This is a genomic window from Acetobacterium sp. KB-1, from assembly GCF_003260995.1.
Classification (GTDB): Bacteria; Bacillota; Clostridia; order Eubacteriales; family Eubacteriaceae; genus Acetobacterium; species Acetobacterium carbinolicum.
Genome location: NZ_CP030040.1, coordinates 1,441,615 through 1,499,285, shown reverse-complemented (window position 1 = coordinate 1,499,285; position 57,671 = coordinate 1,441,615). Strand labels below are relative to the sequence as shown.

Here is a 57,671-nt window from a genome sequence, read left to right as displayed (position 1 = left end):
AATGATTAAGCGAATGAGTGATCAGATTGATTTTAAAGATAGTATGGGAAGTACCATCTTAACAGGAACTTTTAACGAATACATGACCAGCGTGGTTAGCGAAGTGGGAACCGATGTAGAGCTGTATACCAACTTCTCTAAAACGGCCACGAATGTATTCCAGACCATCTCAGACTCCAGGGATTCAGTTTCAGGGGTGTCTTTAAATGAAGAGGGGATTAACCTCTCGGCTTTCCAGAAGGTCTATAATGCCGCCATGCGCTATTTTAACGTGTTGGATGAAAACCTTGATAACGTCATTAACAAGATGGGCGTATAAATGTCCGGTTGGATTTACCATATATACCGTATATAACGGAAGGGAAGTGAAGAAATGAGAATTACCTATCGCATGATGACCTCAAGATATTCAAATAATTTAAATAATTTATCGGTAGATTTGGACAAACTGAATACCCAGGTGGCCACTGGCAGAAAATATGCCAGAACATCTGAGGATGTATCCTCGGCCGTTCGGGGCTATCAAATAAGGCGGAACCTATCCAAGGTAGAAGGTTATCAGGATAACATAAAACATGCTGATGCCTTTTTAACGAACTCGGAGAGTACTGTAGGTCAGATTGAGTCTTCGCTGGCTGAAGCGACAGATAAGATTTTGCAGGGGATGAACGGCACCCAAAGCGAAAATACGCGAAAGATTATTGCTACGGAACTTCGTACCATTCAAAGTCAGTTATTGGAAACTCTTAATACCAGTACATCGGGTGTGTATCTTTTCGGAGGAAGTAATAGCGAAAAACCGTTTGTAGTTGTGAATGATAAACTTCAATATAATGGCACAAATTTGGATGATTTGAATGAAGGAACGCCAGCAGAGATTGAATTATTAGAATCTTTAAAGAAAGACTCTTTGTACGTCGATATTGGTTTAGGTGTATCATTCGACCAAACCTCAGGTGAAGTGGAACGAAATAGCGTGTTTAATTATTCAGTTCCAGGGATTAATTTTGTCGGAAATGGAATAAATTCGACTACGGTTTCGGGAGAAGATGTTTCAAACAATCTTTATGATTTGCTAGGTAGAATTGCCACAGAGTTCGAAAAACCGGAAGGTGATTATTCATTTGATACAGTAGATAGCCTTTATGGTTTATACCAGTCAAATAGTCAAAAAACCTTTCAGACGACAACAGAAATTGGTGCAAAAACTCAGTATCTGGAGTTTATGACCAACCGTTATGAAACGCAGAATTTTAATCTGGAAAAACGACAGACTCAAGTTGAAGGCGTCGATGCAGCCTATACCTACATTGCTTTCCAAAGTCAGAAGGTAGCGTATTCAGCGGCACTTCAAATGGGGCAAAGTGTGGTTCAACAGTCTGTATTTGACTACATGAGATAATATTATAAATGATGTAATAAATAAAATCAAAGCATTTTTGGAATGTGTTAGTCATCAGAATAGCTTTAGTAAGGAGGAAAAATGGAACCGTTAATCACCATCGAAACAGTACCCATAAAACTGGAATTTGTTGAGAAAGAAACGCTGGCACTTTCATCGGTGCAGGCTGTTAATGCAAGTAATAATGTTAGTCAGCAGCAAGTCGTCAAACGTGAACCAATCAAAATTGTAGTGGGCGATTCATTTGTACCTAGTTCAACCTATAACTGGGATAATCCGACCTACACAGCGACTGCAAAAATAGGCGATGATGGAAAGTTAAAACTAAACATCCAAATGGAGGATGGAGATTCAAGAGCGATCCGGTTTACCCAGGCGAACCGAAGCATTAACTCCATGGCAAACAAGGTTAATAATAAAGATCGTGAAGATTCAGGTAGTATGCAATTAAGCATTCCGATGAGTGCCCTTCCTGGTGGCATGCCGGCGGCAGATAATTTAAAAACTGAGTTTTTACCGCCTGATCTTGAGATGGTTGTAACCCAACGAGCCGAGGTCATTATTAAATATGTTGGTGGCCCAATCTATGTTCCGCCCAGTGCTGATCCAAGCTACAGCCCGCCGATTGGTTTTGAACAAAAGGCTGAGCCATCAACAGGCATACAGTTGAACCAAAAAGCGTGAATATAAAATTAAGTTCTCTGAATTGTCATGATATTAAATCAGATGATTGAGAGAACTTTTTATTTAGCAAAAAAGTTGAAATAATGCTAAAGAAAAAAAGATGAAGGACGATATTAATAACAAGAGATTAAAAAGAGTATTAATCTTAATCTCTTGGCGATACGGCTATTGGTATCAGATTATGTTAGATTTAGAATAGGGAAAAATTAGTAGAAGAAATAAAAAATAATACTAAAAAAACCTAAAGTAAAATCAGAATAAGACGATATTAATAACAAGAGCGAACAAGCTTTAATAATTTGGCAGGCCTTGCGTACGAAGGAAAGCCTAACAAAATTCCCAGGTCGAGGGTTTCGATCAATAAAAAACGGAGGAAAATACAATGAGAATCAATCATAACATCGCAGCACTTAACACTTATAACAAGTTATCTGCAAACACGGCGGCTACTTCTAAGTCATTAGAAAAATTATCTTCAGGTTTAAAAATCAACCGAGCAGGCGATAACGCCGCAGGTTTGGCAATTTCAGAAAAAATGCGTGGTCAGATTTCTGGTTTAAACACAGCTTCAACAAATGCAAATGATGGTATTTCACTAATCCAAACTGCTGAAGGTGCATTAAACGAAACACATTCCATTCTTCAAAGAATGAGAGAACTGGCAGTACAATCTTCAAATGATACTAACACCGATGCAGATCGTGGTGAAATTCAAAAAGAAATCAACCAGTTAACAAAAGAAATCGATCGTATTTCAAGTGATACTGAGTTTAATACTCAAAAACTGTTGAATGGTGACAAAGCGATTAAAACAACTACTACAGTTGCCGGTATTACCAATGAAGACCAAGTAAGCGTTGAAGCGGGTGTTGCTGGAGGAACTTACAATGTTGTGGCAACTGTCACAGCAGCAACTGGTGCTGCTGGTGCTATCGCATCTGGATCTGCTTTTTCAGGTACTGTCGCTGCATTATTTAATACTTCAGATTTAGCTGTGGGCTCTTATAATATTACGATTGATAATACAGCAAAAACTGCTACATTGACTGATGTTGATGGTCGATTAATTGAATCAATAGATACAACCGGTACTTCAAAAGTCATTGGTGGAATCAATATCAGTGGAGCTGTAGCTGAGGCAAAAGATGGTGCATTATCTTTTAATATCACTGCTGCAAAACAAGAAACCATCACAGTTAAAAATGCTGCAGGAACTGAAGTCAAGGGGATTAACATTGAACTTGACTATGATGCTGCGACTGCATCGGGTTCTGTTGTTGTCGATGCAAGCAATGTCTTGACATTCCAGATTGGTGCAAATACTGGGCAATCGACTACCTTAGGAATTGATAACATGAGCGCAACAGAACTTGGTATTAACAATCTTGACTTAACCAAACAATCAACTGCAAACAGTGCAATTAAAACAATTGATGAGGCAATTGCAAATGTTTCTTCTCAAAGAGCTAAGCTTGGGGCTGTCCAGAATCGTTTGGAACACACCATCAACAACCTGGGTACATCTGCTGAAAACTTAACCTCTGCAGAATCTCGTATCCGCGACGTTGATATGGCTAAAGAAATGATGGAATTCACCAAGAACAATATCCTTTCTCAGGCTGCTCAATCAATGCTTGCACAAGCAAATCAACAACCACAGAGCGTATTACAGTTATTACAATAATAACTATCAAAATAAAAACCGCCGTAAGGCGGTTTTTTTATTGCAAAAAATATGAGCATCCTTTACAAAATATAAATAAACACGTATACTAAAAGAAAGAATTTGACGTAAACCACTCATAGTATTGATTGAAATTAATCGGGGGTTATCTAAAGAATTAGTTCAATTTGTCGATAACTAATGAGAACATCCATAAACAAACAGAATAAAAATAGATTAGGATTGGTGAATCATGAAAATAGTATTTAGCCAGGAGAGCTTTGAAACTGAAAATCGGATCGAAAATATTGATGGTATTTTTAGTTTGATTGATGATAAATTGCATGATTATAATCAAGAATTTGATTTTTTTGAAATCGATGGGATACAAGTCAATGATAATTTTAAGAAGTATTTCGCAGATAACATGGAATCAATTCAGGAGGTAGTTGTGAAAGTAAAGGATGATAAGAGAATGGTTAATGATATAGTCATTTCTACGGATGATTATATTCTAAATGCTAAAACACGCTTGAAATCCCTATCGGAGGAGTTTTATCAAAGCCCTCAAAGCAAATCATGGACAGATTTGGCTGATTTGTTTGAAGGGTTACAGTGGATGTTGGAAACAGTGATAAAAATAGACCGCATCAGTAATCTAGAAACAATCATAACGAATCATGAAGTCTGGAATGAATATGTACAGAACATAACTGGTCTGAATACAATTATTCTAGAGCTGAGTCATGCAATGCAAAATCATGATCATATTCTGATTGGTGATTTGTTACAATATGAAGTTCTGTCGCTATTTGAAAACGCCGAGCATAATTTACAGCTTTTAATGGCACCGGGAGGAAATCATCATGCTAGCTGATAATATTGTTTTAATGAAAAAACAATATCCGGAGATTTACGAAGCTGTTAAGAATTGGGAAGAAAGTAGTAATCAAGCTAGTTTTTCAGTCGAGAAAGCCGCTGATGGTAATCAAACTTTAAAATATTTTACGGGCGAACAGTCACTGTTTGTTCACAGTAAATACAATCCGCTTCGCGAGGCCACATCAATCATCGACAAACTTGTTGGTGATGAAGCAATGACGCCTGAAACTCATGTGATTTTTTATGGTCTGGGTCTGGGTTATCACATTGATGAATTTACGAAGCGCTTCAGTGATATCAGCTTCTCTATCTTCGAGCCATCAATTGAAGTTGTCACTGCTTATTTGGATCAGAAACCATTCAAAAAACTGCCACTCAAAAATATGGTTACTTTTCGTTGTGATAATAATGTTGCAGCGCTTTATAATGCTCTCGTTCAATCAGGAGATAAACACTTTGTGATCTGTGTACTTCCTGTTTATTCTAAAATATTTATTTCAGAATATGAAACTTTTTTATCTGATTATATGCAGTTGGTAAAAAACCAACGAAGTGCGTTAAGCGTTAATTATGCATTTAAAAAACGGTGGATTATCAATAGTGTGAATAATTTTAAAACAGTTTTAACAACTCCGAATATTTTAACAGATAACAGGGGTCAATTTCGAGATAAAACGGCAATTTTAGTCTCTGCTGGGCCCTCGTTGGATTACGAAATTGAGAATCTTAAGAATATTAAAAGCAATCATTTGGCATTTATTTTCTCTGTAGGAACAAGCATCAATACGTTAATTCATCATGGTATTTATCCCGATGTGATGACTACTTACGATCCCACAGAAAACAATAGATTGGTATTTAACAATATTAATGAACGCGGTATTAATAACATTCCAATGATTTTCGGATCGAGTGTGGCATATGAAGTATTAGCCGATTATAAAGGACCTAAGTTGCATACTATCACAACACAAGATTCGGTATCAGATTACTTTCTAAAAAGAGTGGACAAAGAAGAAATAGAAAAAGTTACGGATGCATCGTCGATCGCGGTTGTAACGTTTGAATTGCTAGTAAAATTAGGCTTTAAGCGCATTATTTTAGTTGGCCAGAATTTATCATATACCAATCGTAAGGTATATGCAAGCGGTGTTACACATCGTTCAAATGAGGTTGATACTGAACGTTTTGAATTGTGTTCTGTTGAAAATGTGAACGGCGAGCTTGTTGAAACGTCCGAACATATGCTGCAGATGAAAAAGCAGCTAGAAATGTCCATTGAAAATTTTAATGTAGAAGTTTTTAATACAACGGTTGATGGTGCAAGCATTGTAGGGGCAAAATATTTACGACTAAGCAAACTGATTCAAGAAACTTTAACCGAAAAAATTATGGATGGAAATGAATTTAGTCTAGAGTTTCAGGAACATTATAATAAAATTTATTTAATTCAGCAGTTACAGGATTTTAAGATAGCATTTCAGCTTTACCTAAATCAATTGACAAACACTAAAAGGATTATCGAAGATCTTAAAAAAATTACTGATGTTAAAAGAATTGACACATTAATCAGTCAATTGGAAGTTTCAATAAAAGAACTGGAGAGCAATGATTTCTTCAGTTGTATTGCACAACCTATCAATCGTGTTGAATATGCTATTTTAGTGAATAAGGCCAACGGTATCAAAAATGAAAAAAATGTCATGATTAAAAATAAAAAAATCACGAAACCTACTGAGATTTTCATCAATCATTTACTTCAGGATATGGAATTGAATCGAGGCATCGTCACTGTTTTAGATAATACGATCAAAAATTATACAAAGGTGAGCGAATGAAGAAGATTCTAGTAACAGGAGCAGATGGTTTTATCGGGAGTCATCTGGTTGAAGAACTTGTAAAAAGTGGTCATAAGGTCAGAGCTTTTGTGTTTTATAACTCGTTTAATACTTGGGGATGGCTGGATACCTTACCCAATAATATTTTAAATGAAATTGAGGTTATGACAGGTGATATCCGCGATCCAAATGGTGTACGCATTGCCATGAGAGGGATTGATGAAGTTTATCATCTGGCGGCACTGATAGCGATTCCTTTTTCTTATCATTCTCCAGACACATATGTGGATACGAATATTAAAGGAACACTAAACATATTGCAGGCTGCGAGAGACCTGGATACCTCAAGAATTTTAGTAACGTCCACCTCTGAAGTTTATGGAACCGCTCAATATGTTCCCATTGATGAAAAGCACCCTTTTCAGGGACAGTCCCCTTATTCGGCTACAAAAATCGGTGCGGATCGTCTGGCAGAATCGTTTTATCGGAGCTTTAGTACACCAGTTACAATCGTTAGACCATTTAATACCTATGGTCCACGGCAATCGGCCAGAGCGGTTATTCCAACGATTATTACCCAGCTTTTATCAGGCAAAGAAGAAATCAAACTTGGTTTATTGTCACCAACCCGTGATTTTAATTATGTAAAAGACACGGTAAATGGTTTTCTTGAAATTGCCAAAAGAGATAAAACCATTGGAGAAGAGATCAATATTGCGACCCAACGGGAAATTACTATTGGTGAATTGGCAAGAGAGTTGATAAGGCAAATTAATCCTAAGGCTAGAATTGTCTGTGAAGAAGAACGTCTTCGCCCCGAAAAGAGTGAGGTTAGTCGATTGCTAGGTTCCAATGAAAAGATTATGCATTTGACTGATTGGAGGCCGGTATATTCTCTTGAAGAAGGGTTAAATGAAACCATTGGTTTTTTCCGGAAAAATATGGGTAAATATAAAGCAGATATTTATAATCTTTGAAAGGCACTACTTATTATTTAAAATGTAACACAAGAAGTAGTAAAGGATTTACTAATGGAAATTAAAGATTTTCTGATTGATGAAAACAGATCTTTGCTGGAAGCCATGTCTCAACTGGAAAATGCCGCAAGAAAAGTGCTATTTGTGACAAAAAAAGGACAATTTGTCGCAGCACTAACAGATGGCGATGTTCGTCGCTGGATTCTTAAAAAAGGAAGCTTGGACGCAAAAGTTAAAGAGCTGGCAAATTACAAGCCCAAGTATTTACATGAAAGTGAAAAGAATAAAGCGAAGGATTATATAAAACAAAATTTTATTGAAGGGGTTCCGATTGTAGATGAGGATCACAACATTATTTCTATTATAATTTGGAATGATGAAAAAGTTGAGAAAAAAAGTACACTCAATATACCAGTAGTGATCATGGCTGGAGGTTTGGGAACACGACTGTATCCCTATACCAAAATTCTTCCCAAACCCCTCATTCCCATTGGTGAAATCCCCATTGCTGAACACATCATCAATCGCTTTGTGGAAAATGGATGCAGTGAGTTCTATCTTATTCTTAATCATAAAAAGAATATGATAAAAGCGTATTTTAATGATCTGGAGAAAGCATATCAGCTCAATTATATTGATGAAAAAAAACTTCTGGGTACAGGCGGTGGCCTGAGCCTATTAAAAGGAAAAATAACTTCGACTTTTATTTTATCCAATTGTGACATTCTCATTGATGAAGACTATCAGAAAATAATGACATTCCATCAAAAACAGGGCAACTTTATTACGATGATCTGTTCTATGAAACGAATACGAATACCTTATGGTGTGGTGGAAATCAATGAAACGGGAGAGATTGATGAGATGAAAGAAAAACCAGAGATCTCTATATTTGTCAATACCGGTATGTATGTGGTTGATGGCCGGGTTGTTGTCGAAATTGAAGCGGATAAAGAAATGGGTTTTCCGGATATTATTGAGAAGTATCGCAATCAGGGAGAAAAAATTGGGGTCTTTCCTATTAGTGAGAATGCCTGGTTGGATATGGGACAATTAGATGAACTAGAAATTATGCGAAAAAGGTTGGAAAAGGATGAGTAAAAAGTTACTTTTGATTGGTGGAGGGGGACACTGCAAAACAGTAATTGAGGCGGTTGAATCTAGAAATGATTATGAAGATATTGGGATTATTGATGTTTCTGAGAATGTCGGAAAACAAATTCTAGATTGTAAGATTATAGGCACCGATCGAGAGCTGAAACATTTTTTTTATGAAGGTTTTAAGGATGCTTTTATTAGTTTGGGCAGTATTGGAAATCCAAATAAGCGAATAAGCTTATATAAACAGATTAAAAGTTTGGGTTTTTATCTACCAGTAATTAGCCATTTTTCGGCAAATATCAGTCAGTATGCGAGTGTTTCTGAAGGCAGTTTTGCTGGTAAAAATGTGATCATCAATGCAGACACGACAATTGGAAAGTGTGTTATTCTAAACACTGGCTGTATCATTGAACATGACTGCGGCATTGCTGATTTTGCGCACATAGCTCCTGGTTCTATCATCAGTGGGAATGTTACTATTGGGGAAAAGACACATATAGGCGCTGGTAGTGTCATACGTCAAAATACCATCATAGGAGATCAAACAATCATCGGAATGGGCAGTGTAGTGGTGAACAATGTTGAGGAAAACTGCGTTGCATTTGGAAATCCTTGTCGAAAGGTGGATAATAATTGAGTGTCTATATTATAGCAGAAGCGGGAGTAAATCACAATGGTCAGTTTGAGTTGGCAAAAAAAATGATACAGATAGCAAAAGTATCAGGAGTCGATGCCATAAAGTTTCAAACCTTTTGCGCTGAAAAACTGGTAATTGCCAAATCTCCAAAAGCAGAATATCAGGAAAAGTCGACTGGGAAAGATGAAAATCAATTAGAAATGCTGAAAAAACTGGAATTGTCAAAAAATGATTTTATTGAGTTGAAAAATTGTTGTGATAAATTTGGCATAGAATTTTTGTCTAGCCCCTTTGACTTGGAGAGTCTTGAGTTTTTATATAGCATCGGATTAAAATGCTGGAAGATTCCATCAGGTGAGATTACGAATTTACCATATTTAATTAAAATTGCCAATACTAAATTACCGGTTATACTTTCTACTGGAATGGCGACTTTGAATGAAGTTGAAGACGCTGTTTATATTCTAAAAAAATATGGAACTGAGAAAATTTCGTTGCTCCATTGCACAACCGAATATCCAACCCCCTATGAGGACGTCAATTTAAATGCGATGCTAACCATGCTGAAAAATTTCGATTTACCAGTCGGATATTCGGACCATACAATGGGAATTGAGATTCCAATTGCAGCAGTGGCTATGGGTGCGACTATTATAGAAAAACACTTTACTCTGGATCGAAATTTGGACGGGCCAGATCATAATGCCAGTCTGGAACCTAACGAGCTTAAGGCAATGGTAGGAGCCATTCGTCATCTTGAAAAAGCTCTGGGGGATGGTGTTAAGCAGCCTGCAGAATCGGAAAAGAAAAACATTAGTATTGCAAGGAAAAGTATTGTTGCTGAAAGAAAAATTACTAAAGGTGAATTGTTTACAGAAGAAAATTTGACAGTAAAACGTCCGGGAAATGGGGTATCACCAATGAAGTGGTTCGAAATTCTAGGAAAAAAAGCGGTAAAGAACTTTGAAGAAGACGAGCTGATTGAGGTATGAAAAAGTGCATTTTTCTTGATAGAGATGGTACAATTAATAAATATAAGGAACTGCTACACAATAAGTATGATCTTGAATTGGAGGAAGGAGTCTCAGAAGCAATTAAGCAAATTAATGAAAGTGACTATTTGTGCATAGTCGTAACGAATCAACCCATAGTTGCTAGAAATTTATGCACCTACGAGGAAGCTCTTGAGATCAATGATTACCTTGAAAAACTGCTTTTTGATGCTAATGGCTCTTATTTGGATGCTGTTTATATGTGTCCTCACCATCCTGACCGAGGTTACATAGAGGAGAATAAAAAGTTCAAAATCGAATGTGAATGTCGAAAGCCAAAAATTGGGATGGTAGTGGAGGCACAAAAAGAATTTAACATTGATTTAAACAAATCCTATCTGATTGGGGATACATCAATCGATATAATGACTGGTAAGAATGCTGGGTTAAAGACAATACTTTTAAATACGGGTTTAAAAGGAAAAGATAATAACTATGATATTGAACCAGATGGATATGCAGAGAATTTATGTGATGCTGTTGAATTAATTCTAAAGAGGTGAATAATGGATACAAAGAAAAATGAGTGGAATAACTCTTATATAAACAAAGATAATTATGTTTTTTATCCACATGAGGAGATTATAAGATTTGTTTCAAAATATATCAAAAAAAGGGTCGGTATTTCTGACTTTAAGCCGATCATTGAAGAAAAAAAAGGTCTAGATATGGGGTGTGGTATTGGCCGACATATTATCTATTTGGATGAGATGGAGTTGGAACCGTATGGAATTGATATTTCAGATTATGCGATAGAATATGCAAAAAAATGGTTCTATCATGAAAATAAAACGCACTTGATCGATAGATTAACGGTAGGATCGGTTGAGCAATTTCCGTATGAAGATAATAGTTTTGATTTTGTGATTTCACATGGGGTTTTAGATAGCATGGAATTCAATACTGCTGTAATAGGTGTACTGGAAGTATTTCGAGTTTTGAAAAAGGGTTGCTATTTTTATTTTGATGTCGTTTCAGGTGATGATTTTAATCATTATCGTGAATATGCTGGAGAAGAGCTAGTAAAAAGTGAGCATGAAAAAAATACGATTCAATCATATTTTAACTATAGAAAAATAAAAAAACTTTTAGGTGATAACTTTGAAATTATCGAATGCATATTGATACAAAGAGAGTCGGTGATAAATCAAATAAAAAACTCACGGTATCATATTATTGCGAAGAAGAGGGAATTATGAATCAACAAGGTAGTATAACAAAAAAAAAGTTAAATAACTTTGAAAAATATGTTAGAAGACAAGATTTAGCTCGATTTATGGCAAGATACGAGCTGTTTAAAATGATTCGACAAACCAAAGGTTCAATTATTGAATGTGGTGTTCATCAAGGTGGGGGATTAATGGGTTGGGCAAAAATATCATCAAACTTGGAACCATATGCCATCCATAGAAAAATTATAGGTTTTGATACTTTCGAAGGTTTTGTAGAAATAAACAAAGAAGATGAGTCATCGTTTGAGAACATTAGTCTTGTAAAGGGTGGGTTTTCGTGTGAATATGATGTTTTTTTAGAATTAGAAGGCCTAATAAAAGAATATGATAATAACAGATATCTAAATCAGTTTTCAAAAGTTGAATTAGTTAAAGGTAATGCAATTAACACAATACCTGATTATATAAATAAAAATCAGCATTTGATTGTAGCACTGTTATTTTTAGATTTCGATTTATACGAGCCTACAAAAATTGCTTTAGAGCACTTTGTTTCAAGAATACCTAAAGGTGGAATTCTTGCTTTTGATGAGATAAATAATCAATTTTGGCCGGGCGAAACAATAGCATTATTAGAAAGATATAAAGATTTGAATCAGCTAGAGATTAAAAAATTTGATTTTGATCCAAATATCGCTTATATTCAGTTCTAACGGAGTTTAAAAATGAAAATTTTGGTAGAAGGTATAGGAAGTATGGTTTTTGGTTCACAATTGAAGTATTATCGTGAACTAGATTGGGAACTAGTAGGAATAGATATAACTGGTTATTCTTTTGGTTTATATCAAGTTGATAGAGCGTTCATTGTTCCGAAATACGATGAAGAAGAATGCTGGGATAAGATTGAAGAAATATTGGTTAAAGAAAAGATTGATTTAGTTTTTCCTACTGTTAACGAGGGTTTATTAAATTGGAGTCGTAATAAAGAACAATACAAAAGGGATTTTAATACTTATGTAATGATTTCTGACGAGAATGTTATTGATGTTTGTATTGATAAATGGAAAACCTATCAGTTTTTCAAAGAAATTGGCATACCCACACCAACAACATCTTTAAACTTAGACTATGAATTAGTTAAGCCCCGTATTGGCAGAGGCAGCACCGGAATTAGCTTTAAACGCGATATAGATGCGGTTTCTTTCAAGATGGAAGGGCATATTTCGCAAGAGTTTATTGAAGGTGAAGAGTATACAATTGATGTGTTATGTGATCTTAATTCTAATCCAATTTACATTATACCAAGAAAACGTCTAGAAACTGAATCTGGGGTTTCGGTTAAGGGTGTAACAATAAACGACCAGGAAATTATAGAGCTAACAAAAGTAATTATTAAGGAGCTTAAACCAATTGGCATCATCAATATTCAGTGTTTCAAAAACAGACAGGGGATTAAGTTTATTGAAATAAATCCTCGATTGGCTGGTGGGTGCTCGTTATCGTTTGCGTCTTCTGATAATTGGTTTAGTGCTATTGAGTGCTTCTACAAAAAAACTAAATATCAAAGCAAAGAGGTTATTTACGACATGTTCATGTTCAGGTATTTTAACGATTTAGTTATACATGAACATCAATTATTACCTTTAGGTGAGTTATGAAAAAAATTTTAGCAGTTACAGGTATAAGATCCGAATATTTTATTTTGCAACCAGTGCTTGATGAAATTCTAAAAAGAGATGATTTGTCATTAAAAGTGGTTGTTACAGGAACACATTTATCGCCATTACATGGTGAAACATATAAAATAATCGAAAAAGACGGTTATGATATCATTAAATTGGAATCTTTATTGGCAACTGACAGTCTTTCAGGGCGGTGCAAGTCGTTAGGTATACAATTAATGGGTCTGGTGGATATTATTAATCAGGAAAAGCCAGATTGGTTGCTGGTATTGGGTGACCGGGAAGAGAGTTTGGTAGTTGCGACTGCAGGTGTTTATTTAAACATACCAGTGGCACATATTTGTGGTGGAGACCGAGTTGTTGGTAATGTAGACGATTCAGTACGTCACGCTGTAACGAAGCTTGCACATCTCCATTTTCCTGCTACAAAAGAAAATGGAGAGCGAATTCTTAGGTTGGGAGAAGAAAAATGGCGGGTTTTTGTGACTGGGAATCCTGCGTTAGACTCAATCCGAAAACAACCAGAATTGACGCTTGAAGAAATAAATGATCACATTGGGACAAACTTAAAACCTGATAAGCCGTTTATACTATTAATTAATCACTCATTAAGTTCGGAATATAAATCATCTCAACAGCAAATGGCGATGATATTGGAAGCGGTAGCTAGTTTAAATATGGAAACAATTATTATTTATCCGAACTCTGATGCGGGTAGCGCTGCAATTGTTGAAACGATTGAAGTTTATACGAAAAATACGCCTTTTTTTCATGCATTTAAAACATTACAAAGAGAAATATTTGTAAACTTGCAAAGAAAAGCAGCCCTATTACTAGGAAATTCAAGCAGTGGTATATTAGAAGCACCATTTTTAAAACTGCCTGTTGTGAATGTAGGGAACAGGCAGAAGCAGCGACAACATGCAGAAAATATTATTTTTGTTGAATATGAAAGAGAAAAAATTATAGCTGCAATAAAAAAAGCTACTTTCGATCAAAGTTTTTTAGAAGTATGTAAAAACTGTAAGAATCCATATGGTGACGGTTTTTCTGGTGAGAGAATTGCCCGGATTATTGCAGAAACCGAAATAAATAATAAATTAATTAGTAAGCAGATTGTTTATTAATAGAAAAGAGACCTAATGGAAAGGATATTAATTGTTGCACCGCATCCGGATGATGAAACGCTAGGTGCAGGAGGTTATATCTTAAAAAAGAAAAAAACGGGAAATAAAGTTTTTGTTTTGAATATGACCCATGTAAGTGAGGAATATGGCCATAATTCTGAACAAGTACGAATAAGAAACAAGGAAATAAAAAAGATGTGTGAGGCATATAAGCTAGATGGTTATTTTAATCTGGGTTTCAAACCGACAGGATTAGATAGGTATGATGATAGTGAGATCATTCAAAAAATAAGTTCTGTTATCAAGGAAGTTGAACCAACAATAGTTGTTTTGCCTTTTTTTTCAGACGTGCATTCAGATCATCGAATAACTTTCAATCTATGTTATTCATGCACAAAAACCTTTCGATATCCCTTTATCAAAAAAATCATGATGATGGAAATTGTTTCTGAAACAGAATATGCTTTGCATGCTTTCAAGCCTAATTATTTCATTGATATTGCCGATTATATTGAGCAAAAGATTCAAATTTTATACTATTTTGAAAGCGAAGTTGGAATCCATCCTTTCCCAAGAAGCGAAGAAACAATTCGTGCAAATAGTATGGTTAGAGGGGCGATGGCTGGCGTAAAATATGCTGAAGCCTTTATAATTTTAAAGAGTATTGATTAGGGGAGGCTTGGCGTGAATAGACTAATCGGAATTATACCAGCTAGAAGTGGTTCAAAAGGGCTTGAAGATAAAAATATCAAAATATTAAATGGTAAACCTCTAATTGCCTACACAATCGAAACGGCATTAAAAAGTAAGGTCTTTGACAAGCTTATTGTTTCTACTGATAGTCAGGAATATGCAGAAATATCCAGATTTTATGGAGCTGAAGTCCCTTTCTTAAGACCGAAGTATCTATCAGGTGACGAAGCGGCGACAAATGATGTCATTGTAGATATTATAGAAAGACTTGAAGCGTGTGGTGAGAAGTATGATTCTTTAATGATTCTTCAGCCAACATCACCGCTACGGAGGATCGAAGATATTGTGAATTCAATTAATTTGCTGAATGAAAAATCAGCAAATGCAATAATCAGTTTATGTGAAATGGATCATTCACCCGTTTATGCTGGTTTAATACCAGAAGATTTGCGAATTGATGGTTTTATTAAAAAAGGCATTAGTTCTAGAAGACAGGATCTTCCTAGATACTATCACCCAAATGGCGCAATTTATTTAGCGAAGGTTAATTATTTCATGGAACATCGGGATTTATATCAAGATAAATGTTATGCTTATATTATGAATAAAAGAAATTCGATTGATATTGATGATCAATTTGATTTTGAATTCGTCGAGTTTATTATGAAAAATTCAATCAAAGGAGAATAGAGAGAATGAATGTTATTGTAAATCCAACGTATCATGAGATTAATAATGATGTTGTAAAAAGTTGGGAATCGAGACAGAGTGAGAGATACAAAGAATATCGAAAGAAATGGGTGGATAATCCACAATACTTTATTTTAGAAGATGCACCATTGCATCTGGATATAGAGACATCCAGTGCATGTAATTTAAAATGTCCAATGTGTCCAAGAACGATAATGATTCAAGATGCGTCATCTGATTTCAAACCATGCAATATGGAACTGAGTACATATAAGCGAATTATCGATGAAGCTACTGAAATAGGCGTTTATTCGATAAAATTAAATTGGCGAGGGGAACCGCTTATTCATAAAGATATCGTTGAAATGGTTCGATATGCTAAAGAAAAAGGAATCGTAGATGTGATGTTTAATACAAATGCAGTATTATTGAACAATCAAACATCGAAAAAACTGATTGAGGCGGGTTTAGATAAACTCTTCTTCTCTTTTGATTCACCACATAAGGAGAAGTATGAAGAAATTAGAGTTGGCGCTGAATATGATAAGACGCTGGATAATATCAAAAACTTTATGAAGATTAGGGATGAAATAGGAAGCGTTAATCCGTTAACACGTGTTTCCATGGTTAGAATGGAAAGTAACGAGGATGAGTATGACGAATTTATTGAGCTGTTTAGAGATGTTGTTGATGTTGTCGCGTATGTCGAATATAATGAACCGGTGCGCGAGGTTATAAAAGACTATAATCCAGAATTTGCATGTAGTCAACTTTGGCAAAGAATGTTTATTTCTGCTGAAGGTGATGTACTTGTATGTTGTCTCGATAGTGAAAAAGACTATATTGCAGGAAACATTCATAAAGATACTATCAAAAACATATGGAAAAATGAAAAATATAAAACAATAAGAGATTTACACAAAAATGGACAATATAATCAAATCGCAATGTGTGCAAAATGTAGCTTGCCTGAAAAAAAGCAAAATGGAACGATTTGAGTAGTGGTAAATGAAACAATCGTAAGAGAGACAGTGCCTGACACCAACTTATAAACTTCAGGTTCATCGTTGCAACGGGAAAAGGAATTATCGGAGCTGGAAAATGATGTACTTAATAAAGTTAGAAAGCTGTCGGAGCATAAATATAAGGGATAAAAGTTTTTAGAGAAGTGGCTTCCAATATCTTGATACACAGGGAATTTGCTAATCCATTTCCGGTAAAGTTTATCATCGAAAATGAAAGGGTTTATGCTGAAAACAGCAATAAAGCCCATGGATACGGTATTATTGATCTAAACAACTATTCGCCCTTCCCAAAGAATCCGAAAATAGCTAAGATTTTAAAGAAATCAGGTTTGTTGATGAGTTGGGATCTGGTGTTAGAAATATTTTCAAGTACAATCATATTTATTAAGGTGAAACGAATCAATGCTGATAGAGGCAAAGATGGGGAAAGAACCAGGGATCGAATTTATAGATCATCTTTGACAAGAATAAAGAATCCGACTAAAATAAAATCAAATTTTATTTTAGTCGGATTCTTTTAGAATGAGGTGAAAACCATGTATATTAAACGCGCAGCAGAAGATGCGGTCAAGCGCATTATTCAGACTTTTCCGGTTCTTTTGGTGACGGGTCCCAGGCAAGTGGGGAAATCAACGATGCTGGAAAATCTGGCGAAAAACAATCGAAAAATCGTTGCTCTGGATGATCCAGATGTCCGGTATCTGGCAAAGAACGATCCGGCACTGTTTATGCAACGGGGGGTATACAGCTCCGGTTTTAATTGATGAAATTCAATATGCACCGGAACTTTTGCCATATATAAAAATGGAAGTGGATCGAAACAAACAAACGAAACGGCGAATATTGGCTGACAGGTTCGCAGGCGTGTTTATTGTAAAATAAAAATGTAGAAAGTTGCAAAGCAAAAATCCATAGTATTGCAAGTTGGAAAATGCATAATATTGCAAAAATCCATTGCGGGTAAAAATCAAATCAATTATCCTTGTATCTGACCAAAGAACAAGGAGGAAATGGAGAATGCTCACAATGGATCAAATACATGATATCAGATTTCGTTTTTATGAGAAAGGGGAAAATGTTTCACAAATCGCAGAAGCGTTGCGACTCGATTGGCGAACGGTACGTAAGTACATTGATCAGAACGATTTTAATGAACCGGTACCCAAACCGGCGGTGGATAAAAAGTTCTGTCCCAAGCTTGACCCCTATAAGGCGGTCATTGATTCCTGGCTGATCGATGATAAATCAGCTCCGAGAAAACAGCGACATACTGCTAAACGAGTATTTCATCGCCTGCTTGCTGAAGTGCCCGGTTTTGACTGTTCCTATCGAACAGTAGCCGCCTACTATGCGGTGAAACACCGGGAAATATTCAAACAAAACAAACAGGCTTATCTGCCTTTGGTGCATCAGCCTGGGGAAGCACAGGTTGATTTTGGCACCGCTGATTTTTATGAAAATGGCCGCAAACTGACTGGAAAATACCTGGAGGTCTCTTTTCCACACAGCAACAAAGGCTATCTTCAACTCTTCTACGGTGAAAATATGGAATGCCTGCTAGAAGGACTGGATGCCATATTCCGCCACATTGGCTGTGTGCCAAAAGAACTCTGGTTTGATAACACAAAAGTCATTGTTACGGAGATCATCCGCGGTGGTGGGCGCAAACTGACCGACAAATTCGAACGGTTTCGGGAGCATTACAACTTCAAAGCCGTCTTTATGAATCCCGGTGCCGGCCATGAAAAAGGAAACGTCGAAAACAAGGTGGGGTATCAGCGCCGCAACTTCATGGTACCGGTTCCCCGTTTTCTATCACTTTCAGATTATAACCGTCAGTTGCTTTCAAAGTGTGAGGATGACTCACACAGGGGCCATTATCGCTACGATGAAACCATCGAAGAACGCTTTCAGGCAGATCTCAAAGCCAGCTACGAACTGCCGGTGATTGCGTTTGACCTCACTGGTCATCAAACCCTCAAAGCCGACAATTGGGCTAAGGTTTATCTGAACCAAAGACAACACGCCTACTCGGTGGCTCCAAAGTATGCCCAGTGTCCGGTTCACCTGGTGTTAACTTCAGCGATGGTGATTATTCAAGATGAAAACTTTCGTGAAATTGTTCGCCACCGGCGTCTTTACGGAGATACCAAACAAGAGCAAATGGACTGGCTGCCGTATCTGAAACAATTATCCCTACGACCCCGAGCCCTTAAATACACCGGCATCTATGAACTGATGCCGGAATCCATGCAAACCTATCTAGCCACCTGTTCAAACAGCGAAGTCGGACAGATCCTCAAGCTTCTTTCCGAGTTGACCGATCGCACCGGTTTTGACAGTGCCGTAAATACGGTTGATCATGCGATAACCCATCAGGTGAGGGATGCCGACAGTCTTTCCAATCTTTATCGTCGCCTGTATTCGGATATTCCCGAACTACCCGCTATGACACTTCCTCCGGGGATTCCAAAGATGACCCCGATGCAGCCCAATCTGACGGCATACGATATGTTACTTCAGGGAAAGGGGATTAACGGATATGTTGGATAAAGAAATCATCGAATGCTGCCGCAAGCTTCGTCTGAGTCGCAATCTAGCTGATTTGGCGCAAACCACCGAAGGCAGCAGTCACCAGGAATATCTGTATCAGATACTCAGTGAAGAACTCCATTACCGGGAGGTCACCCGCACCCAAAAGCTGGTGAACAGCGCCGGTTTCTATGGGATTAATACTTTCGAAGGGTATCGGTTTGATGAAATCACCCTGCCTTCGGATTTGACCCCTGAAGGCCTGAAATCCCTTGCGTTTATCCACGAAAAGAAGAATCTTATCCTGTATGGCGGAACCGGAACCGGTAAAACCATGCTGTCAACCGCTCTCGGGGTAGCCGCCTGTCGGCAGGGAATCCCGGTAAAATTCTTTCGGACGGCAGCACTGGTGAATAAACTGTCCGAAGCCAAAACCGCCGGCACCCTGACCGTTTTTTTGAAAAGGCTGAATAAAGCGGAAGTCATTATTCTGGACGAATATGGCTATGTTCCACTGGATCGAACGGGAGCACAGCTCCTGTTCGAAATCATATCCGATTGTTATGAACGCCGGACCATCATTCTCAATACCAACCTGGAATTCTCCCGATGGGTCAATGTGCTTTATGATGAACAGATGACGGCTGCCATGCTGGATCGGCTGCTTCACCACTGCCACCTGCTCATGTTCCCGGGGCCCAGTAACCGAATGCGGGAATCCAGTATCAATGAATTATATCGCTCAATTTCAGACAATCAATTAAAAAAATAATAATTGCCTGCAATGCTATGATTTCTCGCAAAATCGCTTCGCATTTTAGCTTGCAAAACTATGGATTTTCCATAATGCAACATTCTGTATTTTTAACTTGCAACTTTCTGCAAAAAGTACTTGCAAAAAACACGCAGGCGTTTCATCTGATGAAAGATGTCAGCGAGTCACTTGCTGGCCGCGTTGGTATTATCATTCTTCTTGGTTTATCAAATAGCGAAATATCCGGGGTAACATCTGAAGTATTTTCGACAGATTCAAAGCATCTGATAAGCCTGTTTATTGTAAAATAAAAATGTAGAAAGGCAAAAAGTTCTTGCAAAAAACATAAGCCGAATGGCGATTGCAAAAAGACAAGGCTTGAATGAGATTTTTAGTCAGATATTTATTTAAGGGCTCGATGCCACGCTTGTACGCAGAACAGTGTCTCAGTGCCTGACACCAACTTATACGTCGTCTTAAATGCAAATGCGGAAGGCTGCATCACGAAATTCCGGATTTTCTGGTGCTACATAAGCACTCACCAATGAAGTGCTTGAAAATGTGCTGGATGACGTATCCACACCAGAGGAACTGTCTAGCGAAGACTACCCCTGCGAGATCATTGTCGAAATGGTTCGGTAAGCAAAAGAAAAAGGTATCATCGATGTGATGTTTAACACAAATGCGGCACTATTGGATTTACAAACCTCAAAAGATCTAATAAATACAGGGTTGGACAAATTTTTTTTTCTTTTGATTCGTCAGATAAAGAATAATATGAAGAAATTAGAGTTGGTGCAGACTATAATGAAACACTTAATAATATTAAAAATTTTATAAAAATAAGAGATGAATTAAAAAGCAATACACCAAAGGGCGATACAATGAGTTGACAATGTGCGCAAAATGTAGTTTAACAGAAAGAAAAGAGAGTGGAACTGAATATTTCACGGTAATGATACCAACGATATTCAATTGGATACCGGTAGCACACACATTGATACCGTGGACGATTCACAAATCAATACTGGCTATTCATGGAATGATACTGCTGCCTTATAATGTATATCAGGGAATAAATATCCAATATTCCTTAATACATTATAAAGGAGGACATAAATATGTCCAGAAAAATTGCCGTGAAGCTCATTATGGAATTGCGTGCTAATGGGCTTTCGCAATCATCAATCGCACGCAGCCGACACATGTCAAAAACTTCTGTTAATGAAGTTTTCCGTATTGCTGAAGAACAGCATCTTTCTTATGATGAGATCAAAGACCGGTCTTCAGACGAAGTCTATCATCTGTTCTTTCCGCATAAACATGCTGAAGAAACCGTTTATGCGCTGCCGGATTATGACTATGTTCATAATGAGTTGACCAAAGTGGGCGTCACCCTCAAAATTCTCTGGCAAGAGTATCGGGATCAATGCACTGCCACGTCACATCTCAACGTTGGTTATACGAAATTCTGTAATGGTTATCGCGATGAAGTGGCGCGTAAAAAGCTAACCAATCATCTGACCCATAAGCCGGGTGTGATCGCCGAAGTTGACTGGAGTGGCAAAACCCAAAAGCTGATTGACCAGGTGACCGGTGATGAGATAAAAGTTTATCTCTTTGTTGGCACCTTGCCTTACAGCCAGTATACCTATGTTGAACCATGTTTAGATATGAAACAAAATACCTGGCTCAATTGTCATGTGCACATGTATGAATACTTTGGTGGTTCAACGGTTCGCACGGTTTGTGATAATCTCAAGACGGGTGTTGTTACGCATCCCAGGGAAGGTGACATCATTCTCACTGAAGCTTATGAAGCTTTGGGTGATCACTATTGCACGGCTATTATGCCCGCCCCGGTGCGAAAACCAAAAGCAAAGGCTTCGGTTGAAGGCAGCGTTGGTAAACTCGCCACGGCGGTGATTGCCAAACTTCGAAATAATGTCTACTACACCCTTGCCGACTTGAGAGTCGATGTCCTGGCGGCTCTCAAAGTGTTTAATGACCGGCCTTTCCAGAAACGGCAAGGCAGTCGTACTGAAATCCACGACACCATTGAGCGCACCTGTTTGAGACCATTACCGGTGCATCCCTATGAGCCAGTTACCTGGTTTTACAACAATAAAATCTATTCGGATTGTCATATCGTTTTTGAAAAGAATCATTATTCCTGTCCTTATCAGTTTGCGGGTAAAAAAGCCGATTTACGTGTCGGTGATTCATTTATTGAGATTTATTGCCACAATGAGCGGATTGCCAGTCATCATCGTTTCCCATACTATACCATTGATGGTTGGTCGACTCATGATGAAGATTTGCCTGAAAGTTTTAAACAGGCGGAATGGAATCAGGAACGTTTTATGAAAGAAGCACAGAGCATCGGTGCTTCAACTTTGGCGGTGATTCAGCTGATTTTCGAAAATACCCGGCTCCCGGAAAGAGCTTTTAATCCGTCAAAGTCGGTACTGAAACTGGCTAAAAAATATTCGGCGGTACGGCTTGAAAATGCCTGCGAAATGGCCCTCAAAACGCTTCGTTCGCCGAGATACAAACATCTCGAACCGATATTAGCCGCTGGCGAAGATATCCTTTATGCCAAAGACCGGGATGCCGCTCATCAAGCTGAAACAGCGAGTACCACCGGTTTTATCCGTGGGGCATCTTACTACGGCGGTTACGACAATGATTAATGACGAAACCCGACGCAAACTCCGCGAAATTCAGCTTGAGGAAATGATTCAGGTGATTGACAGACAGGCCAAAGATACGATTTATGCCACCCTCTCTTTTGACGAACGCATGAAAATGATTGTTGATTATGTTTATCAGGAAAAGCACAACAAGCGTGTTGCAAGCCTTATAAAACGGGCTCGATTCAGAATTCCGAATGCCGCCATTCAGGATGTTTTCTTTGCTGAACGACATCTTGATAAAGATCTGATTCTGGAAATTGCTACCGGTACTTTTATCAGCAACAATCAGAATATCATCATTTGCGGGTTCACTGGCTCGGGAAAGTCGTATCTGGCTTGTTCCATTGGAAAAGAAGCCTGTAAACAGGGCATTCGCACCCGGTATATTCGCTTGCCCGACCTTCTGATGGAATACGGCGAAGCAAAGAACCAGCCGAATGGGCAAAGCAGGGAACTCAAAAAATATACGAACTATCCCTTATTGATCCTTGATGAATGGCTAATTACTGATCTTTCTGATGATGAACTCCATTTTCTTTTTGAACTGGTCGAACGCCGTTATGACAACGGTGCTACCATTTTCTGCACGCAGTATAAGATCGAGGAGTGGCATGCTCGTCTCGGTGGTGGTGTTCTGGCTGATTCTATTATGGATCGCATTATACATGGTGCTCACATTGTCAGCTCAGGCAGTATAAATATGCGTGATTTTGTATTAAACCTTTAATGAACCCATTTTAGGGAATGCCGGTATTACCGGTATCATTTTGTGAACCAATGGTATCATCTCAAGTACTGCCAGTATCATTAGCGTGTACTGGCGGTACTCTTAGCGTGAAATAATCATGGAACAGTATAAATGTCAATGAATAGTTGTTTAACAAGAGTCCGTGCTTGACACCAATTTATACTGGCTAAAAATTGGTTTATCATTGAAAGAGTGAAAAATATGCTGTTTTCGAATCCATACGAAAAAAAATATAAAGAGTCCTATAAAGAGCGAAATCTTTATTATAAAATATTTGCCGGGGTTATTTTTAATGAGTTGATTCCAGAGAATGACTTACCTCTGAGATTCATTGAATGCCTTAGTGTGAAATATGGAGAGACATGTGAAGCGTTTAAAACTAATGAAAAAACACATGTGATAGCAGATTTAAAGGGTTTAAAGGAAGATGCTCAAAATGGAAATTTAACGGTTTTCTTTGATTATCACATCGAGCAGATTTTAAAGGAAAAAGGACTTTCTTGCTATGAATGTAGCATGAAAGGTGAAATTGCCGATATATTCATAGGTGGTTCGAATAATTTCATTGCCATTGAAGCCAAGTATCTCACAGATTTTGGGTTTGGCAAAGATGTTGAAAAAAATCAGAAACGAATTCTTTTCGCACAAGAAAACATCGGGACAAGTACAGGGATTCAAGTGTTGCTAATATCAGATAAAAAGCATTATAATTTAAAGAAAAAGAAAAATTGTAAAAATAGCAACTATGAGGCTTTACGAAATTATTTGGTTAATCAGGCAAATGACATACCCTTTATCTTAATTGATTGGAAAGATATTGAGAACCTTATTCCCGATAATATATCGTTTGGAAATGCAAAAAAATATTTAGAGAAAAAGTTAAGAGGGTAGCGGTGCCTGTGAAACCTCCGAAAAACGGCCATAGATAAGCGTGTCTGACACCGATTTACAAACTTTAAGTTTGCATCTAGCGAGCAGTGGGGTATACTGGTTATCAAGACACTTCAAAGCATTGTCTTGGCAACCTAGGAGCCGTTTAACTGACACCAACTTATAAACTTTACATTCTTATATTAGCGTTAGCGGGTTCGATGATGGTCTCTTCATCAATAATTTTAATCATTTGCAAGAGTTCGTTTTGTTGATAATCTCTTTCCAAGACTTTAAACCCCAAAATCTCATAAAGTTGGACAGGGGAAGGAATATCATTAGATTCAAGCATAATTAGTCTGCCGCCTAATCGAATTTGACCTTCTAGAATTTTAGCCAGGCGATAATCCAAAACTGAATGATCGAAACTTAACGTCACATATTTTTAAAGAGGAGCTGGCTGATGAAATATGCAATCGGTAAGGCATAGTTAAGCAGAAAGTAGTTTAACGACCAGATAAAAGCCATCGGTTTATTAGTTACCACTAATCGAACAGTTTATCGTCGACATCGTTTCCCTCGGCCAAGTTTAACAAGGAAACATAAATGTTAACCACAATCTGAAACAGTTCCGGTGGGATTTCCTGCCCCATTTGAAGCTTGGATAGCAGGGTGGCGGCGGAGTCATCGTGATAGATCGGGATGCCGTTTTCTTCAGCGACGCTTAAGATATTTTGGGCGACAAAACCAGTCCCGGCGGCAACGATGACGGGAGAGCTATTTTTATCAGGATCATAGCGCAGTGCGGTAACTTTTAAAGGTTGCTCCCTGATTTCTGCTTCTGGAGTTGCGTTGTTTGTTTGGCCGTCCTGGATAGGGATGGTTTTTTTGGGTGCTTTTTTAGCCTTAGATGGTGACATCGAGACCTACCTTTCTAAAAGCCAGCTTTGGAAAACGTTGCAGGATGGTCTGGCTTTGTAAATATTCGCCCACCCCATAGCCGGCAAGGGAATAGCCCTGCTCCTCGACGATGGATTTCAGCTGCTCCCGGGTCGCTTTTAATGTTTCAACCAAGGGACCGGGAGACTTAATGTTTAAGGTAATATTTTTATCCCGGGCCAGTAGCTCGACCTCAAAATTGCCGTACCGGTCCGACTGAATGGTAAAGAAAATATCGGTTGCATTGTCAGAGTCCCCTTTTTCGCCCTTTTTAGCAGTGGGATCTTTGTCAACAAAAAATTCACCATAGGAATTTTCATCTAAAAAACGCAGCGGAATTAAAAAGTGCATAATCGTAAAGATGGGGCTTTCGTTTCGTACCAGGGTTTCTAGCAGGTTTTGCGCGGAATTGATAATTTTTGACGAGTTTTTTTCGTCCAGTGCCTGTTCGAGCAGTTGGGCCAAAGCGACCTTCTCACCATCACCCGGGTTTTTAGACGAAGATTCCAGACGATCAGACAGAATTTCGGCTTCTTTAGCATGGCGGAAAAGTTGGTTTTTCATTTCCACAATATCGCTGTCGGTTAAGTTAGACAGGGGTTTTAAGGCCTGAGAAAAGCGCAAGACCGCTGCTTCGAGTTGTTCAGGGTTACCTTTATCAAATCGGACAATGTGATCAATAATTGTCGCTACCGATTGATAGGTTTTATCACTGTAAGCCTGGGACTGCAAAATCTGACGCAGTACCGGGATGGTATCGTTTTTTAGCAGTTGTTGAATTTCCTGATAGTTGAGATTTTTTGAGTTCAACAGGGTTTCGATACGGGATAAACGCTGTTCTAATTGATCACCCGGCTTACCGTTTTGGGCGGCTTTTAAATTAATAAGATTTTGAAGTTCCTGGTTTGGTTGTTCTTTTCCGTTTGACTTAGTTAAAACAAGTTCCAATTTAAGTAGTTGTTGTTCAAGCAAGGCCCGCTCTTTAGAGGGAAGTGTCATCAGCAAACGGCTGGTCTCTAAAAAAATACCGTTGAGGGTCTGGTTTCGGTTTACGTGGGCATCGTAGTGCCTGAGAATGGAAACAATGGCCTCTTTTAACTGGGGATACCCGTCCAGTTTAGCCAATGATCGAAGACTGTCAAAAAAAGAGCCCTTAAAGATGGAGTCGGTTTTGTCTCGGAGTAGAAGTTCGCTCAAAAGGTCCTGAGTGTTGATAAAAAGACCATCTAACAATTCTTTCGGCAAGGCTCCTGCGGATGACTCGAAAAGCTCGGAGATCAACACAAGCTTGCGCAGGGCATCAGCTTCAGCAGTCGTGCTGTTCATCAGGGGTTTTAGAATTTCCTTTTGCAAATTCTGAAACAGGGTTTCCCGGAAGCTCTCTTTGTCATAGTTTTCTGAAACAGGTTTTATTTTACTGGCGTTATCGGTGCCGTTAATACTAAAAACTGAATCACTGGGAGTATGTTTACTCGGGATATCATTAACTTTTGGAGTGGAGACAGTCGAGGTGATTTTGATACTATCCAACTGAGAGCTCCTTTCTATATCTTACTTTAGTTAGTTTAGATTATACTGTATTCGCAATAGATAATCAATCATTTAAGAATTGATTTAATAAGTTGGTGAAGATTGTTAAAGAAGTCTCTAGTTTTTAATAAAAACCTAAGGAATCTCGGATTTTTGCCGATATTATATTAATGGACACCATGCAAACAAACGAAGTTAAAGATTGTAACAGAGAAATTACATCAATTCAGGTTGATAAACTTCGTAGAATTGGGGTATATCTACAAGGAATTAAAAAATAAAGTGCATTTAGGACAAAAAGCCGATATAATAAATTAAGGTAAAAATTTCATGTATATAAAGGATGGACAAAATGAGTAATTATGATTCTGGAAATGATTCCATTTTAGAGATGTATATTTTTGAATCGGAAACACTGCTTGATCAATTAGAGGAAATTTTTCTTCAATCTGAAGACAATGCGGAATTAACCCCGGATGACATTAATGAAATCTTCCGGATTATGCATACCATCAAGGGTTCTTCAGCAATGATGGAGTTTGACATGTTGGCACATTCCTCTCATAAATTGGAGGACCTGTTTTTCGTTATTCGGGAAAACGGCATAAAGCAGGAGGATTTTGGGGATTTAATGGACCTGGTCCTTAATTTTTCCACTTTTCTCAAAGGCGAAGTTGAGAAGATCAAGAACAACGAAACCCTGCTGGATGAAAACGACGAACTAATTGTCGAAACGGATGCTTTCTTAAACCGAATTAAGGGTTTATCGCAGGATGTGCCAGTAAAAGAGCAGGAAGAAATCATTGACAGCCCGTTGGATGATGCCAAGACAGAAATTCAAGAAACAGCAGAACACGATGATTTGTTTGGAGATCTGCGTTTTGACACGGTTAGCGATGAAAAAACAGAAGATGATGAGGATGAAGCGGATGAAGCGGACAGGGTTGAGATGGCTGACAAACCAAACACTTACTGTCTTCACACCCGATTTAACGAAGATTCTCAAATGGAAAATATCCGCGCATTTATGCTGGTTAACAAACTGGAATCGATTGGGAAGATCACAAAAACAATTCCGGAACAGCTCAATAATAATCCGGAAGCGGCGGGGATTATCCTAAAAAATGGATTTTTCTGTCATCTAGAAACAAATGCCAATAAGGAAACGGTTGAAAACATTGCGCTAAGTATCTTATCGGTGAAACGAATCGATTTTGTTGATTGTTTCCAGGAAGAAGAAATCACACCAGAAATCAAGACCAAACCCGAGGTTGTACCAGTGGGGAAAAAGACCCCTGAAAAGGTTAATGATCCCAATAAGCAAAAAACTAATGTTCAGAATTTAATCAGCGTTGACTTAAATAAACTAGATACTCTAATGAACTTAATTGGCGAGATTGTTATCACGGAATCGATGGTTTTTGGCAGCGTTGGCATGGAAGGAAAGCGGGATGAAAGTTTCGAAAAAGCGTCAACCCAACTGCAAAAATTAACCGATGAACTACAGGATATTGTAATGTCCATTCGGATGATTCCCATCGCCGGTACCTTTAAAAAAATGCAACGAATTGTGAGAGATGTTGGTAAAAAGCTAAAAAAAGAAGTGGAATTCATCACCATGGGTGAAAGTACCGAGGTAGATAAAACGATCATCGATGGGATTGCTGATCCGCTGATGCATCTGGTTCGAAATGCCATGGACCATGGCCTTGAAAATGCACCAGAACGAATTGCTGCAGGAAAAAACCCGGTCGGCAAGGTGATTTTATCAGCCCAGAATGTTGGGGGAGATATTATTATTTCTGTCAGTGATGATGGAAAGGGGCTGGATCCGGTCGGAATTCTGGAAAAAGCTAAAGAGAAAAAATTGCTGGTGAAGCCGGAAGAAGAGTATTCAGAAAAAGAAATTCTCAATTTAATAATGGCGCCCGGTTTCTCGACCAAAGAAACGGTAACGGAGTTTTCCGGTCGTGGGGTTGGTATGGACGTTGTTAAGAAGAATATTGAAAAGGTGGGGGGGTCTATTTCAATTGAAAGTGAAAAAGGTTCTGGTACCAACATTTTCTTAAAAATTCCATTGACCCTATCCATTATTTCCGGAATGGAAGTGCTAGTCGGTGAGGACATTTACGAAATTCCCATCAGCAATATTCGAGAGACATTTAAGATCACGGCCAACCAACTCATTAAGGATCCCGACAACAACGAAATGGTTATGATTCGTGGGGTATGCTATCCACTGATTCGGCTACATGATATTTTTGAAGATAGAAAGTGCGAAACCCATATTGAAGATGGCATCTTAATGCTGGTGGATTCCGGGGATACATTTGCCTGCCTGTTTATGGATGATCTGATCAAGAAACACCAGATTGTTGTAAAACCGATTCCAAAATATTTAAACCATTATTCAATTAAAAATTCAGGAATTGCCGGTTGTACAATTTTAGGAAACGGTAGTATCAGTCTGATTGTTGATATCCCGGCGATTTTAGATCACTACTAGATCCCCCGCTTGGTTTGATTTTAAAGATAAATTATGAGGTAAGAAAATGATAAAACTGAAGGAAGACGAGTTCCAGGCCATCACACGCTATATGCATTCCAATTATGGTGTCGATTTACACAAAAAAAGACACCTGATTGAAGGGCGCTTAAGTCATTATGTTTCTCAATTGGGTTATGACAACTATATGGATTATTTTGAGTATGTAAAAAACGATAAAAAAAATGATGAAATCAGTGTACTCATCAATAAACTGACCACGAATCATACCTATTTTTTACGGGAAAGCGAACATTTTGATTTTTATAAACAACAGGTTCTTCCTTGGGTGGACGAAACAACCAAAACCAAAGACTTGCGGGTATGGAGCGCCGGCTGCTCATCAGGACAGGAACCCTATACCCTGGCCATGATTACCCGAGATTATTTAGGTAATAAGATAAGTTCATGGGAGAGTACCATTCTGGCTTCAGATATCTCGGACAAGGTATTAATGACCGCCAAATCGGGGGTTTATTCCAAGGAAGAGCTCTCCAAGATTCCGATGGAATGGAAACGGAAGTATTTTAGGGATTATGATGAAGCGTATCTATCAGTGACAGAACCAATCAGAAAAGGGGTGGCTTACCGTAATTTCAATTTGCTTTCCCGCTTCCAATTTAAAAAGCCCTTTCATGCCATCTTTTGTCGAAATGTAATGATTTATTTTGACAAACCCACCAAAAACGAGATTGTGCAAAAATTTTATGATTCGTTACTTCCGGGAGGGTACTTTTTCATTGGACAAAGTGAATCCCTGGCTTCGGTTGATCATTCTTTTAAATATGTTAAACCATCTATTTATCAGAAAGAAGGCTAAAGTTTTCTGAGTAAATGACGATAATTGTTATAAGAAACAATAGTCAAAGTGACTTGGAATAGCGATAGTTTTAAACAAATTAGTTTGGAGGGATTTAAAATGGCATCAGTTAATTCATCAACCAGTACGAACTCGTCACTGTTAGCTAAAACCGGAATGGGTGGCTTGGTATCGGGTTTGGATACAGATTCTTTAGTTGAGAGTTTAACGAGCGCAAGTCGTTCAAGAATAGCGAAACAACAGCAAAGTGTTCAAAAACTGGAATGGAAACAAACCAGTTATCGGAATGTGTCTAAAACGCTTAAAGAATTCCAGAGTAAATACCTGGATGTGCTGTCAAAAACGAATTTTAGAAGTGCATCCTTATTTAATACCATAAAAGCATCGACGACGTCGACAAAAATTTCAGTTTCTGCTACTAGTGCTGCTGCAGCAGGGAACATTGAGATTACAAATGTTACCCAGTTGGCGACAAACCAGACCATCACAGGGGTTTCGGGTGCTTCCGCCGCACTAACCGGAGGGACGGCTTACGATGCCAGTTTACTGGATGATATTTCGCCGACAACCAGTAAATCATTTTTATTAAAAATGGACGGTAGCGTACGTACCATTACGCTGGATCAGGCGTTTAAAGAGAGCGTGGGAACGGATGGTTTTGAAACAGCACTTCAAAACAAGATTAACACTGCTTTCGGAGAAAAAAGTGCCGGTGTACCAGTTGTTGATGTGACTTTGGTAGGGGGTAAAATAGGTTTTTCCGCATCCGGTTCTCAGTTGACAGTCAGTGCCTTGAATTCTGATACTGGAACACTTACTAAATTAGGTTTCACCGATGGGCAAACCGATCGATTAAGTACAAATAAGGCATTATCGGATCTACCATTACTAAAAGATACGCAGCCAGTTGATGGGGAATATAAGTTTTCAATTAACGGAACTAACTTCTCATTTAAAACAACAGATTCTTTGTCAAGTGTTATCAATAAGGTAAATACCAGTGATGCCGGAGTAACCATGTCTTACTCTACGATTACGGATAAGTTTACATTAACAGCTACAGAAAGTGGTGCTGGAGATAATATCGTTGTTAAAGAAACGACAGGTACCTTGATGAATGCCTTTGGTTTGGCAGATCTTTCAACCGAAGTGGCGGGTACAAGTGCTACATCTGAGGCGGGAAAAAATGCGGTCTTGGAAGTTAATGGACAATCCATTGTACGGACTTCTAATTCCATTGAAGTAAATGGTGTCAAAATTGAACTTTTAGAGAAAACTGCCGTGGACGAAGTACTGAAAGTATCAATGAGCGAAGACACAACCGAATTAAAAGACACCATAAAGAGTTTTGTTGAAGATTATAATAATTTGATTTCTTCGATGAATACTTTGATCAAGGAAAAGGCTGATTCTGCTTATCCACCGCTTACTGATGCGCAAAAAGATGAAATGACTGAAAAGCAAATCGAAGCCTGGGAAAAAAAGGCCAAGGTTGGTTTGTTAAAAGGAGACAGTGTTTTAAAAGGAATTACATCTAAGATGCAGTCAATGATGTACGGAGCGGCTGAAAGCGGTGGGATTACATTGTTTAATATGGGAATTTCTTCCGCAGGCTACGCAGAGAACGGAAAGCTTAAAATTGATGAAGAAAAACTGGAGACCGCACTAAAAACAAGAGGGTCTGAAATTAGAGATCTTTTTACAACAGAAAAAACGGGTTTAGCCAATCAGTTAAATAGCGTGATTGATGCAGCCGCAAAAACAAGCGGTGTGAAAGGCACTCGGGGGTCTTTAATTGAGTTGGCTGGTTATGAATCAACTCTTTCGAATACGGAAAATAGCATAACTGACAAAATAACAAAGGCGAATAAAATGATAACGAGTTTGAATAAGAAATTAAAGACTGAAGAAACTTATTATTGGAGTAAGTTTACGGCTCTGGAGACAGCACTGCAGCAACTTAACAATCAAAGTGCGATGATTACATCATTTGGTTCAAGTTCGTAATGATAGAAAGGGGGAAAATGTAATGCAATACGCAAATGCTTATCAGGAATCAAAGCGTTATGCCATCGAATCTTTGTCAAAAGGAGAGGTGGTTATTAAGCTCTTTGAGGAAGCAGAAAAACAGGTAAAAATGGGCATCATCCTAATAGAAAAGGATAGTTTTGCTAAAGCATACAATTGTATCGCAAAAGCGCAAAAGATTATAACCTCACTTAATCTTTCGTTGGATATGCAATACCCCATTTCAATTGAGCTTAATCAGATGTACAGTTTTATTTTTGAAAAGTTGGGTGAAGCCAATAGTAGTCGTGATATCCAATTATTAAGGAGTCTATTGACTTTAATTGTTGATCTTAAAGATTCATTTAAGGAAGCAGAGAAAATCAGTAACCCTTCAAAATCAAGAGGACTGTAAGATGGACGATGTTTCTCATGAATTATGCCAGGAAAAAATTTCTATTTTAAAAGAATATGTAAGCAAGGGTGAAGAAATTCTCAGCAGTATTGAGGACTGGGAAAATCTGGATTTAATCCTTGAAGAACGAGATCAACTAATCCTCAGACTTAAAAATATGGAAGAGCATTTAACTGGACTAAAGGGAAATCAAGTTTGCAGTAGTGATGAAAAAAAGCAAATTGATAACCTGGTCAAACTTATTCAAGACATGGATCAAAGTTGTATTCATATGATCCAAGCTGAACAACAAAAAACCCTTCAGGATTTGAAAAAAAATCAGCAGAATCAGAAAGTGGCAGATTATGAAATCAGTTTAACCCCTAGCCACGGTACTTTTCTGGATGCGAAAAAGTAAATTGATAAATTAAATGAATAAATACACAAAAAAAGCAACTTTTGTTGCTTTTTTTTATGCGGTAACATATAATAAAACAGGTGTGAAAAACAATATTTAAATCATTTTTTTAAATGATGATTTAAAACTTCACAATGCAAACTTTACTTTAACAAATACAATAGTGTAACCTAATTATTGGTTAACTTAATTACAACTTAGGCAGTTTGTAAATCTGTTTGTTGTTTTTTAGAACTTATGGTATGATTGTAATATCTGCAAATCGTGTTATTTTTAGTTTGTAAATAGTGATAAAAAATATTGATTTAACAAAAGTATGAGATAATGAATAAAGATAAAAAAGCTGACAGTTTTGTTGGCATATTAAAAAAGGAGGACATGATGATTGGTGATTCAATAACCTCAGCTCTATATCAAAAAGCACTTGATGGTACCTGGCAAAGACAGAAGGCAACCAGCAATAATATTGCTAACTCTGAAACACCGGGGTATAAAGCGATCAAAGTCAATTTCGAGGATTCATTGAAGGCGGAAGTCAACAAGCTGCAAACCACTGCAAATACTAGTGGGACGGGTTTTCTTGACAAAATGGAAAGCATTCAATCCATCGATAATTCAAATATTAATGTATATCAGGGAGCCACCACGAGTCGTTTAGATCAAAACAACGTGGATATGGAGTCTGAAAACATTGATATGACAAAGTCGGTACTGCAATATAACTATCTGGTTCGTGGTGTCAGTGACTCCTACTCCAGATTAAAATATGCAATTAATGGAGGAAAATAATGAGTTTCTTAAGTTCTTTTAATATTTCCGGATCGGGTATGACAGCTCAAAAGTATCGATTGGATGTTGTTGCGCAAAATATTGCCAATGCCAAGGTTACCCGAACCGAAGAAGGTGAACCGTATCGTCGAAAAATGACAGTGCTGAGTAGTGTTAATACGGGAACCTTCCTGGACGCGCTTAAAACAGCAACCGGTGCTGTTCAAAAGGCCGGTGTACAGGTTGAGGCAGTGATTGAAGATGAGTCGGCCTTAGTTCCGGTTTATGATCCCACCCATCCAGATGCTAACGCTGAGGGATATGTGATGTATCCCAATGTCAATACCGCTCAGGAAATGACTGACGCCATGGGTGCCAGCCGCGCCTATGAAGCAAATGTAACAGCATTTAACGCGACAAAATCAATTGTATTAAAGGCCCTTGAAATCGGCCGTTAAAAGGAGAAAGTGATGTTTATTTTACCCATGAATTCCATTATCGGCGGAGCAAATATTGGCACTGCTGTCACGACCCCGGGAAATGCAGCAGAAACCGGCGTTGCCGGAGATTTTAAAAATATTCTACAGGATACGATTAATAATGTAGAAGAAACAGAAGCAGTTACGAAGGTAGATGCTTACAATTTGTCAATTGGTAATATGGACGATATGCACACCATGATGATCAACACCGCTAAGGCAGATGTTGCACTGCAAACCATGGTACAGTTGCGTAATAAGGTCTTAGAATCTTATCAGGCTGTTATGAATACAGGCCTATAAGTTTGGATAGGTCAAAACATTTTTTTAAACCAGGAATGGATACCGGGCTGAAATTTTATTTTGGTGACCGGTATTCCCTGTTAGAATGCGCCAGTTTATTAACGACTATTGACAGCAAATACTTTGGATGGATGAGAAAAGACGATGAATGAGAAAATTAAAGGCTTTTTAGAAAAAATCAAAAATTTCTGGACCGGAACGACCAAAAAAGCTAAGATTCTGATGATTGGTGGGGTTGCACTGGTCTTGTTGGCATCCATCGGTTTGACCGTTCTTTTGAACCATAAAGAGTATGTACCGCTTTTTACTGGTTTAACCCAGGCAGAAACCACTGAAATTATGTCAGCCCTGACAGAATCGACGGTAGATGTAAGGTTAGATGCCGGGGGAAATATCATGGTGCCCTCTGGTGATGAGGCAAAGGTGCGGATGCAGTTGGCAACAGCCGGTTACCCCAAAAACGGCTTGAGTTATTACGTCATTAAAGATAATAACAGCATGCTGGCCACCGACTATGAGCGGAAACAATATGAAAACATGCAGCTTCAGGAGCGACTGGGTGCCAGCATTAAAACCTTAAGCGGGGTCAAAGAGGCCATTGTTACCATTTCGGTACCAACAGAAAATGTGTTTTATCTACAGGAAACAGAAAGTACCACGGCGTCGGTTATTATTCATTTAGAGCCGGGGGCCACCTTAACGCGGCAGCAAATTGCGGGGATTCAAAATCTGGTAATTAAGTCCGTATCGGGTCTGACGGCAGAAAACATCGCACTTACAGATGGAGAAGGAAATGATCTGGTCAACAATCTGGCGGCTGAAAATGGCGGCGAGGCTAAGTTAAAATTGACAAATGCGGTTGAGAATGCATTAACTCAAAAAGTAAACAAGGTATTGGACGGACCTTACACTCAGGAGCAGTATAAGGTTGCCGTAACAGCGACTCTTAATACCGATGCCATTAAGCAGGAATCAACCGTTTATACGCCATCAGAAGATGGTGAAAACTCCGGGGTGATCAATCAGGAGTCCTCCAGTTTGGTTATCTCCAATGAGGACGGAATCGCCGGCGGAATTGCTGGTGTTACCGGGAATACGGATATCACAACCTATGCAGAAGGTCTAATTGGTGATGGTGGAATCGTCACTGGGATAAACGAAAATACCACTTATTCGGTTAGCCAGGAAATTACGCAGACTGAAAAACTGGACCCTGCCATCGAAACGGTCTCCATCGGGATTGCCATTGATGATCCGGCGATGACCCCGGTGGCCCGGGAAAACCTGATTCAGTTGGTGGCTTTTGCCGCTGGCGTCCCGCCCGCAAGTGTTACCGTGCGTAACTTTGAATTTGCTCAGCTGGAAGAAGAGGTGGATGAACCGCTGTTTACACCGCAACAGTTATTGGTGTTTGGTGGCATCGGAGCTGGTGTGCTGTTACTGCTGCTGGTCTTGTTATTTATTCTTAGCCGTGGCAAAAAGAAAAAAGCGGATGGAAAAGATAAGAAGAAGGGCAAGCGTGGAAAAGGGATTGATGAAGCCTTTGCAACCGATGAAGATTCTCAAACAGATGATTTATTTGGTGCTCTGGCAGCAGATCACCTGGAATCCATTGAGCCAATTCAGACGCTTAAAGATGATAAAAAAGAAAAAATCAAAGAGTTTGCCACCACAAATCCGGAAATTGCGGCGCAGTTATTTAAGTCATGGCTTAAAAATGAAAGTGAATAGATAAGAATTTTTGAAGGAAGTTGACAAATATGGACGTTACCTTAACACCACGACAAAAAGCAGCGCAGGTCGTTATTTCTCTGGGCGCAGATATTGCTTCTAATATATATAAACATTTACAAGAAGAAGAAATTGAAGTTCTGACCTACGAGATTACCCGACAGGATAGTGTGCCGCCGGAGGTGGCAGATCAGGTCATTGACGAATTTTATGGTCTTTGTGTGGCTCAAAAGGTATACATTGAAGGCGGGGTTAATTATGCCCGAAATGTACTGGAAAAAGCCTTTGGGGTTCAGCAAGGTAGTGCACTTTTGGAGCGGGTCACAAAAACACTCAGGACGAAGGCCTTTGAGTTTATCCGTAAAGCGGATTACAAAAATCTAATGAACATGATTATGAATGAGCATCCTCAGACTATCGCTCTGGTTTTATCTTATGCCAGAGCCGATCAGGCTTCGGCTATTATCTCGGAATTGCCCAAGAGCATTCGGGTTGAAGTGGTCGAACGGATTGCCAGGATGGATCGGACGTCTCCGGAAATTATCAGACAGGTTGAAACCATTCTTGAACGCAAATTTGAATCGGTTGTTTCCTTTGACTTGCTGGAAGTTGGCGGGATTAATTACATTGCTGAGATTATGAACAACATTGATCGTGGAACCGAAAAATACATCTTTGATGAACTCAGTAAAAATGATGCCAAACTGTCAGAAGAAATTCGTAAGCGGATGTTTGTATTTGAAGATATCGTTATCCTTGACTCAATGTCGATTCAACGATTCTTGCAAGAAATTGATACAAAAGAAATGTCAGTCGCACTTAAGGGTGCAAACAAGGCAGTTGCGGACATTATTTTTGCCAATATGTCCCAACGTATGGGTGATACGGTTAAGAGTGAGATGGAATTCTTGCATAATGTCAGGGTCCGGGATGTAGAAGAAGCGCAGCAGAAGATTGTTTCGGTCATTCGAAGACTGGAAGAAGAAGGCGAAATTGTAACATCTAAGGGTGGAAAGGACGAGATCATTGTCTAGTATTGTAAAAGCTAAATGGGTGTCTCAAATTAGTACGCCAGTCGTGATACCAGTTATCAGTCATCATGAAACAGAACAAGAAAGTGACAGTCAGCCAGACACGGAAACGACAATGGCTGAAGATCAAACCGATCAGGATAACAGCGTTGAAGCGATGCATGCCGCCAATGAACTGATGAAGGAAGCAATCAAGGCCAGTCAGGAAATCAAAGAAAAATCTCAGGAAACAGGTTATCAGGAAGGCTTTTCGCAGGGCTACGCAACGGGTCACGAAGAAGGCTTGAAGGATGGCACCCGGGATGGCTTTCAAGCTGGTCTGAGAGAAGGCTTAAACGAGGGCATGACACAGGCAACAAGCGAAATTGAGCAGAAACTTCAGGAGATTCATGAACTTCTTGATGCAATCAACGAAGAACGGCAACAGGCGCTGGACACTCGCGAAAAAGAGCTGCTCGATATCGCCTTTGAAATAGCCAAGAAAATAATGAAATATCAGGTTGCAGAAGACCAGGATCTGTTCTTGCGGTTTTTTGATGAGGTCATTCATGGGGATGAAGAGGATCTTAAAATCTATTTATCTGAAAACCAGAAAACGCTGGATCTCCATATTAATAAGGGAATGGCAGAAAAGCTCAAGAAGCTTTCGAAAAAATCCAAGGTAATTATTCTTAAGGATGAGGATAAGATCATGGTGGAAAGCAATGATTCGGTCATTGATATGAGTCTGCCGGTACAATTGGATCAATTGGAGAAAGCCATCGAACAAAGTTCGTAACTGGAGGCGAAAATGAATACATCTGAAATTTGTAAAGCCATTCAACGAGCAGAAACCTATCACTACTTTGGAAAAATTGAGAAGGTCGTCGGAATGATGATTGAATCCGTGGGCCCGGAATGCCGTATTGGGGATTTGTGTAAGATATTTGATCAGAATGCAGATCGTTTCATTTTAGCTGAAGTGGTTGGTTTTCGCGGCAATAAGGTTTTATTGATGCCATACGAAGAACCAGAAGGCATTAGTTTTGGAAATATTGTAGAACCCACCGGTTCTTCCCTGAAAATTGGTGTGTCGGATAGTATGATTGGCCGGGTTGTTAATGCCATGGGAGAACCCATTGATGGGGGCGGCCCGATCTTAAATACCACGCCCTACGAAATTCAGAGTGCTGGGGCTAACCCCTTTTCAAGGCCATGTATTGACGATATCCTGGAATTTGGGGTAAAGGCAATAGATGGTTTATTAAGCATTGGCAAGGGCCAGAGAATGGGCATCTTTGCCGGTAGTGGTGTTGGTAAAAGTACTCTGATGGGGATGATTGCCAGAAATGTAAAAGCTCAGGTTAATGTGATTGCCCTGGTCGGTGAGAGAGGTCGGGAGGTTCGCCAGTTTTTAGAGAATGATTTAGGGCAGGAAGGTCTGGAACGATCAGTGCTTGTGGTAGCCACCTCCGATCAGCCCCCCATGCAGCGGATGAAATGCGCATTGACAGCGACTACCATTGCGGAGTATTTTAAGGATCAGGGCAATGATGTCCTTCTGATGATGGATTCCCTGACCCGATTTGCCATGGCCCAACGGGAAATCGGTCTGGCCACTGGAGAACCCCCTGTTGCCCGAGGATACACGCCCTCCATTTATGCGATGATGCCAAAGCTGCTGGAACGTAGCGGAAATTTTGAAACCGGCTCCATTACCGGGATTTACACAGTGTTGGTTGAAGGGGACGATATGAATGAACCGGTGGCCGATACAGTCCGGGGGATTATTGATGGGCACATTGTGCTGTCCCGTAAAATTGCGGCCAGAAACCACTATCCGGCGATTGATGTTCTTAATAGTGTCAGCCGATTGATGTCTAATATTGTCAGTAAAGATCAGATGGACGCGGCCTCGTCGATGCGAAATATGATGTCAGTGTATGATACCAACTACGATCTGGTCAGTATCGGCGCTTATAAAAGCGGCACGAATCCGTCTTTGGATATTGCCATTAAAAAAATTGCCGGCATCAATCAGTTTTTGCAACAGAAGGTTGATGAAAAGTGTTTTTATGATGAGAGTGTTGAAGCCATGAAGAAGGCCGTCTTATGAAAAAATTTCAATTTCATTTAGGAAAGCTCCTTTCTTATAAAGATCAGAATCTGGAAAATGAAATGATGATACTAGGTGGCTTGACCAGACAACTCAGTGATGAAATGGACAAACAGCTGGAGTTGGAAGACCAACTGGAAAAGAGTCAGAAGAATTACGAACGTGATATGGCTGCTTCCATCACCGCTACAGCCTGTCAGGTGTATCTCCACTACATGTCTTTTCTGAAAGAGCAGATCAAAATTGTTGAAAAAAGAATCGATGAAATTACAGAGAAGATTGATATTCAAATTGAGGTAGTTAAAAATTTAAAGCTGGAAACCCGTTCACTTGAAATTGTTAAGGAAAACAGATATGATGATTACAAAAAAGAAATCGTCAAAGAGACAGAAAAGGCAATGGAAGAATTTATAACCACCAGCAAAATTATGAAAGATGGATCGTGACCATTTTCTAAAAAAGAAAGATAAGAGGTACAAAGATGAGATATGATACGATTATCGTGGGGGCTGGTCCAGCCGGTTTAGCCGCAGGAATATATGCAGCTCGGGGAACGCTAAAGGTGCTGATTATGGAAAAAGCCGGCATTGGTGGACAGATTGCGACCAGTTGGGAGATTGAAAATTATCCCGGTTCACCACCAGACAGCACGGGCCCAGGTCTTACTGAGCGGATGCGTCAGCAATGTGAGGAATTCGGGGTTGAGTTTGCTACTAAGACTTACTTAAGATCGCATCAAACAGAAGCCGGTTTTATCGTTGAAACCGATTCTGGCAGTATCGAGTCCCAGACCATTATCATGGCTACCGGGGCAGAACCCAAGCCAATCGGTTGCAAAGGTGAACGGGAATTACGAGGGATGGGCGTTTCCTATTGTGCTACCTGCGATGCTAATTTTTTTAAAGGTTTAAAGGTTGCGGTGATCGGTGGCGGCGATACGGCTTTGGAAGAAGCCTTGTATTTAACGAAATTTGCCGCAGAAATTATCATTATCCATCGGCGCGATGAACTTCGGGGAGCCAAAATTCTCCAGCAGCGCATTCGTGAAAATGAAAAAATTTCATTGCTGCTCGATTCAGTGGTGGAGGAAATAAAAGGGAATGGTCAAGTTGAAGGCATTGTTGTTAAGAATGTAAAAACCAATGAATTGACTGACGTTTCACTTGACGGCGTTTTTGTATTTGCAGGTCAAAAACCAAATTCAGAGGCATTTGTCGGCTTGTTGGAACGCGATGCCAGAGACTATCTGATTACGGATGATGAAATGCGCACCAACATCCCGGGGATTTTTGCAGCCGGGGATGTCAGGCGTAAATCGCTACGCCAGGTGGTCACGGCTACGGCTGATGGCGCTATTGCGGCAGTAAATGTGATCAAATACATTGAAGAACCTAAGTAGACTGTGATATGATTAGGACTAACGAAAGTTAGTCTTTTTTTGATTAAAATAATTTATAAAAACAGTCAGGTGAAAAATGAATATCAAATTTGATTTAAATATAACCCAAACTCAAAAACTCGTCATGACCCAGGAGATGCGTCAATCCATTGAAATTCTTCAGCTGACAGCCATGGAACTAAAGGGCTTAATCGAAACTGAAATCATGGAAAACCCGGTACTGGAATTTAATGAGGTGTCCATTAAAGAAGTGGTGCCCGTTAATGAGGATGGGGGACCGCTAAAGGGTGAAGTCGTTCAGGAAAAACCGCCGAAAGAAGAGATTCAATGGGAGGAGTATTTCCATAGCATGGAAAACGCGGACTATCGGGGCCAGACGCAATTAAGCACCGTGCCCGATGACGAGTATGGTTTTGAAAAATTCACATCCCAGGAGAAAACCTTAAATGAGTATCTTCATTTTCAATTTAAGATGCTAAAGAAAAGTCTTAGTGAACAGGAAAAACGCATTGGCGAATACTTGATTGACTGTATTGATGATAACGGTTATCTCATCATTGATATGGACTATATCACCAGTGTTTTAGAAGCTCAGGAAGTGAGCATTAAGAAAATGATTGGCATCATCCAGGGCTTTGATCCGTGTGGGGTGGGATGTCGCACGATTGAAGAATGTCTGCTGATTCAACTGCGCCAAATGGGATATGACGATGATGAAGTGTATCTGGACATTGTTAGAAACCATTTGATGGATTTAGCCAATAATCAATTTAAGCGGATCACCCAGGAAACGGGCTTAGCAATTGAAGACGTTTATGACTTTAAAGAGGTGTTAAAATCACTCGAGCCCAAACCCGGTCGGGAGTTTTCCAGTTCGGAACGGGTTTCCTACGTGATCCCGGATGGGAGCATTGAAATTGTAAATGGTGAACTGGTGGTGAAAGTTAATGATGTGTCGGCCCCCCGGCTGCGCATCAATAATTATTATAAAGGGTTGTTAAAGACGCCAGACAAAAACGATGAAACCAAGCTGTATCTGGAAAAAAAACTCGATAGTGCAGCATTTCTGATTCGCAGCATTGAGCAGCGACGCGATACCGTTAAAAAGGTTATTAACGCTGTCGCACTGTCCCAGTCGAGTTTCTTTTTTGAGGGTGTTGGTGATCTGCGGCCTTTAACGCTTAAAACAATCGCTGAGATGATTGATGTTCACGAGTCCACGGTCAGTCGGGCGATCCGGGGAAAATATATTCAAACCCCCAAGGGCACCTTTGCACTGAAGTTTTTCTTTAAACGAGGATATTCTCAGGGTGAAGAAGATCGCTCTTCGGATGCCATTAAACGGCTCATTTCGGAATTGATTGAAAAGGAAGATAAGAAAAAACCGCTCAGTGATCAAAAAATTTCAGAATTATTACAACAGAAAAATTTGGATGTGGCCAGGCGAACCGTTGCCAAATATCGGGAAGCGCTTATGATAAAGCCTTCGTCGAAGCGAAAAGAATATCGGTAGACCATCTACAAATCTTCACCAAATACCGGCACATCCTGAAAATAGGGCGAGGATTTTCTTTTAGATTTTGGTCTTTTTTAACTTGTTTTTAAATTTAAAATGGGGTATAATGAATTTGTCCCAGCGGGACAAAAGCGAGCATGTATCCGAAAGAAGGGTGATTCTGTGTCAAATCAATTAAAAATCAGTAAGGAAGTCATTGAACTTCAACAGCTTGTCGCACCGGAAGTGAATCGTCTCATTGAAATGCGTTACAATATTTTGTCAACCATCAGCAGTGAGCAACCTATCGGACGGAGAAATCTTGCATTTGTTCTGGATATGAGTGAACGTCAGGTTCGTAATGAAATCGATTTTTTTCAGGCTCAAAAGCTGGTTTCGGTGGAACGCCAGGGGGTTGTTATCACCGATGCCGGAACAGCAGCGCTGATTCAGTTAAAAAGCTTGCTCTACACCTATAACGGGCTGGAACAACTGGAGAAAGAACTGATGGATCGGCTCCATCTCAAACGGGTGATCATTTGCCCCGGCGATATGGATATGAACTATGAAGTACTGCGATTTATGGGACGCTCCGGCGCAAAATATGTGTTGTCGGTAATGAAATATAAGGATACCCTGGCATTAACTGGCGGGAGCTGTACTGCAGCCGTAGCCGATGAAATGCGAGAAGCTTTTTATCCCGATGTTTATGTCATTCCGGCCCGCGGCGGGATCGGCAAAAGCCATTCCACCCAGGCAAATAACGTGGTGGCCGAAATGGGACTAAAACTGCATTCAAACTATGAGCTTCTCCACCTGCCGGATAATATCGATCAACGATTATTAGAAGCATTAAAAGATTATCCGGAGATAAAAAGGGTATTCAATAAAATGGACAACATCGATATTTTCATTTTTGGATTGGGACGAGCCGATGTCTTGGCCGACTGGCGTAATCTGGCAACGGCCGAGAAGCGCAAAATACTGGAACGGGGAGCTGTGGCAGAAGCCTTTGGTCATTACTTTGACATAAACGGTCAGGTAATTTCGCCATCTTCCACTATTGGCATTGGTATCGACAATTTTAAAAAAATACCGCATGTCATTGCGGTAGCCGGTGGGGTTACGAAGGCTGAATCGATTATTGCAGTTAGTCGAATTCGTGAAAATATTGTGCTGATCACCGATGAAAGTGCCGCCAGAGAGATTTTGAAAAAATTGCAAACCATGTCAGAAGCAAAATGAATCGCATCTGACTGAGTATAAATTGAGTAAACATTATTTTAAGGAGGCAGATAATATGTCTGTAAAAGTAGCAATTAATGGTTTTGGAAGAATTGGTCGTTTAGCATTCAGATTAATGGCAGATAACAAAGCATTTGACGTTGTCGCTATCAATGATTTAACCGACGCAAAAACCTTAGCGTACCTGTTAAAATATGATAGTGCCCAGGGTAAATTTAAGCAAGATAGCATTGAAGTTAAAGATGATGGCATCGTGGTTGACGGAAAAGCAATCAAAATTTACTCTGAAAGAGACCCTGAAAACTTACCTTGGGGAAGTATTGGAGTGGATGTTGTCATCGAATGTACCGGTTTCTTTACCGATAAAGACGGTGCTGGTAAACACATCAAAGCCGGTGCAAAAAAAGTTATTGTCTCAGCGCCAGCCAAAGGTGATGTTAAAACGATCGTGTTTAATGTCAACGAAAATATCTTAGATGGCACTGAAACGGTCATCAGTGGCGCTTCCTGCACGACAAACTGTTTAGCGCCAGTGGCTAAAGTACTTAACGACAGCTTTGGTTTAGTCAGCGGCTTAATGACTACTGTTCATGCCTACACCAATGATCAGGCAACTCTGGATGCACCTCATAAAGATCTACGACGCGGTCGTACTGCGGCTCAAAATATTGTTCCCACTTCCACTGGTGCTGCTGCCGCAGTCGGCAAGGTGCTACCAGCTCTTAACGGCAAACTGGACGGATTTGCGCTTCGGGTACCAGTTATTACAGGCTCGCTGGTTGATTTAACCTGTGTGTTGGAAAAAGACGTTACCGCCGATGAAATTAATGCCGCACTTAAAGCAGCTGCCAACGAATCACTGGGTTACAACGAAGAACAAATTGTTTCTACCGACATCATCGGCATGTCTTTCGGCTCATTGTTTGATGCAACCTTAACCCGAGTGATGAATGTTGAAGGCGGAAAACAACAGGTAAAAGTCATTGCCTGGTACGATAACGAAATGTCTTACACGGCTCAACTGGTTCGTTTAGCTGAGTTTGTTGCCACTAAATTTTAATCGACCTAAGCACGATTAAAGTAGCTCATTAAATTTAAATAATACAAATCAAAAAACTTTTCAGAAGCTTTTGCAAAACCCTTGCAACTGCTTCTGAAATTGTTTATAAAGCAAATATTCAAGCGAAGCTGATTAGGTAAAAGATGAAGTAGTACCGACCAATTGTTAATCTGTTGTATGCTGCAGACTCGGACAGGCTATCGCCGTATCCGCTCTGATGCATACAACATGATGTAACAATTGTCGGTACGATAATATACCGAAATCTTATGGAAATGCGAAAATTATAAACCGAGAGGATAAAAATATGAGTAAAAAAACAGTATCTGATCTTGATTTAAAAGGAAAAAAAGTTTTAATGCGGGCCGATTTTAATGTGCCATTAGATGAAAACGGCGTCATTACCGATGAAACAAGGATAACCGCCGCATTACCCACAATTAATTATATTTTAGAGCAGGGGGGATCACTGATTTTAATGTCCCATATGGGCCGGCCTAAAAATCAGCCAAACCCAAAATATTCACTGGAACCCGTTGCCAGGAAACTGTCTGAATTACTTAAAAAAGAAGTGATTTTTAATGATGATGGAGCCGTGACCGGATCACTAACCGTTGCGGCAGCGGCCGATCTTAAACCAGGTGAGGTACTCTTGCTTCAAAATACCCGGTTCCGTGGCGAAGAAGAAAAAAATGACCAGGGATTTTCAAAAGAACTGGCACAGTTAGGTGATGTTTTTGTCAATGATGCCTTTGGAACGGCTCACCGTGCTCACGCTTCAACCGTTGGCGTTGCCGAATTCTTACCCGGCGTATCAGGCTTTCTGATTCAAAAAGAACTGGATTTTATGGGCAAAGCCCTGGAAAAACCCGAACGTCCCTTTGTGGCAATCTTGGGTGGATCAAAGGTTTCGGATAAGATTGGTGTGATTAACAACCTGTTAGAAAAGGTGGATACCTTAATCATTGGCGGTGGAATGGCCTTTACCTTCCTGAAAGCTCAAGGGTATGAAATTGGAAAATCACTATTGGAAGAAGATAAAATGGAACTGGCCAAGGAACTAGTAGCCAAAGCGAAGGCCAAAGGGGTTAACCTTTTATTACCAGTGGATGTAGTTGCGGCAAAAACCTTTGCCGCCGATGCCTCTTTTGAGGTGGTCGATATTAATGCGATCCCGGCAGATTCATTGGGACTCGATATTGGACCCGTTTCGGCAGCAACTTTTTCAAAAGCAATTCTGGAAGCTAAAACAGTGATCTGGAATGGCCCCATGGGCGTATTTGAAATGCCAGCCTTTGCCAAAGGAACAGAAGCGGTCGCTAAAGCGATGTCAGAGTCAACAGCCATTACCATTATTGGTGGCGGAGACTCGGCCGCAGCGGTTAAAATTCTTGGCTATGAAGCAGGGATGAGTCACATTTCCACCGGTGGTGGCGCTTCACTGGAATTCCTGGAAGGAAAAAAACTGCCAGGTATTGAAATCTTACAGGATAAATAGAAGGAGAAGATGATGCGAAAACCAATTATTGCGGGAAACTGGAAAATGAATAATGATATTTTTGAGACTGAAAAACTGATGAATACGCTGTTGCCATTGGTAGCTGGGGCAGAAGCCGAAGTGGTTTTTTGTCCTACCTATTTGGGTCTGCAAAAAGCCGTGGAAATGGCCAAAGATTCGAACGTTGGCATCGGGGCTCAGAATATGCACTTTGAAAAAAACGGTGCTTTTACCGGTGAGATATCCGGGGAAATGCTACAGGCTATCGGTGTAAATTATGTTCTGATTGGCCACTCGGAAAGACGGGAATACTTTAATGAAACCGACGAAGCCGTCAACAAAAAAGCCATTAAAGCTCTGGCACTGGGAATTACCCCGATTGTCTGCTGCGGTGAAACCCTGGAAGAACGGGAAAGCGGAAAAGCTGAAGCCAAGGTTGTTGCGCAGATGGAAGCGGGATTAAAGGGCATTGGTGACATTACCAAGGTCGTTGTTGCCTATGAACCGATCTGGGCCATCGGCACCGGTAAAACAGCCAGCAAAGAAGAAGCTAACGAAGCCTGCGGCTGGGTTCGTCAAACGATCGCTAAAATGTTCGGCGAAGATGCGGCCCAAAAAGTCCGAATTCAATACGGCGGTTCAGTCAACCCGGAAAATATCAAAGATCTGATGGCCATGGACAACATCGACGGCGCCCTGGTCGGCGGTGCAGCTCTGAAACCAACGTTCTCGGAGATTGTGAAGTTCTAATTCAATTCTCATTTCAAAAGTAAAGCGAAAAAAGATATAGTGAGTACCGACAATTGTTATATCATGTTGTCTGCATCGGAGCGAACAGGTTGATCAACCTGTCCGATTCTGCGCGCAGGCAACGAGCCAATCATAAGCTTGCTTATAGTTGGCGACTGCCCGCGACCAATGCGAAAGAAGCGTAGCGGATTTCGCATGGCGCAGCGAACAACAGATTAACAATTGGTCGGTACGGTACTCACGACAACCTAAAATATTTGGACTGAAAGGTGTGATCAAATGAATAAAAATTTAACAGCCCTGATTATTCTGGATGGCTACGGCTTTACCAGATGTACTGAGGGTAATGCCGTTCTACAGGCCCAAACACCGTTTCTTGATGCCATCTCCCAGGACGCGCCTCATACCCTTATTACCGCCAGTGGCCTTGGCGTTGGTCTGCCAGAAGGTCAGATGGGTAATTCTGAGGTTGGCCATTTAAACCTGGGGGCCGGTCGCGTCGTCTATCAGGAACTGACCCGAATTACCAAATCCATCGAAGATGGCGACTTTTTTACCAACGAAGCCTTTCTTGCCGGCATCAATGCCGCCAAACAAAAAGGCGGAGCCTTGCACCTGATAGGCTTATTGTCCGATGGTGGGGTTCACAGTCATGAATGCCATCTTTACGCATTACTGAACCTGGCTAAAAAACAAGGCTTAAAACGGGTCTACGTTCACTGCCTGATGGATGGTCGGGATACGGCCCCAAACAGCGGCATCGACCATATCAAAGCACTGGAAGCTAAAATGGCTCAATTAGGGGTGGGCGAAATCGCCACCATCATGGGTCGTTACTACGCAATGGATCGCGATAACCGCTGGGATCGGGTCGAAAGAGCCTATGATGCGATGACCGCTGGAGCCGGCAATCATGCCGCATCGGCAAGGGATGTCATGGTCGAAACCTATGCAAATAGAATTACCGATGAATTCGTGCTGCCAACCATCATCGACACGGTTGATGACAGCACCATTAAATCCCAGGATACCATCATTTTCTTTAATTTCAGACCCGATCGGGCCCGGGAATTAACGCGAGCATTTATCGATCCGGATTTCAATTTGTTTATTCGCAAAACGGATTTTCTGGATTTGAATTTTGTCACGATGACTCAGTATGATAAATCGTTTGAAACGGTATCCGTTGCTTATAAGCCAGTAACCATTAGGAATACCCTCGGTGAATATCTTAGTAATCTGGGGATTCCCCAGCTGCGCATTGCGGAAACAGAAAAGTATGCTCATGTAACTTATTTCTTTAATGGTGGACTGGAAAAACAGTATCCCCTGGAAGATCGGATTCTGATCCCTTCACCACTTGTGGCAACCTATGATATGCAACCGGAGATGAGTGCTTACGAGGTAGCCAATAAAGCTGTTGAAGCGATAGAAAGCGATAAGTATCAGTTGATGATCCTCAATTTTGCCAATGCCGATATGGTTGGGCATACCGGTATTTTAGAAGCCGCCGAAAAAGCGGTCGAAGTGGTCGACGCTTGTGCCCAAAAAGTCATTGCGACCATTCTGGCAAAAGGCGGCAAGGTGATTGTCACCGCTGATCATGGTAATGCTGAAAAGATGATTGATTACGAAACACACATGCCCTTTACTGCTCACACATCAAACCAGGTTAAGTGTATTCTTCTTGGTGATGGCAATGTGACCCTGCGAGATGATGGACGGCTAGCTGATGTTGCGCCGACCCTACTCGATTTGATGGGACTGCCGGTACCAGTAGAAATGACTGGAAAAACACTGATTAAGGCAGAATAAAGTAAAAATAGCAAAGCTGTGAGCGTTTACATAGGAAAAGTCTCGACTGAGACTTTTTTTATGATTGAAAATGTTTTTTGGGTATGATATTATAACGTGCACGATTATTTACGGAGGTGATACTTATGAAAGAAGCTTTACTGGTCGTATTACTGATTTCCAGCCTGGTTTTGATTGCCGCGATACTTCTATCGCCGGGAAAAACAGCAGGAATGTCAGGAGCCATCGCAGGTGGTGCTGAGACCTTATTTGGAAAGAAAAAAGCCAAGGGATTTGAAGGCGTACTCGAAAGAGCAACCAAAATCTCAGGGGTGTTATTCATGTTGTCGGCATTCGTTTATTCAATCGTATCATAACAGGCATCTGAATTAGAGAGGTGCAAAAACTTACAGGGGGAAATTGAAAATGGAATTATTGTTTCTGGCTCCAGCTATTGGAGTCGTGGCGTTGCTTGTTGCGCTTGTTTTTGCAAAACGCGTAACTGCAGTTGACGCCGGTACCGACAGAATGAAAGAGATCGCGGGATATATCCACGAGGGTGCGATGGCATTCTTAAAACGCGAGTATCGAATGATCGCAATTTTTGTGGCCGTTTTATTTGTTGTTTTGACCGTTACACCGGGGTTAGGGTTAACTACCGCGGTATGTTTCCTGGTCGGCGCTATTTTTTCTATCCTGGCGGGATTCTTTGGGATGCAGGTTGCCACCAAAGCTAACGTTAGAACTGCTAATGCAGCCAAAACCAGCGGGATGAACAAAGCCCTTTCAGTGGCTTTTTCCGGCGGTGCCGTTATGGGTATGTGTGTTGTCGGTCTGGGCTTACTGGGCGTCAGTGTTTTATATCTGTTGTTTGGTGACGTGACGATTGTAACCGGGTTTGGTTTGGGCGCATCTTCAATTGCACTGTTTGGTCGAGTTGGTGGTGGTATTTACACCAAAGCTGCCGATGTTGGTGCTGACCTTGTAGGTAAGGTTGAAGCCGGTATTCCGGAAGATGATCCCCGTAATCCCGCGGTTATCGCTGATAACGTTGGTGATAATGTTGGTGACGTTGCTGGTATGGGTTCGGATTTATTCGAGTCTTATGTTGGTTCAATCATCTCTGCGATTACCTTGGGTGCACTAGCCCTTGATGGTTACAATGGGATCTTATTCCCGATGCTTTTGGCAGCAACTGGTATTTTTGCTTCAATTATCGGATCGTTCTTTGTCCGTGGTAAAGAAGGTGGAAATCCACAACGGGCTCTGGATATGGGTACCTATGTCAGTGGGATTTTAGTCGTTATTGCTTCTTACTTCTTATCGAACTACTTTACTGGCGGATATGCAGCATTTATTGCTATTGTTGCCGGTTTGGCAGTTGGTATTGTTATTGGTAAATTAACGGAATATTATACATCAGAACATTACAAACCGGTTCAACACATTGCTCAGCAATCAGAAACCGGAGCCGCTACCACCATTATTAGTGGTTTGGCAGTGGGGATGAAATCGACCATGTTCCCAATTTTAGCGATGGCAGTAGCCATTTTTGTTGCTTATACAGCATTCGGACTTTTTGGTATTGCCTTAGCCGCCGTTGGAATGCTCTCCACCTGTGGAATGACCATTGCTGTGGATGCTTACGGCCCCATTGCCGATAATGCCGGTGGGATTGCCGAAATGGCAGAACTGCCGAAAGAAGTACGTGAAATCACAGACAAGCTGGATGCTGTTGGGAACACCACCGCAGCCATCGGTAAAGGTTTTGCCATTGGTTCAGCAGCCTTAACAGCGTTAGCCTTGTTTGCTTCTTATGCTCAAACAGTTGGTCTAGCCAGTATTGATATTTTAAATCCAAATGTTATCATTGGTTTGTTTATTGGTGGAATGTTGCCATTCTTGTTCTCAGCCTTAACCATGGAAGCGGTTGGTTCAGCAGCCAATGAAATGATTGAAGAAGTACGACGTCAATTCCGTGAATTCCCAGGAATTATGGCGGGTACCGAAAAACCGGATTATGCCAAATGTGTTGATATTTCAACCGCTGCGGCACTTCGACAAATGATCGTACCAGGTATAATGGCAGTTGCGGCTCCTCTCGCCATGGGTCTGATTCTTGGGGCAGATGCTTTGGGTGGACTTTTAGCCGGGGCTCTGGTTACGGGGGTATTAATGGCGATCTTTATGGCCAATGCCGGCGGTGCCTGGGATAATGCCAAGAAATTTATTGAAGGTGGCGCTCACGGCGGAAAAGGCAGTGATGCCCATAAAGCGGCTGTTGTTGGCGATACCGTTGGGGATCCATTTAAGGATACCTCAGGCCCTTCAATTAATATCTTAATCAAACTGATGACCATCGTATCATTGGTATTTGCACCACTATTCTTAATCTAATAAAGTTTTATCATCTTCATTTTACTTATAAAAGATCTGAATGCAGTCTTGCATTCAGGTCTTTTTTGTTGTTACGGTGAGGTTAAGTCAGAAGGATTTGGGTATGCAGTATAGCATAAGTACAGGGGCGGTTTTTGTTGCGTCAACAATATTTTTTCAAAAATGACACAAAAGAATTGTTCTCAAGACCCGCGCCAGCTTAAATAAATCTGAAGAAAGCAAAAATGCGCTTTAAATTATATAAACCGGTTGACTAAATAATGTTGTTGGAATATAATTTATATAAAAGGAGTGATGATATGATAAAAAGCGTATACAGTTTAATGCTATTTGATGAAATAGTTGAGAAGATAGACCAGATTGCCTATGAGAACAATACCAACCGCTCCCAATTGATCAATGATATTTTAGCAGAAAAAATCGGGCTGGTGACGCCGGAGCAGAAAATACAAAAAATTCTGGAACAACTGGACGAAAATTTCAGTGACACGCTGTCAGTGAGTCAGATCAATAAAAATTCCAGTATTCAATTCGGCAAAAGCCTGAAATATAAGTATCGACCCAAGGTGCGGTACAGTTACGAATTTATCAGCAGCAAACGGGGGAAATATGCGGTATTAAAAATCAGTTCCCGGACCAGGTCTGAAAATCTGAATGATCATTTTGATGAATTTTTCAAGCTGATTGCCGGTATTGAAAAAGCACAACGAGTTGATCATCGAGATTTAGCAGAAAACTTGACCAATCATAAATTTGTTCGAGCCTTTGAAGATGAGGGTGAGTTGACCCAGGACATCGAGACCGTCACCGATAATCTGACGCGCTATTTAAAAATGATTGATCGGGCAATGAATGTTTATTTCTCAAAAGTCGATGAAGCTGAAGCAAAAGATCTACTTAGCATCCTGGAAACCATTTACCGGGAGGATTACAAAAAAAACAACCACGATTAGTTGCGAGCTTAAGGCTGGCACTTCGCTACCATACCGACTAATTATTAATCGATTGTTTGCTGCGCCATGCGAAATCCGCTTTGCTCCTTTCGCGTTGGTCGCGGGCAGTCGCCAACTACAAGCAAGCTTGTGATTGGCTCGTTGCCTTCGCGCAGGATCGGACAGGGTACGCCGTGTTCGCCCAATGCAAACAACATGATGTAATAATTGTTGGTACTAAGGTTATCGATTATTTTGATATTAAATAAAATTATTTAGAAACGAGGTACAATGATGGATATGAATTTATTCACCCAAAAATCACTAGAAGCAATTAAAACGGCGGAATTGATCGCCGGAGAGTATAACCACATGGAAATTGAACCGGAGCATCTGCTGATGGGCCTGATTACTCAGGAAAATGGTGTGGTGGGGCGAATCTTTGACCGCCTGGGTAAAAACTCCCACACCATTGCCGAAGAACTGCGCCGGGAAGTCGGACGGATGCCCAGCGTTTCCGGGCCGGGTCGGGAGCAGGGAAAGGTTTATGTCAGCACAGAAACCGATAAGGTCTTAAACGAATCCTATAAAGAAGCAAAAAAACTAGACGACCAGTATATTTCGGTAGAATGTATTTTACTGGCGCTATACGGTCTGGGTAAAAAATCCAAATCTGTTGAGATTTTGGAACGCCATGGCATTGCTAAGAAAGATGTCGAAAATGTCTTAAAGGAAGTCCGCGGCGGACAGCGGGTAGTCAATGACCATCCCGAAGTCACCTATGAAGCTCTTAGTCAATACGGTCATGATCTGGTTCAGGATGCAATTGATAATAAACTGGATCCGGTGATTGGTCGGGATTCCGAAATCCGCCATGCGATCCGGATCTTAAGTCGAAAAACCAAAAACAATCCTGTCCTTATTGGAGAACCGGGGGTTGGTAAAACTGCCATTGTCGAAGGCTTGGCGATGCGTATTGTGGCCGGCGATGTGCCAGAAGGTCTTAAAGATAAACGAATCATCGCATTGGATCTGGGCGCGTTAGTAGCCGGGGCCAAATATCGGGGTGAGTTTGAAGAACGGCTCAAAGCTGTTTTAAAAGAAGTGGTGGACAGCAACGGCGAAATAGTCCTGTTTATTGACGAGCTCCACAATATCGTTGGTGCCGGTAAAACTGAGGGGGCCATGGATGCCGGGAATATGTTAAAACCAATGCTGGCCCGCGGCGAGCTCCATTGTATTGGTGCCACCACCCTGGACGAGTATCGACAGTACATTGAAAAAGACCCGGCTTTGGAACGTCGTTTCCAACCGGTGCTGGTGGATGAACCGACGGTGGAAGATACCATTTCGATTCTGCGGGGCCTAAAAGACACCTATGAACGCTATCACGGGGTTCAGATTTTAGATACCGCGCTGGTGGCCGCTGCGACCCTGTCCAACCGTTATATTTCTGATCGGTTTCTACCCGATAAGGCCATTGATCTGATTGATGAAGCCTGTGCCAAGATCCGCACCGAAATGGATTCCATGCCCGAAGAAATGGACGAGGTCAGGCGTAAAATGATGCAACTTGAAATTGAAGAAGTGGCACTCAAAAAAGAAAAGGACAAACTTAGTAAGGAACGACTGGAACGGCTGCAAAAAGAACTGGTTGAATACAAAGAGCGTTTTAATACCATGAGCATTCAATGGGAAAATGAAAAACAGTCAGCGGATACCTTAAAATCCCTTCAGGAAGAACTGAACCAGCTTACCTACGAACGGGAAAAAGCCATTCGGGAAGGGGATTACCGCAAAGCTTCTGAATTGGAATACGGACTCATTCCGGAGAAAACGGCAAAAATTGAAGCACTTAAACACAAAGCGGATGAAAAAGACGAGCAAGACAGTCTCAAACGGGAAAAGGTCACCGAAGAAGAAATCGCCGAGATCATTTCCGACTGGACCAATATTCCTTTGAGTAAGCTGGTATCCGGCGAGCGCGAGAAACTGCTGGCCCTGGAAGACACCCTGAAACAACGGGTTATCGGTCAGGAAGAACCGATTCTAAAAGTGGTTGACGCCATTATCCGATCCCGGGCCGGAATTAAAAATCCCAACAGCCCGATTGGCAGCTTTCTGTTTTTAGGCCCCACTGGGGTGGGAAAAACCGAACTGGCTAAAGCCGTGGCTGCGACCCTCTTTGACTCCGAAGAAAATATGATCCGCATTGATATGAGTGAATACATGGAAAAATTCTCAGTCTCACGGTTAATCGGAGCACCGCCGGGATATGTCGGTTATGAAGAGGGGGGGCAATTGACAGAAGCGGTCAGACGCAAACCATATTCAGTTATTTTACTCGATGAAATTGAGAAAGCGCATAAGGATGTTTTTAATATTTTGCTACAAATTCTTGATGATGGTCGGATTACCGACTCTCAGGGACGAACGGTCGATTTTAAAAACACCATTATCATCATGACTTCCAACATCGGTTCAGAATATCTGCTTGAAGGAATCAATGCTTTTGGCGAAATCACTGAAAAAACCGAGTCCGCGGTGATGGAGTTGTTAAAGAACTATTTCCGGCCGGAGTTTCTAAACCGGATTGATGAAATTGTCCTTTATAAACCGCTTAATAAAGAAGCTATTGGCAAAATTGTGACCTTACTCCTGAAAGATTTACAAAAACGTCTGGAAGAACGTCAGATTACTGTCACCCTGACCCAGCAGGCCATCGATGCTGTTATTGAAATGGGCTTTGACCCGGCCTACGGGGCCCGACCACTGAAACGCTATTTACAGAAACACATTGAAACCATGGTTGGTAAAGAAATTATCAAGGGCAATGTCCACGAAGGACAGGCTATTGTTATTGATGTGGACCCCAACGGGGATTTTTATATGGCTTAAGATTAAAAAGAGACCAAATTACCTTTTAGGGTAATTTGGTCTCTTTTTCCGGTTTGGTGCTATTCTGCTTAAAAAAGTGATGGATCAAAACAAAAAATTACTGATTTATTTAAGGGCTTGTAAAAAAAGCAAAATATTCATGAGAATAGTATCAGCGCTGGACTGTATTTTTTAGATGATAACGAATTCATCGCTTCGATTATTTGATATAATAATAACGAAATAAATCTATTTTCGGAGGTAGAAAATGCAAAAGATTATTATGTCTCCCAGCCGTTATGTTCAAGGTGCCGGAGAAGTTGGAAAATTGCCGGAACATGTGGGAAAATTTGGAACATCAGCCCTTGTCTTAATGAGTGGAACCATGATGCGAACTAAAGCGGAGGAATTGAAAGCGAGTTTTGAAGCTGCTGGAATTAAATTTACACCCGAAAAATTTAACGGAGAATGCTCCAAGGTCGAAATCGCCCGGCTACAAAAAATCGTAAAAGCAGAAGGCTGTGATGTGGTTGTTGGTGTCGGTGGGGGAAAAACCTTAGATACGGCTAAAGCAACGGCCCATTACGAAAAACTGCCCGTTGTTATTGCTCCTTCGATTGCTTCCACCGATGCACCTTGCTCGGCTTTATCCGTTCTTTATACCGAAGAAGGCGTTTTTGATGAGTATCTCGTCCTTCCTAAAAACCCTGAAATTGTTGTGATGGATACCGATATCATTAAAGCTGCTCCGGCTCGACTTTTTGTTGCCGGAATGGGGGATGCATTGGCGACTTATTTTGAAGCCAAGGCGACATTAGATTCGAATGGTACCACCATGTCAGGTGCTCACCCAACTCGATCGGCTTTAGCACTGGCAGAACTGTGTTATGATATTTTAATTGAAGATGGCTTAAAAGCTAAGTTGGCCGTAGAGGCCGCAACCTGTACCCCGGCGGTGGAAAATGTTATTGAAGCGAATACCTATCTCAGTGGTGTTGGTTTTGAAAGTGGTGGTCTGGCGGCCTGCCATGCCGTCCATAACGGTTTAACGGTCCTTTCTGAATGTCACCACATGTATCACGGGGAAAAAGTAGCCTTTGGAACCCTGGTTCAGCTTGTAATGGAAAACAGATCGCTTGAAGATATTGAAGAAGTCATTGATTTCTGTTTATCTGTCGGTTTGCCAATTACATTAGGAGAACTGGGTTGTACCGAACCAACCCCGGAAAAAATTATGGCTGTGGCTGTGGCTGCGGCTGATCCTGGCGAAACCATTCATAATATGCCTTTTGATGTCGATGCCGACACTGTTTATGCAGCGATTATGGCAGCAGACGCACTGGGGCGGATGTATTTGTGCGATTAAGAATGTGATTAAGTAGTAGAATAAATTAAAAACGGAATAAAAACAGAATAAATTAAGATCTGATTAAAGGCCAAAACCCCATTTTTGTTTGGGATTTTGGCCTTCTTTTTTTGTAGAGGTTGACGGACCTGCATTTAGTAAGCGTTATTTTAGTAAGTTTTATTATAATAGATGAACATCTTTTAAAAGGCAAATGATAACATCATCTAAACCAGCGGGTCAAACAGTTCTCTGGTTTTTGTCAGCATTTCCCGGATTGGGAGATTGTAGGGACAGCGGGGCTCGCATTCGCCGCAGGAAACGCAATCCGAGGCATTAGCTGCAAAGCTGCGGTAGCGGTCGAGAGCCCATTCTTCCAGATCATAACGGCGGTAATAGCCCTCTACAATAAACTGCATCGGAATATCGATACCTTGGGGACAGGGGGCGCAATAACCGCAGCGGCGGCAAAAGGTTTTGCCCAGGGCTTTAGCGTCGGCTTCAAGGGTTTGACGTTCGGTCTCAGACAAAGGAACAAAATCATTGCCAATTTTGGCGTTGTCCAAAACCTGTTTGACCGAATCCATACCGGGGATCAAAACCGAAATATTAGGATTCTCAGCCACCCATCGGAGGGCATAATCGGCATTCATAAAGGCGCCGCCAGCGAGCGGTTTCATAATGATGACCCCCACATTGCTAAGCTTTGCTTTTTCAAAAAGAGGGGCGCCACGGTTTTCAACGATATTATAGGGAAACTGAATGGTTTCAAAACGATCATCTTCCAGTGCCCGTTCTAACACCTCATAACTGTGAGAGGTGATCCCGATATGTTTAATCAATCCCTGTTTTTTACAGTCGGCCAATGCGTCATAACCGCCCCCCGGCCCCATGATGGTTTCATAGGCGGCCATGGTTTTGGCATTATGAAACTGGTAGAGATCGATGGAATCGGTTTGGAGATCGCAAAGACTGGCTTTTACATCGGCGATGACATCATCGTAGCGAAGCTGCGGCGTTTTGGTGGCCAGAAAAAAATGTTCCCGACCCCATTGTTTAAGGGCTTCCCCAATCATTTTTTCACTATTTGTGTAAGCTCTGGCTGTGTCAATGAAATTGACGCCTTCTTCAATCAGGTTTTCAATGATCTCATCGACTTCCCATTGGTTACAGCGTTGAATTGGAATACCACCAAACCCAATAAGGGACACTTCTAATCCGGTTCTTCCCAATAGTCGCGTTTCCATTTTACACCTCTTCTTTTCTTGATTTTGCTTATTTTAACATATCAAATAAAAAAAGTCACCTCTTATGAAGGTGATGACAGAAGATTCGCCAAATTTCAACATTCTTTCAGAATGACGGAGAGACATCATTTGACACGCTATTCCGTAATGTAGTAAAATGAAAATACATCTCAATCGTATTAGAAAGAAGGTAAAGAAATGAGTATTCAGTTCGATTTCTCTTATGCAAATATAGACGCCAGTGAATTTGAAAGTCGGTTTGACCAGTTAACGACGGTCAATGATCAATTAATGAATAAAACCGGGGTCGGTAATGAATTCCTTGGTTGGGTTGACTATCCGGTAAA

The 57,671-nt window shown here is 40.4% G+C and carries 56 protein-coding genes (2 of these 56 only partly in view); 52 read left to right on the top strand and 4 right to left on the bottom strand.

The window, feature by feature from the left end:
• The 26 genes from flgK to DOZ58_RS06775 form a co-directional block, all read left to right on the top strand.
• Positions 1-319, top strand: partial view of a flagellar hook-associated protein FlgK gene (gene flgK / locus DOZ58_RS06900; protein WP_111887638.1) — the final stretch only. It extends 1,292 nt beyond the left edge of the window; 319 of the gene's 1,611 nt are visible here — the last part of the coding sequence; its start codon lies beyond the left edge, outside the window; the stop codon is at positions 317-319.
• A gap of 54 nt (positions 320-373) precedes the next feature.
• Complete coding sequence (locus tag DOZ58_RS06895; protein WP_111887637.1) at positions 374-1,402, top strand: hypothetical protein; 1,029 nt, start codon at positions 374-376, stop codon at positions 1,400-1,402.
• An 81-nt stretch (positions 1,403-1,483) separates the two neighbouring features.
• A complete protein-coding gene (locus DOZ58_RS06890) occupies positions 1,484-2,086 on the top strand; it encodes a hypothetical protein (protein WP_111887636.1) in 603 nt (200 codons plus the stop codon).
• A gap of 382 nt (positions 2,087-2,468) precedes the next feature.
• A complete protein-coding gene (locus DOZ58_RS06885; RefSeq protein WP_111887635.1) occupies positions 2,469-3,770 on the top strand; it encodes a flagellin in 1,302 nt (433 codons plus the stop codon).
• Positions 3,771-4,002: 232 nt separating this feature from the next.
• The gene (locus DOZ58_RS06880) at positions 4,003-4,626 is read left to right on the top strand and encodes a hypothetical protein (RefSeq protein ID WP_111887634.1); all 624 of its coding nucleotides are present in this window, start codon (positions 4,003-4,005) and stop codon (positions 4,624-4,626) included.
• Entirely contained in the window at positions 4,616-6,469 is a 1,854-nt protein-coding gene (locus DOZ58_RS06875) for a motility associated factor glycosyltransferase family protein (RefSeq protein ID WP_111887633.1), read from the top strand. Before DOZ58_RS06880 ends, DOZ58_RS06875 begins: the two co-directional genes overlap by 11 nt.
• Positions 6,466-7,446: an NAD-dependent 4,6-dehydratase LegB gene (locus DOZ58_RS06870; protein ID WP_111887632.1), complete on the top strand. Its 981-nt coding sequence runs from the start codon at positions 6,466-6,468 to the stop codon at positions 7,444-7,446. The genes DOZ58_RS06875 and DOZ58_RS06870 overlap by 4 nt, the downstream gene beginning before the upstream one ends.
• A 54-nt stretch (positions 7,447-7,500) precedes the next feature.
• Positions 7,501-8,547: a sugar phosphate nucleotidyltransferase gene (locus DOZ58_RS06865; protein ID WP_111887631.1), complete on the top strand. Its 1,047-nt coding sequence runs from the start codon at positions 7,501-7,503 to the stop codon at positions 8,545-8,547.
• Positions 8,540-9,184: an acetyltransferase gene (locus DOZ58_RS06860; RefSeq protein ID WP_111887630.1), complete on the top strand. Its 645-nt coding sequence runs from the start codon at positions 8,540-8,542 to the stop codon at positions 9,182-9,184. The genes DOZ58_RS06865 and DOZ58_RS06860 overlap by 8 nt, the downstream gene beginning before the upstream one ends.
• Positions 9,181-10,176, top strand: a complete 996-nt coding sequence (gene neuB, locus DOZ58_RS06855; RefSeq protein ID WP_111887629.1) for an N-acetylneuraminate synthase — start codon at positions 9,181-9,183, stop codon at positions 10,174-10,176. The genes DOZ58_RS06860 and neuB overlap by 4 nt, the downstream gene beginning before the upstream one ends.
• A complete protein-coding gene (locus tag DOZ58_RS06850) occupies positions 10,173-10,739 on the top strand; it encodes an HAD-IIIA family hydrolase (protein ID WP_111887628.1) in 567 nt (188 codons plus the stop codon). The genes neuB and DOZ58_RS06850 overlap by 4 nt, the downstream gene beginning before the upstream one ends.
• 3 nt (positions 10,740-10,742) lie before the next feature.
• Positions 10,743-11,435, top strand: coding sequence for a class I SAM-dependent methyltransferase (locus tag DOZ58_RS06845; RefSeq protein WP_111887627.1), 693 nt, complete (start codon positions 10,743-10,745; stop codon positions 11,433-11,435).
• Positions 11,432-12,121: a TylF/MycF/NovP-related O-methyltransferase gene (locus DOZ58_RS06840; RefSeq protein ID WP_111887626.1), complete on the top strand. Its 690-nt coding sequence runs from the start codon at positions 11,432-11,434 to the stop codon at positions 12,119-12,121. The genes DOZ58_RS06845 and DOZ58_RS06840 overlap by 4 nt, the downstream gene beginning before the upstream one ends.
• A 12-nt stretch (positions 12,122-12,133) precedes the next feature.
• A complete protein-coding gene (locus DOZ58_RS06835) occupies positions 12,134-13,066 on the top strand; it encodes an ATP-grasp domain-containing protein (RefSeq protein WP_111887625.1) in 933 nt (310 codons plus the stop codon).
• Complete coding sequence (neuC, locus tag DOZ58_RS06830; RefSeq protein ID WP_111887624.1) at positions 13,063-14,217, top strand: UDP-N-acetylglucosamine 2-epimerase; 1,155 nt, start codon at positions 13,063-13,065, stop codon at positions 14,215-14,217. Before DOZ58_RS06835 ends, neuC begins: the two co-directional genes overlap by 4 nt.
• 15 nt (positions 14,218-14,232) lie before the next feature.
• Entirely contained in the window at positions 14,233-14,889 is a 657-nt protein-coding gene (locus DOZ58_RS06825; protein WP_111887623.1) for a PIG-L deacetylase family protein, read from the top strand.
• 12 nt (positions 14,890-14,901) lie between these two features.
• On the top strand, positions 14,902-15,600 hold the full coding sequence (locus DOZ58_RS06820; protein WP_111887622.1) for a cytidylyltransferase domain-containing protein: 699 nt from the start codon (positions 14,902-14,904) through the stop codon (positions 15,598-15,600).
• Positions 15,601-15,605: 5 nt separating this feature from the next.
• A complete protein-coding gene (locus DOZ58_RS06815) occupies positions 15,606-16,598 on the top strand; it encodes a radical SAM/SPASM domain-containing protein (RefSeq protein ID WP_111887621.1) in 993 nt (330 codons plus the stop codon).
• 170 nt (positions 16,599-16,768) lie between these two features.
• Positions 16,769-17,146, top strand: a complete 378-nt coding sequence (locus DOZ58_RS06810) for a hypothetical protein (protein WP_162624461.1) — start codon at positions 16,769-16,771, stop codon at positions 17,144-17,146.
• 15 nt (positions 17,147-17,161) lie between these two features.
• Positions 17,162-17,389: an AAA family ATPase gene (locus DOZ58_RS06805; RefSeq protein WP_242988626.1), complete on the top strand. Its 228-nt coding sequence runs from the start codon at positions 17,162-17,164 to the stop codon at positions 17,387-17,389.
• A 262-nt stretch (positions 17,390-17,651) separates the two neighbouring features.
• Positions 17,652-19,178 (top strand): IS21 family transposase, encoded by a 1,527-nt coding sequence (istA, locus tag DOZ58_RS06800; RefSeq protein ID WP_242988625.1) that lies wholly within the window; start codon positions 17,652-17,654, stop codon positions 19,176-19,178.
• On the top strand, positions 19,168-19,929 hold the full coding sequence (gene istB / locus DOZ58_RS06795; protein ID WP_111887618.1) for an IS21-like element helper ATPase IstB: 762 nt from the start codon (positions 19,168-19,170) through the stop codon (positions 19,927-19,929). The genes istA (DOZ58_RS06800) and istB overlap by 11 nt, the downstream gene beginning before the upstream one ends.
• A 149-nt stretch (positions 19,930-20,078) precedes the next feature.
• The gene (locus DOZ58_RS06790; RefSeq protein WP_162624359.1) at positions 20,079-20,222 is read left to right on the top strand and encodes a hypothetical protein; all 144 of its coding nucleotides are present in this window, start codon (positions 20,079-20,081) and stop codon (positions 20,220-20,222) included.
• An 810-nt stretch (positions 20,223-21,032) separates the two neighbouring features.
• A complete protein-coding gene (istA, locus tag DOZ58_RS06785; protein ID WP_111887007.1) occupies positions 21,033-22,604 on the top strand; it encodes an IS21 family transposase in 1,572 nt (523 codons plus the stop codon).
• A complete protein-coding gene (locus tag DOZ58_RS06780; RefSeq protein WP_111886795.1) occupies positions 22,597-23,334 on the top strand; it encodes an ATP-binding protein in 738 nt (245 codons plus the stop codon). The genes istA (DOZ58_RS06785) and DOZ58_RS06780 overlap by 8 nt, the downstream gene beginning before the upstream one ends.
• 213 nt (positions 23,335-23,547) lie before the next feature.
• Entirely contained in the window at positions 23,548-24,246 is a 699-nt protein-coding gene (locus tag DOZ58_RS06775; protein ID WP_204355488.1) for a hypothetical protein, read from the top strand.
• Positions 24,247-24,415: 169 nt separating this feature from the next.
• Here DOZ58_RS06775 and DOZ58_RS18515 read toward each other — a convergent pair whose 3' ends face one another.
• The 3 genes from DOZ58_RS18515 to DOZ58_RS06765 all read right to left on the bottom strand — a co-directional run bounded on the left by DOZ58_RS18515 (position 24,416) and on the right by DOZ58_RS06765 (position 26,694).
• The gene (locus tag DOZ58_RS18515; protein ID WP_204355487.1) at positions 24,416-24,637 is read right to left on the bottom strand and encodes a hypothetical protein; all 222 of its coding nucleotides are present in this window, start codon (positions 24,635-24,637) and stop codon (positions 24,416-24,418) included.
• A gap of 133 nt (positions 24,638-24,770) precedes the next feature.
• Entirely contained in the window at positions 24,771-25,145 is a 375-nt protein-coding gene (locus DOZ58_RS06770) for an EscU/YscU/HrcU family type III secretion system export apparatus switch protein (RefSeq protein WP_111887615.1), read from the bottom strand.
• Positions 25,132-26,694 carry a hypothetical protein gene (locus tag DOZ58_RS06765; RefSeq protein WP_111887614.1) on the bottom strand — a complete coding sequence of 521 codons (1,563 nt, stop codon included), beginning with the start codon at positions 26,692-26,694 and terminating at the stop codon, positions 25,132-25,134. The genes DOZ58_RS06770 and DOZ58_RS06765 overlap by 14 nt, the downstream gene beginning before the upstream one ends.
• Before the next feature lie 352 nt (positions 26,695-27,046).
• On the opposite strand from DOZ58_RS06765, the gene DOZ58_RS06760 reads away from it, so the two are divergent.
• From DOZ58_RS06760 to DOZ58_RS06640, 25 genes are all read left to right on the top strand, one after another.
• Positions 27,047-29,200 carry a chemotaxis protein CheA gene (locus tag DOZ58_RS06760; RefSeq protein WP_162624459.1) on the top strand — a complete coding sequence of 718 codons (2,154 nt, stop codon included), beginning with the start codon at positions 27,047-27,049 and terminating at the stop codon, positions 29,198-29,200.
• 46 nt (positions 29,201-29,246) lie between these two features.
• A complete protein-coding gene (locus DOZ58_RS06755) occupies positions 29,247-30,059 on the top strand; it encodes a protein-glutamate O-methyltransferase CheR (RefSeq protein WP_111887612.1) in 813 nt (270 codons plus the stop codon).
• Positions 30,060-30,158: 99 nt separating this feature from the next.
• Positions 30,159-32,066: a flagellar filament capping protein FliD gene (fliD, locus tag DOZ58_RS06750; protein ID WP_111887611.1), complete on the top strand. Its 1,908-nt coding sequence runs from the start codon at positions 30,159-30,161 to the stop codon at positions 32,064-32,066.
• A gap of 22 nt (positions 32,067-32,088) precedes the next feature.
• Positions 32,089-32,481, top strand: a complete 393-nt coding sequence (gene fliS / locus DOZ58_RS06745) for a flagellar export chaperone FliS (RefSeq protein WP_111887610.1) — start codon at positions 32,089-32,091, stop codon at positions 32,479-32,481.
• 1 nt (position 32,482) lies between these two features.
• Positions 32,483-32,878, top strand: a complete 396-nt coding sequence (locus tag DOZ58_RS06740; protein WP_111887609.1) for a flagellar protein FliT — start codon at positions 32,483-32,485, stop codon at positions 32,876-32,878.
• Between the two features lie 324 nt (positions 32,879-33,202).
• Positions 33,203-33,667 (top strand): flagellar basal body rod protein FlgB, encoded by a 465-nt coding sequence (gene flgB / locus DOZ58_RS06735; RefSeq protein WP_111887608.1) that lies wholly within the window; start codon positions 33,203-33,205, stop codon positions 33,665-33,667.
• On the top strand, positions 33,667-34,104 hold the full coding sequence (gene flgC, locus DOZ58_RS06730) for a flagellar basal body rod protein FlgC (RefSeq protein WP_111887607.1): 438 nt from the start codon (positions 33,667-33,669) through the stop codon (positions 34,102-34,104). Before flgB ends, flgC begins: the two co-directional genes overlap by 1 nt.
• Before the next feature lie 12 nt (positions 34,105-34,116).
• Positions 34,117-34,428, top strand: a complete 312-nt coding sequence (fliE, locus tag DOZ58_RS06725) for a flagellar hook-basal body complex protein FliE (protein WP_111887606.1) — start codon at positions 34,117-34,119, stop codon at positions 34,426-34,428.
• A 144-nt stretch (positions 34,429-34,572) separates the two neighbouring features.
• On the top strand, positions 34,573-36,159 hold the full coding sequence (gene fliF / locus DOZ58_RS06720; protein WP_111887605.1) for a flagellar basal-body MS-ring/collar protein FliF: 1,587 nt from the start codon (positions 34,573-34,575) through the stop codon (positions 36,157-36,159).
• A 29-nt stretch (positions 36,160-36,188) separates the two neighbouring features.
• Positions 36,189-37,193 (top strand): flagellar motor switch protein FliG, encoded by a 1,005-nt coding sequence (gene fliG, locus DOZ58_RS06715; protein ID WP_111887604.1) that lies wholly within the window; start codon positions 36,189-36,191, stop codon positions 37,191-37,193.
• Positions 37,186-37,968, top strand: coding sequence for a FliH/SctL family protein (locus tag DOZ58_RS06710; RefSeq protein WP_111887603.1), 783 nt, complete (start codon positions 37,186-37,188; stop codon positions 37,966-37,968). Before fliG ends, DOZ58_RS06710 begins: the two co-directional genes overlap by 8 nt.
• 12 nt (positions 37,969-37,980) lie before the next feature.
• Positions 37,981-39,285: a flagellar protein export ATPase FliI gene (gene fliI, locus DOZ58_RS06705; RefSeq protein WP_111887602.1), complete on the top strand. Its 1,305-nt coding sequence runs from the start codon at positions 37,981-37,983 to the stop codon at positions 39,283-39,285.
• The gene (locus DOZ58_RS06700; protein WP_111887601.1) at positions 39,282-39,731 is read left to right on the top strand and encodes a hypothetical protein; all 450 of its coding nucleotides are present in this window, start codon (positions 39,282-39,284) and stop codon (positions 39,729-39,731) included. Before fliI ends, DOZ58_RS06700 begins: the two co-directional genes overlap by 4 nt.
• A gap of 35 nt (positions 39,732-39,766) precedes the next feature.
• On the top strand, positions 39,767-40,684 hold the full coding sequence (gene trxB, locus DOZ58_RS06695) for a thioredoxin-disulfide reductase (protein WP_111887600.1): 918 nt from the start codon (positions 39,767-39,769) through the stop codon (positions 40,682-40,684).
• 76 nt (positions 40,685-40,760) lie between these two features.
• Positions 40,761-42,197, top strand: coding sequence for an RNA polymerase factor sigma-54 (gene rpoN, locus DOZ58_RS06690; RefSeq protein WP_111887599.1), 1,437 nt, complete (start codon positions 40,761-40,763; stop codon positions 42,195-42,197).
• A 165-nt stretch (positions 42,198-42,362) separates the two neighbouring features.
• Positions 42,363-43,424 carry a sugar-binding transcriptional regulator gene (locus tag DOZ58_RS06685; RefSeq protein WP_111887598.1) on the top strand — a complete coding sequence of 354 codons (1,062 nt, stop codon included), beginning with the start codon at positions 42,363-42,365 and terminating at the stop codon, positions 43,422-43,424.
• 55 nt (positions 43,425-43,479) lie between these two features.
• Entirely contained in the window at positions 43,480-44,484 is a 1,005-nt protein-coding gene (gene gap / locus DOZ58_RS06680) for a type I glyceraldehyde-3-phosphate dehydrogenase (RefSeq protein ID WP_111887597.1), read from the top strand.
• Between the two features lie 307 nt (positions 44,485-44,791).
• Complete coding sequence (pgk, locus tag DOZ58_RS06675) at positions 44,792-45,982, top strand: phosphoglycerate kinase (protein WP_111887596.1); 1,191 nt, start codon at positions 44,792-44,794, stop codon at positions 45,980-45,982.
• 12 nt (positions 45,983-45,994) lie between these two features.
• The gene (gene tpiA / locus DOZ58_RS06670; protein WP_111887595.1) at positions 45,995-46,732 is read left to right on the top strand and encodes a triose-phosphate isomerase; all 738 of its coding nucleotides are present in this window, start codon (positions 45,995-45,997) and stop codon (positions 46,730-46,732) included.
• A gap of 279 nt (positions 46,733-47,011) precedes the next feature.
• Positions 47,012-48,547, top strand: a complete 1,536-nt coding sequence (gene gpmI, locus DOZ58_RS06665; RefSeq protein WP_111887594.1) for a 2,3-bisphosphoglycerate-independent phosphoglycerate mutase — start codon at positions 47,012-47,014, stop codon at positions 48,545-48,547.
• 125 nt (positions 48,548-48,672) lie between these two features.
• Complete coding sequence (gene secG / locus DOZ58_RS06660) at positions 48,673-48,903, top strand: preprotein translocase subunit SecG (protein WP_111887593.1); 231 nt, start codon at positions 48,673-48,675, stop codon at positions 48,901-48,903.
• Positions 48,904-48,952: 49 nt separating this feature from the next.
• Positions 48,953-50,923, top strand: coding sequence for a sodium-translocating pyrophosphatase (locus DOZ58_RS06655; protein ID WP_111887592.1), 1,971 nt, complete (start codon positions 48,953-48,955; stop codon positions 50,921-50,923).
• 299 nt (positions 50,924-51,222) lie between these two features.
• On the top strand, positions 51,223-51,876 hold the full coding sequence (locus DOZ58_RS06650) for a hypothetical protein (protein ID WP_111887591.1): 654 nt from the start codon (positions 51,223-51,225) through the stop codon (positions 51,874-51,876).
• 273 nt (positions 51,877-52,149) lie between these two features.
• Complete coding sequence (clpB, locus tag DOZ58_RS06645) at positions 52,150-54,753, top strand: ATP-dependent chaperone ClpB (protein ID WP_111889699.1); 2,604 nt, start codon at positions 52,150-52,152, stop codon at positions 54,751-54,753.
• A gap of 247 nt (positions 54,754-55,000) precedes the next feature.
• Positions 55,001-56,098, top strand: a complete 1,098-nt coding sequence (locus tag DOZ58_RS06640) for a glycerol dehydrogenase (protein WP_111887590.1) — start codon at positions 55,001-55,003, stop codon at positions 56,096-56,098.
• Between the two features lie 206 nt (positions 56,099-56,304).
• Here the strand turns inward: DOZ58_RS06640 and DOZ58_RS06635 are convergent, their stop codons facing one another.
• Positions 56,305-57,324 carry an aldo/keto reductase gene (locus DOZ58_RS06635; RefSeq protein WP_111887589.1) on the bottom strand — a complete coding sequence of 340 codons (1,020 nt, stop codon included), beginning with the start codon at positions 57,322-57,324 and terminating at the stop codon, positions 56,305-56,307.
• A 198-nt stretch (positions 57,325-57,522) separates the two neighbouring features.
• Here DOZ58_RS06635 and DOZ58_RS06630 point away from each other — a divergent pair, with 198 nt between their 5' ends.
• On the top strand, positions 57,523-57,671 hold the beginning of the coding sequence (locus DOZ58_RS06630) for a glucose-6-phosphate isomerase (protein ID WP_111887588.1). It continues 1,189 nt past the right edge of the window; 149 of the gene's 1,338 nt are visible here — the first part of the coding sequence; it begins with the start codon at positions 57,523-57,525; its stop codon lies beyond the right edge, outside the window.

What these genes read in the sequence shown, in the direction of transcription:
- fliD (WP_111887611.1), top strand. Translation starts at nt 30,159, where the DNA reads ATGGCATCAGTTAATTCATCAACCAGTACGAACTCGTCACTGTTAGCT.
- DOZ58_RS06895 (WP_111887637.1), top strand. Translation starts at nt 374, where the DNA reads ATGAGAATTACCTATCGCATGATGACCTCAAGATATTCAAATAATTTA.
- DOZ58_RS06655 (WP_111887592.1), top strand. Translation starts at nt 48,953, where the DNA reads ATGGAATTATTGTTTCTGGCTCCAGCTATTGGAGTCGTGGCGTTGCTT.
- DOZ58_RS06875 (WP_111887633.1), top strand. Translation starts at nt 4,616, where the DNA reads ATGCTAGCTGATAATATTGTTTTAATGAAAAAACAATATCCGGAGATT.
- DOZ58_RS06740 (WP_111887609.1), top strand. Translation starts at nt 32,483, where the DNA reads ATGGACGATGTTTCTCATGAATTATGCCAGGAAAAAATTTCTATTTTA.
- istA (WP_242988625.1), top strand. Translation starts at nt 17,652, where the DNA reads ATGGATCAAATACATGATATCAGATTTCGTTTTTATGAGAAAGGGGAA.
- istB (WP_111887618.1), top strand. Translation starts at nt 19,168, where the DNA reads ATGTTGGATAAAGAAATCATCGAATGCTGCCGCAAGCTTCGTCTGAGT.
- DOZ58_RS06780 (WP_111886795.1), top strand. Translation starts at nt 22,597, where the DNA reads ATGATTAATGACGAAACCCGACGCAAACTCCGCGAAATTCAGCTTGAG.
- DOZ58_RS06860 (WP_111887630.1), top strand. Translation starts at nt 8,540, where the DNA reads ATGAGTAAAAAGTTACTTTTGATTGGTGGAGGGGGACACTGCAAAACA.
- fliG (WP_111887604.1), top strand. Translation starts at nt 36,189, where the DNA reads ATGGACGTTACCTTAACACCACGACAAAAAGCAGCGCAGGTCGTTATT.
- DOZ58_RS06700 (WP_111887601.1), top strand. Translation starts at nt 39,282, where the DNA reads ATGAAAAAATTTCAATTTCATTTAGGAAAGCTCCTTTCTTATAAAGAT.
- tpiA (WP_111887595.1), top strand. Translation starts at nt 45,995, where the DNA reads ATGCGAAAACCAATTATTGCGGGAAACTGGAAAATGAATAATGATATT.
- DOZ58_RS06845 (WP_111887627.1), top strand. Translation starts at nt 10,743, where the DNA reads ATGGATACAAAGAAAAATGAGTGGAATAACTCTTATATAAACAAAGAT.
- clpB (WP_111889699.1), top strand. Translation starts at nt 52,150, where the DNA reads ATGGATATGAATTTATTCACCCAAAAATCACTAGAAGCAATTAAAACG.
- flgB (WP_111887608.1), top strand. Translation starts at nt 33,203, where the DNA reads ATGAATAAAGATAAAAAAGCTGACAGTTTTGTTGGCATATTAAAAAAG.
- fliE (WP_111887606.1), top strand. Translation starts at nt 34,117, where the DNA reads ATGTTTATTTTACCCATGAATTCCATTATCGGCGGAGCAAATATTGGC.
- fliF (WP_111887605.1), top strand. Translation starts at nt 34,573, where the DNA reads ATGAATGAGAAAATTAAAGGCTTTTTAGAAAAAATCAAAAATTTCTGG.
- DOZ58_RS06890 (WP_111887636.1), top strand. Translation starts at nt 1,484, where the DNA reads ATGGAACCGTTAATCACCATCGAAACAGTACCCATAAAACTGGAATTT.
- DOZ58_RS06880 (WP_111887634.1), top strand. Translation starts at nt 4,003, where the DNA reads ATGAAAATAGTATTTAGCCAGGAGAGCTTTGAAACTGAAAATCGGATC.
- fliS (WP_111887610.1), top strand. Translation starts at nt 32,089, where the DNA reads ATGCAATACGCAAATGCTTATCAGGAATCAAAGCGTTATGCCATCGAA.
- rpoN (WP_111887599.1), top strand. Translation starts at nt 40,761, where the DNA reads ATGAATATCAAATTTGATTTAAATATAACCCAAACTCAAAAACTCGTC.
- DOZ58_RS06650 (WP_111887591.1), top strand. Translation starts at nt 51,223, where the DNA reads ATGATAAAAAGCGTATACAGTTTAATGCTATTTGATGAAATAGTTGAG.
- gap (WP_111887597.1), top strand. Translation starts at nt 43,480, where the DNA reads ATGTCTGTAAAAGTAGCAATTAATGGTTTTGGAAGAATTGGTCGTTTA.
- DOZ58_RS06835 (WP_111887625.1), top strand. Translation starts at nt 12,134, where the DNA reads ATGAAAATTTTGGTAGAAGGTATAGGAAGTATGGTTTTTGGTTCACAA.
- DOZ58_RS06850 (WP_111887628.1), top strand. Translation starts at nt 10,173, where the DNA reads ATGAAAAAGTGCATTTTTCTTGATAGAGATGGTACAATTAATAAATAT.
- secG (WP_111887593.1), top strand. Translation starts at nt 48,673, where the DNA reads ATGAAAGAAGCTTTACTGGTCGTATTACTGATTTCCAGCCTGGTTTTG.
- istA (WP_111887007.1), top strand. Translation starts at nt 21,033, where the DNA reads ATGTCCAGAAAAATTGCCGTGAAGCTCATTATGGAATTGCGTGCTAAT.
- DOZ58_RS06865 (WP_111887631.1), top strand. Translation starts at nt 7,501, where the DNA reads ATGGAAATTAAAGATTTTCTGATTGATGAAAACAGATCTTTGCTGGAA.
- neuC (WP_111887624.1), top strand. Translation starts at nt 13,063, where the DNA reads ATGAAAAAAATTTTAGCAGTTACAGGTATAAGATCCGAATATTTTATT.
- DOZ58_RS06790 (WP_162624359.1), top strand. Translation starts at nt 20,079, where the DNA reads ATGAAAGATGTCAGCGAGTCACTTGCTGGCCGCGTTGGTATTATCATT.
- DOZ58_RS06755 (WP_111887612.1), top strand. Translation starts at nt 29,247, where the DNA reads ATGATAAAACTGAAGGAAGACGAGTTCCAGGCCATCACACGCTATATG.
- DOZ58_RS06635 (WP_111887589.1), bottom strand. Translation starts at nt 57,324, where the DNA reads ATGGAAACGCGACTATTGGGAAGAACCGGATTAGAAGTGTCCCTTATT.
- trxB (WP_111887600.1), top strand. Translation starts at nt 39,767, where the DNA reads ATGAGATATGATACGATTATCGTGGGGGCTGGTCCAGCCGGTTTAGCC.
- pgk (WP_111887596.1), top strand. Translation starts at nt 44,792, where the DNA reads ATGAGTAAAAAAACAGTATCTGATCTTGATTTAAAAGGAAAAAAAGTT.
- DOZ58_RS06760 (WP_162624459.1), top strand. Translation starts at nt 27,047, where the DNA reads ATGAGTAATTATGATTCTGGAAATGATTCCATTTTAGAGATGTATATT.
- DOZ58_RS06825 (WP_111887623.1), top strand. Translation starts at nt 14,233, where the DNA reads ATGGAAAGGATATTAATTGTTGCACCGCATCCGGATGATGAAACGCTA.
- gpmI (WP_111887594.1), top strand. Translation starts at nt 47,012, where the DNA reads ATGAATAAAAATTTAACAGCCCTGATTATTCTGGATGGCTACGGCTTT.
- flgC (WP_111887607.1), top strand. Translation starts at nt 33,667, where the DNA reads ATGAGTTTCTTAAGTTCTTTTAATATTTCCGGATCGGGTATGACAGCT.
- DOZ58_RS06770 (WP_111887615.1), bottom strand. Translation starts at nt 25,145, where the DNA reads ATGTCACCATCTAAGGCTAAAAAAGCACCCAAAAAAACCATCCCTATC.
- fliI (WP_111887602.1), top strand. Translation starts at nt 37,981, where the DNA reads ATGAATACATCTGAAATTTGTAAAGCCATTCAACGAGCAGAAACCTAT.
- DOZ58_RS06885 (WP_111887635.1), top strand. Translation starts at nt 2,469, where the DNA reads ATGAGAATCAATCATAACATCGCAGCACTTAACACTTATAACAAGTTA.
- DOZ58_RS06805 (WP_242988626.1), top strand. Translation starts at nt 17,162, where the DNA reads ATGTATATTAAACGCGCAGCAGAAGATGCGGTCAAGCGCATTATTCAG.
- DOZ58_RS06640 (WP_111887590.1), top strand. Translation starts at nt 55,001, where the DNA reads ATGCAAAAGATTATTATGTCTCCCAGCCGTTATGTTCAAGGTGCCGGA.
- DOZ58_RS06870 (WP_111887632.1), top strand. Translation starts at nt 6,466, where the DNA reads ATGAAGAAGATTCTAGTAACAGGAGCAGATGGTTTTATCGGGAGTCAT.
- DOZ58_RS06815 (WP_111887621.1), top strand. Translation starts at nt 15,606, where the DNA reads ATGAATGTTATTGTAAATCCAACGTATCATGAGATTAATAATGATGTT.
- DOZ58_RS06840 (WP_111887626.1), top strand. Translation starts at nt 11,432, where the DNA reads ATGAATCAACAAGGTAGTATAACAAAAAAAAAGTTAAATAACTTTGAA.